38 protein-coding genes and 1 pseudogene are annotated in these 48,814 nt (G+C 68.7%); 18 read left to right on the top strand and 21 right to left on the bottom strand.

Translation table 11 applies throughout. The features are described 5' to 3' along the window. The 3 genes and pseudogenes from ABIS05_RS16770 to ABIS05_RS16760 form a co-directional block, all read left to right on the top strand. Positions 1-118: pseudogene (locus tag ABIS05_RS16770) on the top strand (IS5/IS1182 family transposase); the annotation flags it as partial. A gap of 12 nt (positions 119-130) precedes the next feature. Then, positions 131-1,495, top strand: a complete 1,365-nt coding sequence (locus tag ABIS05_RS16765; RefSeq protein WP_348013943.1) for an FAD-binding oxidoreductase — start codon at positions 131-133, stop codon at positions 1,493-1,495. Between the two features lie 172 nt (positions 1,496-1,667). Then, positions 1,668-3,218, top strand: a complete 1,551-nt coding sequence (locus tag ABIS05_RS16760; protein WP_348013941.1) for a methyl-accepting chemotaxis protein — start codon at positions 1,668-1,670, stop codon at positions 3,216-3,218. An 89-nt stretch (positions 3,219-3,307) separates the two neighbouring features. On the opposite strand, the gene ABIS05_RS16755 is transcribed toward ABIS05_RS16760, so the two are convergent. Next, on the bottom strand, positions 3,308-4,522 hold the full coding sequence (locus ABIS05_RS16755; protein WP_348013940.1) for a fatty acid desaturase: 1,215 nt from the start codon (positions 4,520-4,522) through the stop codon (positions 3,308-3,310). A 130-nt stretch (positions 4,523-4,652) separates the two neighbouring features. After that, on the bottom strand, positions 4,653-5,915 hold the full coding sequence (locus ABIS05_RS16750; RefSeq protein WP_348013939.1) for an RsmB/NOP family class I SAM-dependent RNA methyltransferase: 1,263 nt from the start codon (positions 5,913-5,915) through the stop codon (positions 4,653-4,655). Between the two features lie 47 nt (positions 5,916-5,962). Here ABIS05_RS16750 and ABIS05_RS16745 point away from each other — a divergent pair, with 47 nt between their 5' ends. Beyond that, the gene (locus ABIS05_RS16745; RefSeq protein WP_348013938.1) at positions 5,963-6,613 is read left to right on the top strand and encodes a DUF1345 domain-containing protein; all 651 of its coding nucleotides are present in this window, start codon (positions 5,963-5,965) and stop codon (positions 6,611-6,613) included. Here ABIS05_RS16745 and purN read toward each other — a convergent pair. Next, positions 6,606-7,238: a phosphoribosylglycinamide formyltransferase gene (gene purN, locus ABIS05_RS16740; RefSeq protein ID WP_348013937.1), complete on the bottom strand. Its 633-nt coding sequence runs from the start codon at positions 7,236-7,238 to the stop codon at positions 6,606-6,608. The two genes, ABIS05_RS16745 and purN, sit on opposite strands and share 8 nt — an antisense overlap. A 73-nt stretch (positions 7,239-7,311) precedes the next feature. Between purN and trpS the strand changes: the two genes are divergently transcribed. The 3 genes from trpS to ABIS05_RS16725 are packed head-to-tail and all read left to right on the top strand — an operon-like array spanning position 7,312 to position 10,048. Continuing rightward, complete coding sequence (gene trpS / locus ABIS05_RS16735; RefSeq protein WP_348013936.1) at positions 7,312-8,304, top strand: tryptophan--tRNA ligase; 993 nt, start codon at positions 7,312-7,314, stop codon at positions 8,302-8,304. 8 nt (positions 8,305-8,312) lie between these two features. Further along, positions 8,313-8,708: a DUF3717 domain-containing protein gene (locus ABIS05_RS16730; RefSeq protein WP_407075012.1), complete on the top strand. Its 396-nt coding sequence runs from the start codon at positions 8,313-8,315 to the stop codon at positions 8,706-8,708. Beyond that, positions 8,705-10,048: an MATE family efflux transporter gene (locus ABIS05_RS16725; RefSeq protein WP_348013934.1), complete on the top strand. Its 1,344-nt coding sequence runs from the start codon at positions 8,705-8,707 to the stop codon at positions 10,046-10,048. The genes ABIS05_RS16730 and ABIS05_RS16725 overlap by 4 nt, the downstream gene beginning before the upstream one ends. 151 nt (positions 10,049-10,199) lie before the next feature. On the opposite strand, the gene ABIS05_RS16720 is transcribed toward ABIS05_RS16725, so the two are convergent. From ABIS05_RS16720 to ettA, 4 genes are all read right to left on the bottom strand, one after another. Further along, entirely contained in the window at positions 10,200-11,597 is a 1,398-nt protein-coding gene (locus ABIS05_RS16720) for a HAMP domain-containing sensor histidine kinase (RefSeq protein WP_348013933.1), read from the bottom strand. Continuing rightward, a complete protein-coding gene (locus ABIS05_RS16715; protein WP_348013932.1) occupies positions 11,594-12,310 on the bottom strand; it encodes a response regulator transcription factor in 717 nt (238 codons plus the stop codon). The genes ABIS05_RS16720 and ABIS05_RS16715 overlap by 4 nt, the downstream gene beginning before the upstream one ends. A gap of 102 nt (positions 12,311-12,412) precedes the next feature. Beyond that, a complete protein-coding gene (locus ABIS05_RS16710) occupies positions 12,413-12,916 on the bottom strand; it encodes a Spy/CpxP family protein refolding chaperone (RefSeq protein WP_348013931.1) in 504 nt (167 codons plus the stop codon). A 146-nt stretch (positions 12,917-13,062) separates the two neighbouring features. Then, positions 13,063-14,727 carry an energy-dependent translational throttle protein EttA gene (gene ettA, locus ABIS05_RS16705; protein ID WP_348013930.1) on the bottom strand — a complete coding sequence of 555 codons (1,665 nt, stop codon included), beginning with the start codon at positions 14,725-14,727 and terminating at the stop codon, positions 13,063-13,065. 100 nt (positions 14,728-14,827) lie between these two features. Between ettA and ABIS05_RS16700 the strand changes: the two genes are divergently transcribed. The 3 genes from ABIS05_RS16700 to ABIS05_RS16690 all read left to right on the top strand — a co-directional run bounded on the left by ABIS05_RS16700 (position 14,828) and on the right by ABIS05_RS16690 (position 22,409). Continuing rightward, positions 14,828-16,399 carry an ABC transporter substrate-binding protein gene (locus ABIS05_RS16700; protein WP_348013929.1) on the top strand — a complete coding sequence of 524 codons (1,572 nt, stop codon included), beginning with the start codon at positions 14,828-14,830 and terminating at the stop codon, positions 16,397-16,399. Positions 16,400-16,543: 144 nt separating this feature from the next. Next, the gene (locus tag ABIS05_RS16695) at positions 16,544-18,067 is read left to right on the top strand and encodes a DEAD/DEAH box helicase (protein WP_348013928.1); all 1,524 of its coding nucleotides are present in this window, start codon (positions 16,544-16,546) and stop codon (positions 18,065-18,067) included. Positions 18,068-18,140: 73 nt separating this feature from the next. After that, positions 18,141-22,409: a DEAD/DEAH box helicase gene (locus ABIS05_RS16690; protein ID WP_348013927.1), complete on the top strand. Its 4,269-nt coding sequence runs from the start codon at positions 18,141-18,143 to the stop codon at positions 22,407-22,409. A gap of 24 nt (positions 22,410-22,433) precedes the next feature. Here ABIS05_RS16690 and ABIS05_RS16685 read toward each other — a convergent pair whose 3' ends face one another. From ABIS05_RS16685 to ABIS05_RS16675, 3 genes are read right to left on the bottom strand one after another with little or no spacing between them, the layout of a single operon-like run. Beyond that, the gene (locus ABIS05_RS16685) at positions 22,434-25,181 is read right to left on the bottom strand and encodes a response regulator (RefSeq protein ID WP_348013926.1); all 2,748 of its coding nucleotides are present in this window, start codon (positions 25,179-25,181) and stop codon (positions 22,434-22,436) included. Then, complete coding sequence (locus tag ABIS05_RS16680) at positions 25,178-25,762, bottom strand: YfiR family protein (protein WP_348013942.1); 585 nt, start codon at positions 25,760-25,762, stop codon at positions 25,178-25,180. The genes ABIS05_RS16685 and ABIS05_RS16680 overlap by 4 nt, the downstream gene beginning before the upstream one ends. A gap of 2 nt (positions 25,763-25,764) precedes the next feature. Further along, entirely contained in the window at positions 25,765-27,984 is a 2,220-nt protein-coding gene (locus tag ABIS05_RS16675; RefSeq protein WP_348013925.1) for a TonB-dependent receptor, read from the bottom strand. A 404-nt stretch (positions 27,985-28,388) separates the two neighbouring features. Here ABIS05_RS16675 and ABIS05_RS16670 point away from each other — a divergent pair, with 404 nt between their 5' ends. The 4 genes from ABIS05_RS16670 (at position 28,389) to ABIS05_RS16655 (ending at position 33,060) form a co-directional block, all read left to right on the top strand. Further along, positions 28,389-28,541: an MBL fold metallo-hydrolase RNA specificity domain-containing protein gene (locus ABIS05_RS16670; protein WP_348013924.1), complete on the top strand. Its 153-nt coding sequence runs from the start codon at positions 28,389-28,391 to the stop codon at positions 28,539-28,541. Further along, a complete protein-coding gene (locus ABIS05_RS16665) occupies positions 28,541-29,827 on the top strand; it encodes a DUF4010 domain-containing protein (RefSeq protein ID WP_348013923.1) in 1,287 nt (428 codons plus the stop codon). Before ABIS05_RS16670 ends, ABIS05_RS16665 begins: the two co-directional genes overlap by 1 nt. Then, positions 29,824-31,608 (top strand): FAD-dependent 5-carboxymethylaminomethyl-2-thiouridine(34) oxidoreductase MnmC, encoded by a 1,785-nt coding sequence (gene mnmC / locus ABIS05_RS16660; RefSeq protein WP_348013922.1) that lies wholly within the window; start codon positions 29,824-29,826, stop codon positions 31,606-31,608. The genes ABIS05_RS16665 and mnmC overlap by 4 nt, the downstream gene beginning before the upstream one ends. A 126-nt stretch (positions 31,609-31,734) precedes the next feature. Next, complete coding sequence (locus ABIS05_RS16655; protein WP_407074902.1) at positions 31,735-33,060, top strand: methyl-accepting chemotaxis protein; 1,326 nt, start codon at positions 31,735-31,737, stop codon at positions 33,058-33,060. 15 nt (positions 33,061-33,075) lie between these two features. On the opposite strand, the gene ABIS05_RS16650 is transcribed toward ABIS05_RS16655, so the two are convergent. The 8 genes from ABIS05_RS16650 to ABIS05_RS16615 all read right to left on the bottom strand — a co-directional run bounded on the left by ABIS05_RS16650 (position 33,076) and on the right by ABIS05_RS16615 (position 40,791). After that, complete coding sequence (locus ABIS05_RS16650; RefSeq protein WP_348013921.1) at positions 33,076-33,666, bottom strand: hypothetical protein; 591 nt, start codon at positions 33,664-33,666, stop codon at positions 33,076-33,078. Between the two features lie 11 nt (positions 33,667-33,677). Then, positions 33,678-34,337 (bottom strand): ribose-5-phosphate isomerase RpiA, encoded by a 660-nt coding sequence (gene rpiA / locus ABIS05_RS16645; RefSeq protein WP_348013920.1) that lies wholly within the window; start codon positions 34,335-34,337, stop codon positions 33,678-33,680. 49 nt (positions 34,338-34,386) lie between these two features. Continuing rightward, positions 34,387-36,138 (bottom strand): glycoside hydrolase family 16 protein, encoded by a 1,752-nt coding sequence (locus ABIS05_RS16640; protein WP_348013919.1) that lies wholly within the window; start codon positions 36,136-36,138, stop codon positions 34,387-34,389. Between the two features lie 5 nt (positions 36,139-36,143). Further along, the gene (locus tag ABIS05_RS16635; protein ID WP_348013918.1) at positions 36,144-36,767 is read right to left on the bottom strand and encodes a PEP-CTERM sorting domain-containing protein; all 624 of its coding nucleotides are present in this window, start codon (positions 36,765-36,767) and stop codon (positions 36,144-36,146) included. An 18-nt stretch (positions 36,768-36,785) separates the two neighbouring features. After that, positions 36,786-37,454: a PEP-CTERM sorting domain-containing protein gene (locus ABIS05_RS16630; protein ID WP_348013917.1), complete on the bottom strand. Its 669-nt coding sequence runs from the start codon at positions 37,452-37,454 to the stop codon at positions 36,786-36,788. Between the two features lie 185 nt (positions 37,455-37,639). Further along, the gene (locus tag ABIS05_RS16625; protein ID WP_348013916.1) at positions 37,640-39,115 is read right to left on the bottom strand and encodes a carotenoid oxygenase family protein; all 1,476 of its coding nucleotides are present in this window, start codon (positions 39,113-39,115) and stop codon (positions 37,640-37,642) included. Between the two features lie 11 nt (positions 39,116-39,126). Next, the gene (locus ABIS05_RS16620; protein ID WP_348013915.1) at positions 39,127-39,555 is read right to left on the bottom strand and encodes a DUF2141 domain-containing protein; all 429 of its coding nucleotides are present in this window, start codon (positions 39,553-39,555) and stop codon (positions 39,127-39,129) included. 114 nt (positions 39,556-39,669) lie between these two features. After that, positions 39,670-40,791, bottom strand: coding sequence for a 3-deoxy-7-phosphoheptulonate synthase (locus ABIS05_RS16615; protein WP_348013914.1), 1,122 nt, complete (start codon positions 40,789-40,791; stop codon positions 39,670-39,672). Between the two features lie 132 nt (positions 40,792-40,923). Between ABIS05_RS16615 and ABIS05_RS16610 the strand changes: the two genes are divergently transcribed. Then, positions 40,924-42,309, top strand: coding sequence for a hypothetical protein (locus ABIS05_RS16610; RefSeq protein ID WP_348013913.1), 1,386 nt, complete (start codon positions 40,924-40,926; stop codon positions 42,307-42,309). Positions 42,310-42,334: 25 nt separating this feature from the next. On the opposite strand, the gene ABIS05_RS16605 is transcribed toward ABIS05_RS16610, so the two are convergent. After that, positions 42,335-43,270 (bottom strand): DMT family transporter, encoded by a 936-nt coding sequence (locus ABIS05_RS16605; protein WP_348013912.1) that lies wholly within the window; start codon positions 43,268-43,270, stop codon positions 42,335-42,337. A 102-nt stretch (positions 43,271-43,372) separates the two neighbouring features. On the opposite strand from ABIS05_RS16605, the gene ABIS05_RS16600 reads away from it, so the two are divergent. From ABIS05_RS16600 to ABIS05_RS16590, 3 genes are read left to right on the top strand one after another with little or no spacing between them, the layout of a single operon-like run. After that, on the top strand, positions 43,373-44,314 hold the full coding sequence (locus ABIS05_RS16600; RefSeq protein ID WP_348013911.1) for a LysR family transcriptional regulator: 942 nt from the start codon (positions 43,373-43,375) through the stop codon (positions 44,312-44,314). A 14-nt stretch (positions 44,315-44,328) separates the two neighbouring features. Next, a complete protein-coding gene (locus ABIS05_RS16595; protein ID WP_348013910.1) occupies positions 44,329-45,369 on the top strand; it encodes a quinone-dependent dihydroorotate dehydrogenase in 1,041 nt (346 codons plus the stop codon). Positions 45,370-45,379: 10 nt separating this feature from the next. After that, positions 45,380-45,874, top strand: coding sequence for an outer membrane protein assembly factor BamE (locus ABIS05_RS16590; RefSeq protein ID WP_348013909.1), 495 nt, complete (start codon positions 45,380-45,382; stop codon positions 45,872-45,874). A gap of 93 nt (positions 45,875-45,967) precedes the next feature. Here ABIS05_RS16590 and ABIS05_RS16585 read toward each other — a convergent pair whose 3' ends face one another. Both ABIS05_RS16585 and parC read right to left on the bottom strand, forming a co-directional pair. Continuing rightward, positions 45,968-46,447 carry a PEP-CTERM sorting domain-containing protein gene (locus ABIS05_RS16585; protein WP_348013908.1) on the bottom strand — a complete coding sequence of 160 codons (480 nt, stop codon included), beginning with the start codon at positions 46,445-46,447 and terminating at the stop codon, positions 45,968-45,970. A gap of 214 nt (positions 46,448-46,661) precedes the next feature. Next, positions 46,662-48,814, bottom strand: a 2,153-nt coding sequence (gene parC, locus ABIS05_RS16580) for a DNA topoisomerase IV subunit A (protein WP_348013907.1), incomplete at its 5' end; no start/stop codon positions are given.

Below are 48,814 nucleotides of genomic sequence, written 5' to 3'. Positions count from 1 at the left end.
CAAGCTGCTCGTGCGATACGAGAAACTCGATCGCAGCTTCCTCGCGCTCAACCACATCGCCGCAGCGATCATCGCGTTCCGCAAGGTGCCGCTGACAATAAACATTATTTACGGATAGGCTCTAAGCAGCCTGCCCCTGCGCGCGCTCAGTGCGCCGGGCATCGCAGTCCGCAACGTCACCGGCCTCTACACCGTCGAAGTCGCCCGCATCGCGACGCCCAGCACGACGGAGGACGTCGTGCAGGCACTGGCTGCGTGGCGGGGGCAGGTCTGCATCGGCGGCGGGCGCTACAGCATGGGCGGTCAGACGGGCCTGGTCGGCGGCCTGCAGCTGGACATGCGCGGCATGAACCGCTTGCTGTGGCTGGACGCGCCGGCCCGCAAGGCGCGCATGCAGGCCGGCATGCGCTGGCGCGACCTGCAGGAGCAACTCGACCCGCAGGGCCTGGCGGTCAAGACGATGCAGAGCTATGCCAACTTCAGCATCGGCGGCGCGGTGTCGGTCAACGCGCACGGGCGCTACGTGAGTCACGGGCCGATGGGGCACTCCGTGCGGGCGCTGCAGCTGGTGCTGGCCGATGGCCGCGTTGTGGAGACCAGCCGCAATGAGCACTCCGAGCTGTTCGCCGCAGCCATCGGCGGCTACGGGGCGGTGGGCGTCATCACCGAGGTCGAGCTGGACTTGGCAACGAACGTGCGTATCGAACGGAGCTACGCACCGACGACGCTCGAAGCCTATGTCGACCATTTCCGCCAACGCGTGCTGGGTGACCCCGCCGCAGTGCTGCACAACGCCGATCTGCTGCCGCCGGCCTTCGACCGGCCACATGCCGTCACGTGGCGGCGCTGCAGCGCCGACAAGCCGCTGACGGACACCGGCCGCCTCGTGCCAAGGCAGCAGTCCTATGCCAAGGAGCGCCGCATGATCTGGCTGCTGACCGAGGCGCCGGGCGGTGCCGCGCTGCGGCGCTCGATCGTGCACCCGCTGCTGAACGGCTCGCCCGCCGTGCAATGGCTGAACCATGAGGCCAGCCGCGACGTGGCCGAACTGGAGCCCGACAGCCGCACGGCGTCAACCTATGTGCTGCAGGAGTACTTCGTACCCGTGAGGCACTTCCTGGGCTTTGCCCGCGCCATGGCAACGGAACTCCAGCGTGCGAACGTGCAGGCACTGAACATCTCCATCCGTCATTCACCAGCCGACCGCGTCAGCGCCCTGCCCTGGGCGCGTGAGGAGGTGTTCTGCTTTGTCCTGTACTACAGGCAGGGCACCAGCGCCGCGGCACAGGCGGAAGTGGGCGTCTGGACGCGCACCTTGATCGACCTGGCCGTGAAGCACGAAGGGCGCTACTACCTGCCCTACCAGCTGCACGCCGAGCCGCGCCAGTTCGACGCCGCCTACCCTGAGGCCGCCGCCTTGCGCCGCCTCAAAGCCGACGTCGACCCGCAGGGCCGGTTCTCGAATGAGATGTGGCGGCGCTACCTCATCGCCTGAGCTCGGACGCCGGCCGCACCAACCGCGCCGGGAAAGAACATCGTTTTCATCGCCCACAGCGTGAACGAAGTCCCGGATTGGGGCTGTCGCGGCGCTTGCGGCGCTACTAGCATCTGCTATTGCCCCAGCCCACAAGGTGCCGGGGGAACGAGAGAGGCAGAGGAGACTTCACATGAACGAACTATCCATCGGCAAGCGCCTGGCCGCCGGCTTCGCCTTGATCCTTGTGCTGGCGGCTTGCGTGATCTCACTCGCGTCCTGGCGGCTGGCCTCCACGGCCGCAGCGACGCGGCAGATGATGAACGAGCCGCTGACCAAGGAGAGGCTGCTCGCGGATTGGAACCGCAACATCAACTCCGGCGTGCGTCGCACGATGGCCATCGCCAAGAGTTCGGATGCCTCGCTGGTCGAGCTGTTCAAGGAAGACCAGGCGCAGTCCACCAAGTCTTCCTCGGAGTTGCAGGAACGCATCAAGGGCCTGATCCGTTCGCCCGAGGAGCAGGCGCTGTTCGACACGGTTGGCAAGGCGCGACAGGTCTACATCACGGCACGCGACGAGATCGTCAAGCTCAAGAAGGACGGCCAGGCCGAGGCTGCCGACAAGCTGCTGACCGAGGTCTTCGTGCCCGGCTCCAAGGTCTATCTGCAGCGGATGCAAGAGTTCCTGGACCATCAACGCAAGAGCATCGACCAGACCGCCGCCGGCATCGACTCGGCCAATGGCAGCGGCCGGCTGCTGCTGCTGGCGCTCGGCCTGGCCATGCTGGGCCTGGGCGTGGCTGCGGCCTGGAGCATCACGCGCAGCATCACCGTGCCGCTGGCGGCGGCCAATGAGCTGGCCGAGCGCGTGGCCGACGGCAACCTGATGCGTTCGAGCACCGGGCTGGTGGCGCGCTCCGACGAGATCGGCAAACTGCAGACAACGCTGCGCCGCATGCGCGAGACGCTGGCGCAGACCATCGGCAGCATCCGCGATTCGGCCGAGTCCATCGGCACCGCCTCGGCCGAGATCGCCAGCGGCAACCACGACCTGAGCAGCCGCACCGAGAAGGCCGCGTCCAGCCTGGAGGAGACGGCCAGCGCGATGGAGGAGCTGACGGGCACCGTGCAGCAATCCGCTGCGTCGGCAGGCCAAGCCAATGCGCTCGCCATGTCGGCCGCCAGCGTGGCCCAGCGCGGCGGCGAGGTGGTCGCCCAAGTGGTGCACACGATGGACGAGATCAATGCCAGCTCGCGCAAGATCGCCGACATCATCGGCGTCATCGACGGCATCGCCTTCCAGACCAACATCCTGGCGCTGAACGCCGCCGTCGAGGCGGCGCGCGCGGGTGAACAGGGCCGGGGCTTCGCGGTCGTGGCCAGCGAGGTGCGGTCACTCGCCGGCCGTTCGGCGGACGCGGCCAAGGAGATCAAGGGCCTGATCGGCAGCAGCGTCGACCGTGTGGAGGCCGGCTCGCGGCTGGTGGCCGAGGCGGGCAAGACGATGGGCGAACTCGTCGGCGCCGTGCAGCGCGTCAAGGACATCATGGGCGAGATCACGACCGCGACCGCCGAGCAGTCCGACGGCATCGCGCAGGTCAACATCGCCATCGCCCAGCTCGACCAGGTCACGCAGCAGAACGCCGCGCTGGTGGAAGAGTCCACCGCCGCAGCCGAGAGCCTGCGCGAGCAGGCGACGACGCTAAATGGCGCGGTCGGCACCTTCCAGGTCGCGCGCCGCTGAGTTCGCAGATCAGCGAGTGCGCCCATGCTGGGCGCACAAAAAGCAAAAGGGCGCCACGAAGGGCGCCCTTGACACCGGCGAAACCCGGCTCAGGCGTGGGCGGCGCGCAGGCGCATCGAGAACGCCTGCAACTCAGCGATGCCGCTTTCCTCGGCGCGACGGCACCAGGCTTGCAGGTCAGCCACCAGCTGCTCGGCCGACACGTTCGTGCGGGTCCACATCTGGCGCAGTTCCTCGCGCATGGTCACGAGCTTGTCGATGACCGGGCTGGCGGCGCGCACGTGGGCCAGATCGCCATGCACGTCCGCCGGGATGCGGTCTTCGTCGCGATGCAGCCAGCGCTGGGCCAGCTTGAATTGCGTCAAGCGCTCACTGTGCTGGCCGCCTTCGGCCTTGACGCGCGCCAGTTCGGCAGCGCAAGCAGCCTTCAGGCCGCGGGCGTAGGTGGCCATGACTTCGTAGCGGTTGGCGATCAGCGCCTCCAGCGTGCGCGCATCGGCAGCGGGCTTGATCTCGCCCAGGCTCAGCTTGGGCGCCGTCTTGCGAACCTTGGCCCAACCGATCATTTCCATCGCGCGGATGTAGGCCCAGCCAATGTCGAACTCGTACTTCTTGACCGAGAACTTGGCCGAGGTCGGGTAGGTGTGGTGGTTGTTGTGCAGCTCTTCGCCGCCAATCAGGATGCCCCAGGGGACCACATTGGTCGACGCATCAGGTGCTTCGAAATTGCGATAGCCCCAGTAGTGACCGATGCCGTTGATGACGCCGGTCGCCCAGACGGGGATCCAGGCCATCTGGATCGCCCAGACGGTCGCGCCGATGGCACCGAACATCATGAGGTTCAGGATCAGCATCAGCGCCACGCCCTGCCAGGAGAAGCGGGTGTAGAGATTGCGCTCGATCCAGTCGTCCGGCGTGCCCGTGCCGTACTTGCGCATCGTCTCCATGTTGCGCGATTCAGCGCGATAGAGCTCCACGCCGGTCAGCAGCAAGGCCTTGAGGCCACGCGTCTGCGGGCTGTGCGGGTCTTCCTCGGTTTCGCACTTGGCGTGGTGCTTGCGGTGGATGGCGACGAATTCCTTGGTCACCATGCCCGTGGTCAGCCACAGCCAGAAACGGAAGAAGTGCGAGGGAATGGGGCCCAGTTCCAACGCACGGTGCGATTGCGCCCGGTGCAGGAAGATGGTCACGCCCAGGATCGTGAAGTGCGTCACCACCAGGGTGAAGGCCAGCACCTGCCAACCGCTGGCGCCGAGCAGGCCATCGCTCAGCCAATTCACCAGCGCGTTCAGAAATTCGTTCATGCGTCCAAGACCTCGCCCTTAATGGGCATGCAAAGGAATATCGATTGTAGGGGAGAGCCCCCAAAAACAAGGGGGCAAGGGCACCGCATTCAAGCGTAGACGTGCGATGCGACGCGGTCTTTGACTCCCGTCAAGCCGCGCGCTCCCAGGCAGCGGCGAAAAAGCCGTCTGTTGCATGCCGATGAGGCCACAACCGCAGAGCACCGGCTTCGGTCAGCCCCTCGGCGCCCTCGACCTGAGACTTGGCGAGGCACTCGGCGGCGTCCAGCGGCAGGAACTCCGGGTGGGCGGCGGCGAACTCAGCCGCGATGACCTCGTTCTCGGCGTCCAGCAGGCTGCACGTCGCGTAGACGAGGCGGCCGCCGGGCTTCACCAGGCGGGCGGCACTGGCTAGGATGGCGCGCTGCTTGTCCTGCAACTCGGCCACGCCCTTGGGCGACTGGCGCCATTTCAGGTCGGGGTTGCGGCGCAGCGTGCCCAGGCCCGAACAAGGCGCATCGACCAGCACGCGGTCGATCTTGCCGGCCAGGCGCTTGATGCGGTCGTCGCGTTCGTGGGCGATCTGGGCCGGGTAGACGTTGGACAGGCCGCTGCGCGCCAGGCGCGGCTTCATCGCCGTCAGCCGGTGGCCGGAGGTGTCGAAGGCATAGAGCCGGCCGGTGTTGCGCATGGCTGCGCCCAGGGCCAGCGTCTTGCCGCCGGCGCCGGCGCAGAAGTCCACGACCATCTCACCGCGCTTGGGTGCCAGCAGCAGCGCCAGCAACTGGCTGCCTTCGTCCTGCACCTCGACGCCACCGCTGGTGAACAGCTCCAGCTTGTGCAGCGCCGGCTTGCCATCGATGCGCAGGCCCAGCGGCGAATACGGCGTCGGAACGGCGTCGATGCCGGCGGCCTTGAACTGGGCCTGGGCTTCGTCTCGCTTGAGCTTGAGCGCGTTGACGCGCAGGTCCAGCGGCGCCGGCTCGTTCAGCGCGGTGGCGAGCTTCCAGAACTCGTCATGGCCCAGGCGCGCCAGCAGCGGCTCGGCCAACCATTCAGGCATGTTGTGGCGCATCTTGGAGGCCAGGCTCATCGGGTCGATGGCCTGGACCTGCTCCAGCCAGTGCTGTTCAGCGAGGCTGAGTGCGCCGCGCAGGAAGGCGTCATTGCCGCGCCAGGCCAGCATGGCCAGGCGGCGGTGCATGGAGCCGCTGCCACTCTGGGCCAGGTTCTGGAACTTGATCCGCTCGCGCAGCAGCGCGTAGACGGTCTCGGCGAGCACGGAGCGCTCGCGTTGGCCAAGGTTCTTGCGTTGACGAAAGAAGGCGGAGACGGTGGAGTCGGCCGGGGCGTCGAGCTGATTGACGTCGGCGATCAGCTCGGCGCACAGCTCCAGGAGGGCATTAGGATGCATCGCCCCATTATCCCAAGCCCCCTGCCCTGTTGCCGAATCTGCGCTGAATGAATCTCTGGACCCAGTTGCGCCTGCGCCCCCGGTTGCTGCTGGCCGTCCTCGCCGGCAGCGCGCTCGCCGCCCTGTGGCCGGGCCAACTGCCGTTGACGACACGGCTTTTGCTGGGCTGGGACTTCACGCTGTGGATCTACCTGCCGCTGGTGCTGTGGATGATGCTGGGCCGCGCCGGCTCGGTGAACCTGCAGGAGCGCGCCAAGGCGCTGACGGAAGGCCTGCCCGTCATACTGCTGCTGGCCGTCACGGGCGCGTTGGCCAGCTTTGGCGCCATCGCGCTGGAGCTGGGTTCAGCCAAAGGCACCCATAACGCCGATGGCTTGACTCTGGTCTTCGCCATCGCCACGGTCTGCAGCTCCTGGCTGCTGTTGCCGGTGGAGTTCGGCATTGCCTACGCGAGCCTCTATCACGGCGGCGGCAAGGCGGCGCACGGGCTGGAGTTTCCAGGCGAAGACGGGCCGCCCGACTACGGCGACTTTCTCTACTTCTCGATCACCGTGGCGGCCACATCGCAGACCTCGGACGTCGGCGTCAGCTCGCGGGCCATGCGCCGCCTCGTGCTGGTTCAGGCGTTGCTGGCCTTCGTCTTTAACACCGGCGTGCTGGCGTTGACGGTCAACATCCTGGCCGGCTTGATCAGCTGACGAAGAGCTGCTGCGATGCGCCGTCGCGGTGGGTGACGCGCTCACCGTCCCACACCAGCGCATCCTCCACAAACCAGCGCACCGACTGCGGATAGATGCGGTGCTCGGCCACCAGCACGCGCGCCGACAACGCCTTGGCGTCGTCAGCCGGCAGCACCGGCACGGCGGCTTGCAGCACGATGGCGCCGTGGTCCAGCTCGGCGGTGACGAAGTGCACCGTCACGCCGGCAATCTTGCAGCCCATCGCGATGGCGCGCTCGTGCGTGTGCAGGCCTGTGAATGCGGGCAGCAGCGAGGGATGGATGTTGAGCATGCGGCGCGCGTAGCGGGCCGTGAAGCCGGGCGTCAGGATGCGCATGAAGCCGGCGAGCACGACGAGGTCGGGCGAGAAGCCGTCGATGACACGCGCCAGTTCGGCGTCGAAATCCTCGCGGCTGGCAAAGGCCTTGTGGTCGACCACGGCGGTGGCGATGCCGCGCTCTGCGGCGAACTGCAGGCCGCCCGCGTCGGGACGGTTGCTGATGACGGCGGCCACCTTGGCCGGCCAGCCCTCGGCCGCGCAGGCCTTGACGATGGCCTCCATGTTGGAGCCCCGGCCCGAAATCAGAATCACCAGTCGCTTCATGGGCCGGCAGTGTAAGGACCCTCACCCGTGGCGACCGGCAGGGCCCAGGCGGGTGAACGACAATCCGCGCCCCATGTCGACACCCCTTCTCAACCGCCCGCGCATCCTCTCGGGCATGCGCCCAACCGGCGCCCTCCACCTCGGCCACTACCACGGTGCCCTCAAGAACTGGGTGGCGCTGCAGGACAGCCACGACTGCTTCTTCTTCGTCGCCGACTGGCATGCCTTGACCACCCAGCGCCCCACCGGCGAGACGCTGGCCCGTTACGCCTACGAGATGGTCACCGACTGGCTGGCCGCCGGCATCGACCCCGAGCGCTGCACCCTCTTCCTGCAAAGCCGCATGCCCGAGCACGCCGAACTGTTCACGCTGCTGGCGATGTGCACGCCGTCGAGCTGGCTGGCGCGCATGCCGAGCTACAAGGACCAGGTCGCCGCCGACCCCGAGCTGGCCACCTACGGCTTCCTCGGCTATCCGCTGCTGCAGGCGGCCGACATCCTGCTCTACAAGCCGGCCGGCGTGCCGGTGGGCGAGGACCAGGCCGCTCACGTCGAAGTGACGCGGGAGGTCGCCCGACGCTTCAACCGGCTGTACCAACCGGTCTTCGTCGAGCCCCAGGCGCTGCTGACCGAGACCGCGCGCGTGCCCGGGCTGGACGGCCAGAAGATGAGCAAGAGCCTGGACAACGCCATCGCCATGCGCGATGCGCCCGAGGTGACGGCAACCAAGATCCGCACCATGCCGACCGACCCACAGCGCGTGCGCCGCACCGACCCCGGTGACCCGGCGCGCTGCCCCGTGTGGCCGCTGCACCAGATCTACACCGACGCCGCCACCCGCGCCGCCTGCGACACCGGCTGCCGCACGGCCGGCATCGGCTGCCTGGACTGCAAACAGCCACTGATCGAAGCCATCCAGCGCGAGCAGACGCCCTGGCGCGAACGCGCTGCGGCGCTGGACCCGCAGCAGTTGCAGTGGACGTTGGAGGTCGGCACCGAGCGCGCCCGCGCCGTGGCGCGCAAGACGCTGCGCGAGGTGCGCGGCGCGATGGGGCTGGTGGTTTGAGTTCGACAATCCATGTGACGGACCTCGAAGCGGCCATCAACTGGTGGCGTGAGCGTTCGCCATCGCCGGACGGCATCAGTGCGGCGCCCGAAGTGCGGGCGCTGGCCACGGCCTACGCGCTGCTCGCCTGGAACCGCGCCACCGAGCTGGACGTCGACTCGCTGAGCGACGAGGCCCTCGATGCCTGGCTCGCCTGGTACACGACGACACCCGACTCGCCCTGCATCGCCATCTGCTCCACCGCACAGGGCGATCCCATCTGCAAGGGCTGCGGCCGCACGTTCGACGAAGTGCAGCACTGGCCCGGGCTGGACCCATTCGAGAAGCGCGTCGTCTGGCATCGCATCGTTCAGGAAGGCACGGCCTGGCGCTTCAACCGTTACGCGGAGCGGGTGACGCGGTGACTCGGATCCGCTTCATCGACAGCGTCCGCCGCCTCGTGCCGCAGGCCTGGCCCATCCTCGTCGGCCAGCTTGCCGTGATGATGTTCAGCACGGTCGACACGCTCATGATGGGCCGCGTCGGCCCGCAGGACCTGGCCGCACTGGCAGTCGGCTCTGCCGTCTACGTGACCATCTTTGTCGGGCTGATGGGCGTCGTGCTGGCCGTCGGGCCCATCGCTGGCCGGCAGTTCGGCGCCGACGACCTGCCCGGCGCCGGCCGCAGCTTCGTGCAGGCGCAGTGGCTGTCGGTGCTGCTGTGCGTGCCGGGCTGCCTGGCGCTGTGGTTCCCCGACCCCTTCATCTGGCTGGCCCAGCTCGACGCGACGCAGGCCGCGAAGGTGCAGGCCTACACGCGGCCCGAGGCCTTCGCGCTGCCGGCTGCCCTGCTGTTCACGGCCTTCCGCGGCTTCTCCACGTCGGTCAGCCGGCCCAAGGCCGTCATGGCCATGCAGCTGACCGGCCTGGCGGCCAAGGTGCCGTTGAACGCCGTGCTCGTGTTCGGCTGGGGGCCCATCCCCGCCATGGGCGTGGCTGGCTGCGGCTGGGCCACGGCCATCGCGATGACGGCGCAGGCGCTGGCCGCGCTGCTGCTGCTTCGCCGCGACGCCTTCTACCTGCCCTTCCAAATCGCACACCTGTGGCAGACGCGGCCCGACTGGCAGCAACTGGCAGGGCTGGTGCGCCTGGGCCTGCCGATGGGCGGCTCCATCCTCGTCGAGGTGACGGGCTTCACCTTCATGGCCTTCTTCATAGCCCGGCTGGGCGCGACGCCGGTGGCCGGCCACCAGATCGCGGTCAACCTCGTCGCCATGATGTTCATGACCGCGATGGCCCTGGCCACGGCCGCCGGCACGCTGGTGGCTCAGCATCTCGGTGCCGACCAGAAGCGTGAAGCACGCATCCTCGGTCGGCATGCAATGGTGCTGGCCACGCTGGTGGCCGCCGCGCTGGGTGCTGTCGTGGCACTGGCCCGCGAGCCCATCGTGGCGCTGTACACGTCCAACCCGGCGGCCGCTGCGGCGGCGCTGCCGCTGCTGGTGTGGGTCTGGTTCTTCCACCTTGGCGACGCGCTGCAGACGGTGGCGGCGTTCGTGCTGCGCGCCTACCAGGTCGCCACGCTGCCCATGGTCATCTACGTCATCGCGCTGTGGGGCCTGGGCATTGGCGGCGGCTACTTCCTCGCCTTCGGCGCCAACGGCAACGGCGCGGTTGGCTTCTGGCAGGCAGCCACCGGCGGTCTGCTGGCCGCAGCCTTGCTGCTCAGCCTGCTGTTGAGAAAAGTCTTCGACGAGAACCGCTAGGTCCTTTGGCCCCTCGTCCAGCCGCACTCCGCTGAACGCGGTGCGCCTGACCGGTCCCCCGGGGACGCCAGCGGTCGCGGCGTCGAGCCGCAACCGCCGTCGGGCGGGCCGGCTCGGGAGCGGCCCAGCGCTCGGCCCGGAATACACACGCCTATGCAGCACCTGACAGTTTCGACGCTGGCAGGAAGACGACAAAGCGACTGCCACCGCCGTCACGCGCCTGGCAGCGCACACTGCCACCGTGGCGCTGCGCGATCTGCTTGACCAGGCTCAGGCCCAGGCCCACGCCGCCCACCATCTCGGCGTGGCCGGGCAGGCGGTAGAAGGGCTCGAAGATGCGCTCGCGCAGCTCGGCGGGCACGCCCGGGCCGCGGTCGGCAACGATGAATTCATAGCCGCCAGCCACCGGGCGCAGCGACAGTTCCACGTCGGGGCCGCCATAGCGGCGCGCGTTGTCGAGCAGGTTGCGCAGCGCACGGCGAAGCAGGCGCTCCTGACCGTCGACGAGGGCGGAATCGGTCTCCGGTTCGAAGGGCGCCTCGGCACGGGCTGCCTCCTCGGCGCCCAGCGCCAGCAGCTCCACCACGTGGGTCTCGCCAACGGCGCTGCCTGCTTCCAGGCGGCTGGCCAGCAGCACTTCCTCAACCAAGGCGTCGAGCTCGGCGATGTTGACGTCGATCTCGCGCGCCAGGCGTTCCCGCTGGGCGGGCGCCGCGTCATCGAGCATCGCAAAGGCCATCTTCAGCCGCGCCAATGGCGAGCGCAGCTCGTGGCTGGCGTTGGCCAGCAGGGTCTGATGGGAGCGCAGCAGCGTCTCGATGCGGTCGGCCGCCTGGTTGAAGCTCGTCGCCAGCGCCGCCACCTCGTCACGGCCGCTGGCGTCAACGCGATGGCCAAGGTGGCCAGCGCCGAACTGCTCGACGCCGCGCTTGAGGGCCTCCAGCCGGCGCGTCAACCGGCGCACGACCGGGTAGGCGCCCACTGCCACGCCGACGAAAAGCAGCACCAGCACGACGGCCAGCGTCGACACAGCGGGTGCGCCGGGCGACACCGGGCGATGTATCCAGGGGCCCGTCCAGGGACCCTCGTCCACACGCTGCGGTCGGGCGCCCGGACCCGGATCCCCAGGCGCCGAAGCCCCCGGCCCCCCGCCCTGCAAATTCGGCGGGCGCACGCTGCGCACCAGCTCCAGGCTGCGGCCATCGCCCAGCTCCGCGCTGACGATGACGGCGCCGGGATCGTCCGCGCGGCGCCGGAACAGCTGCGTCGTCGCGATGCGCTTGCCGTCGGCATCTTCCAGCGCGACCGGCATGCGCAGGCGCGCGCCCCAGTCGGCAAACACCGCCGCCTGCTCCGCGCGCGGCGCCGTTGCCGGCGGCAGCGCGAGCTTGAGCAGCCCCGCCATCGCGTTCAGCCGTTCACCCGCCGCCAGCTCGACGTTGCCGCGCTCCTGCTCGATGTGGCGCTGGAACAGCCAGGCCGAGCCGAAGGCAAACGCCAGCAGTAGCGCCACCAGCGTCAGGTAGATGCGGACGTAGAGGCTCGTCAAGATGCGTCGGAATCGGCGTCTTGCTTACGGGCAAATACATAGCCAGCGCCGCGAACCGTCAGCACGCGGCGGGGGTTCTTGGCGTCGTCCTCGATGACGGCGCGAATGCGGGAGATGTGCACGTCGATGGAGCGGTCGAACGCCTCCAGCGGGTGGCCCTTGAGCGCGTCCATGATCTGGTCGCGGCTGAGCACGCGGCCGGGGCTTTGCGCCAGCACGACGAGCAGGTCGAACTGGTGGCTGGTCAGGTCGCAGATCTTGCCGTCCAGCCGGGCCACGCGGGCGGCCAGGTCGATCTCCAGGCGGCCGAAGTGCAGCACTTCGTCGCCGTCCAGTTTGGGCTCGAGCCGACGAAGCAAGGCCTTGATGCGCGCCTGCAGCTCGCGCGGCTCGAAGGGCTTGGCGAGGTAGTCGTCAGCGCCCAGCTCCAGGCCGAGGATGCGGTCCATGGGTTCGCCACGGGCCGACAGCATCAGCACCGGCTGGCGGCGCCAGCGCGCGTCAGCGCGCAGCCAGCGGCAGAAGTCCAGGCCATCGCCGTCGGGCAGCATCAGGTCCAGCACCAGCAGCTCGTAGCGGCCATGCGCCAGCGCATCACGCGCCTGCGCCAGGCTGCCGGCGGCGCTGACCTCAAAGCCGGCAGCGCGGAGGTAGTCGCCCACCATGCCGGTCAGGCGGGCGTCGTCGTCGATCAACAGCAGTCGAGCACTCATCACCGGGGCTAAGGAGGTATAGGGAGGCCGGCGCGTTTCCGCGCCGGCGGGTCGAGGCTCAAGCATCGCAGAACTCCTCGCTCAGTCCAACAAGGCGGGCAATCAGCCGGCGCGGCGGTGGGCGCCGGCGCGGGCCATGCGCTTCTTCATGACCTCGGCGATCTTGGCGCGCTGCTCGGGCGTCAGCACGCGGGCGGCGTCGATGCTGGCCTGGCTGAGGCGCTTGGAAGCAGCCTCGTGCTGGGCGCTCATCTGGGCCCGGTTGGCCTCGATGGCAGCGGCGTCGATGTTGGTTGCGGTGTAGAGCGTGGCGAGCTGCTCGTGCAGCTTCATGCCCGCTTCACGCTGGCCGGACAGGTCCTGGCGCGCGGCCTTGAAGATGGCTTCGATCTGGCTGCGCTGGGCGTCTGTCGCGTTCACCAGGTCGAGCGCGTGCTCGATGTGGCCGCCGAACATGCCGCCGGGCGCCATCATGGCCGGGCCACCGCGGTGGTGGCCGCCATGGTCGCCGGGGCCAGGTTGGGCATAGGCGGCAACGCCGCCAAGGGCAAGGGCCGCAGCCACGGTGCCGACGCGCAACAGGTTCTGGATCTGGAAGGTTCTCATCACGGGTCTCCTGGAAGGAAGAGGAAGTGAGGAGATCTTCTGAGGGGCCTGTGTGGGATCTTTGGGCGTGCGGTAAAGAACTGTGTCCTCTTGTCGTCCCGGCCTGACGGGTCAAGCCACCCGCAAGCGCCGGGCGACGAGGATGTTCACTTGATGGGCTTGAAGCGCATGCGCTTCGGGCGCGCGCCTTCTTCGCCCAGGCGCTTCTTCTTGTCGGCTTCGTACTCGTGGAAGTTGCCGTCGAAGAAGAACCACTGCGAGTTGCCTTCGCAGGCCAGGATGTGCGTGCAGATGCGGTCGAGGAACCAGCGATCATGGCTGATGACCATGGCCGAGCCGGCGAACTCCAGCAGCGCTTCTTCCAGCGCGCGCAGGGTTTCGACGTCGAGGTCGTTGGACGGTTCATCGAGCATCAGCACGTTGCCGCCCTGCGCCAGCGTCTTGGCCAGGTGCAGGCGGCCGCGCTCACCGCCGGACAGCGCGCCGACGAGCTTCTGCTGGTCGTTGCCCTTGAAATTGAAGCGGCCAAGATAGGCGCGGCTGGGCATGACGAACTTGCCCACGGTGATGTTGTCCAGGCCGCCGGACACGTCCTGCCAGACGGTCTTGTCGGCTTCCATGGCCTCGCGGCTCTGGTCAACGAAGGCCATCTTGGCCGTCTTGCCGATCTTGACCGTGCCCGAGTCCGGCTGTTCCACGCCCTGCAGCATGCGGAACATCGTCGACTTGCCGGCGCCGTTGGGGCCAATGATGCCGACGATGGCGCCGGCCGGCACCTTGAAGCTGAGGTTGTCGATCAGCATGCGGTCGCCGAAGCTCTTGCTGACGTTCTCGAACTCGATGACCTCATTGCCCAGGCGCTCGGCCACGGGGATGAAGATTTCGTTGGTGACGTTGCGCTGCTGGTACTCGACGTCGCTCAGCTCCTCGAAGCGGGCCAGGCGCGCCTTGCTCTTGGCCTGACGGCCCTTGGCGTTGGAGCGCACCCACTTCAGCTCTTCCTTCATCGCCTTGCTGCGGGCGTCTTCGGACTTCTGCTCGGACTCCAGGCGCTTTTCCTTCTGATCCAGCCAGTCGGAGTAGTTGCCCTTCCACGGGATGCCGTGGCCGCGGTCGAGTTCCAGAATCCACTCGGCGGCGTTGTCCAGGAAGTAGCGATCGTGGGTGATGGCCACCACGGTGCCGGGGAAGCGCTGCAGGAACTGCTCCAGCCACTCGACACTTTCAGCGTCCAAGTGGTTGGTGGGCTCGTCCAGCAGCAGCATGTCGGGCTTGCTCAGCAGCAGGCGGCACAGCGCCACGCGGCGCTTCTCGCCACCCGACAGCACGCCGATGACGGCATCCCACGGCGGCAGGTTCAGCGCGTCGGCGGCCATTTCGAGCTGCAGGTCGGTGTTCTCCGAGCCGGCGGCGGCAATGATGGATTCCAGCTCGCCCTGCTCGGCAGCCAGCGCGTCGAAGTCGGCGTCTTCCTCGGCGTAGGCGGCGTAGACCTCGTCCAGGCGCTTCTTGGCGGCCAGCACGCCGCCGATGCCCTCTTCCACCGCTTCACGCACGGTCTGGTCGGGGTTCAGGCGCGGCTCCTGCTCGAGATAGCCGATCTTGATGCCCGGCATCGGCGTCGCTTCGCCTTCGTACTCCTTGTCCACGCCGGCCATGATCTTCAGCACTGTGGACTTGCCCGAGCCGTTCACGCCCAGCACGCCGATCTTGGCGCCGGGGAAGAAGGACAGCGAGATGTCCTTCAGGATGTGGCGCTTGGGGGGAACCGTCTTGTTGAGACGGTTCATCGAAAAGACGTACTGGGCCATGGGGCGATCCTGTGAGGCTGAAATGGCGGCAGGCCCCCGAGGAGGCCTGCGTTGCCTGCTATTGTCGCCGAGCCCGTGTTTGCAGGAAGGTCTGACCCCGATGCGCCGTCTTTTGATCGCCCTGTTCACTCTTGCCACCGGGCTGGCGCAGGGCCAGACCTTGCGCTGGGCCGCCCAGGGCGACCTGCAGACGCTGGACCCGCACTCCCAGAACGAGTTGATGACCAACTCGCTGAACAACCAGGTCTACGAATACCTCGTGCGGCGCATGAAGGATCAGAGCCTGGGGCCGTCGCTGGCCACCGAGTGGACGCAGGTGAACCCGCTGTTGTGGCGCGTGAAGCTGCGCGCCGGCGTCAAGTTCCACGACGGCAGCCCGTTCAGCGCGGAGGACGTGGTGTTCTCGATGCAGCGGCTGCGTGATGCGAACTCGCCGTTTCGCGTCTACGCCAATGCGGTGGGTATGCCCAAGGCCATAGCCCCGCTGACGGTGGAGTTCACGCTTACCAAGCCCAACCCCATCTTTGCCGAGCACCTGATCAACCTGCTGATCATGAACAAGCGCTGGTGCGAGCAGCACAAGATCACCCGGCCGTTGAACTTCAAGGAAAAGGAAGACAACTACGCCAACCTGCACGCCAACGGCACCGGGCCCTTCATGCTCGTCAGCCGCCAGCCGGGCGTGAAGACGACCTACAAGCGCAACCCGGCCTGGTGGGACAAGTTCGAAGGCAATGTGCAGGCGTTCAGCTTCCTGCCCATCACGAACGACGCCACGCGCACCGCTGCGCTGATCACCGGCGAGATCGACTTCGTGTTGGACCCGCCCTCGCGAGACATCGAACGGCTGCGCCGCACGGCCGGCATCAAGGTCATCGACGGCCCCGAGAACCGCCTCATCTTCCTCGGGATGGACCAGACACGCGACTCGCTGCTCTACGGACAGGCGCCCGGCGGCAAGAACCCGTTCAAGGACATCCGCGTGCGCCGCGCCCTCTACCAGGCCATCGACATCGAGGCGATCAAGACCAAGCTGATGGCCGGTTACTCCGTTCCCACCGGCGCGCTGACGCCGTCCGCGCTGGGCAGCTACAACGACCCCTCGCTGGAGACCCGCCTGCCGTTCGACCTGGCCGCCGCCAGGAAGCAGATGGCCGAGGCGGGCTATGCCGACGGCTTCGAGGTGACGATGGACTGCCCCAACAACCGCTACATCAACGACGAGAAACTCTGCGTCGCTGTGGCCAGCATGTGGGCGCAGCTCAAGGTCAAGGTGCGCGTCAACGCCATACCCCGCACCCTCTTCTTCCCCAAGGTCGAGAAGTTCGACACCAGCCTGTACCTCGCCGGCTGGGGCGGCAGCACGGTGGACGCCGAGGTCATGCTGACCCCGGTTCTGCGCAACCGCGGCGAGCAGGGCGTGGGCGTGGGCAACTACGCCGGCATCGTCAACGACAAGGGCGATGCGCTGGCCGCCGCGTCCAGCATCGAGACCCATCCCGCCAAGCGCGAAGCGCTCGTGAAGGCCGCGCTCCAGGCCTACCGCGAGCAGGTCAACCTCATCCCGCTGCACCGCCAGGTCATCCCCTGGGCCATGAAGGCCGGCATTACCGTGCCGCATTCCCCGGCCAATTGGCTCAGCGTCGACTGGGTACAGGTTTCCCCCAAGTAGAATGCTGCCGATCCGCCGCGCTTCTCAGTCTTGCGCGGCGTTCTCTTTTCAGCCCCTGCACGCCGCCCGGCTGCCCGAAGACTGGTTGCGACTCTCCGTTGCAACGGCAGCTGATGCGAACAGGCGTGCTCACTCCCCTACCGAATGAGTTTCGATACCCTCGGCCTGGCAGCGCCGCTGCTCAAGGCCATCGCTGACGCGGGCTACACCACGCCCACCCCCATCCAGGCGCAAGCCATTCCCGCCATCTTGAAGGGCGGCGACCTGATGGGCGGCGCCCAGACCGGCACCGGCAAGACCGCCGGCTTCACGCTGCCGCTGCTGCAGCGCCTGACCGAGGGCGAGAAGCTGCTCAACAAGCGCGGCAAGATCGCCATCCGCGCCCTCGTGCTGACCCCGACTCGTGAACTCGCCGCCCAGGTCGAGGAAAGCGTGCAGACCTACGGCAAGTACCTGCCGCTGAAGAGCATGGTCATGTTCGGCGGCGTCGGCATGCAGCCGCAGATCAACAAGCTGCGCGACGGCGTCGACATCCTCGTGGCCACCCCGGGCCGCCTGCTCGACCACGCGCAGCAAGGCACGCTGGACCTGAGCCAGGTGCAGATCCTCGTGCTCGACGAAGCCGACCGCATGCTCGACATGGGCTTCGTGCACGACATCAAGAAGGTGCTGGCGCTGCTGCCGGCCAAGAAGCAATCGCTGCTGTTCAGCGCCACCTTCAGCGACGAGATCAAGAACCTCGCCGACAAGCTGCTCAACCAGCCCGCGCTGATCGAAGTGGCCCGCCGCAACCAGGCCAACGACCAGATCGCGCAGAAGGTCCACCCCGTGGGCCGCGAGCGCAAGAAGGAGCTGCTGGTGCACCTGATCAAGGGTGGCAAGGACGGCGCACCCTGGCACCAGGTGCTGATCTTCACGCGCATGAAGCACGGCGCCAACCGCCTGACCGACTACCTGAATGACCAGGGCATCAGCGCCATGGCCATTCACGGCAACAAGAGCCAGGGTGCCCGCACCAAGGCGCTGGCCGACTTCAAGACCGGCGACCTGACCTGCCTGGTGGCGACCGACATCGCTGCCCGTGGCATCGACATCGACCAGTTGCCCCACGTCGTCAACTTCGAGTTGCCCAACGTGGCTGAAGACTACGTGCACCGCATCGGCCGCACTGGCCGTGCCGGCGCCTCGGGCGAGGCGGTCAGCCTGGTCTGTGTCGACGAGAACGGCTTCCTGAAGGAGATCGAGCGCCTCATCAAGCGCGAGATTCCCAAGGAAATCGTGTCGGGCTTCGCACCCGACCCCAACGAGCGCGCCGAGCCCATCGTGCTGGGACGCACCGTGCTGAACCCGAACGGCAGCCGGGGCCGCAACCCCAACCCGCCGGCCGGCGCCAATGGTGGTGGCGGCCGCGGTGGCCGTGGCGGCAACGCAGGCGGCGGTGGCCGTGGTGGCGACAGCCGCGGTGGCTCGCGTGACGGTGGCCGTCCCAACGGTGGCGGCGGCGGCGGCAAGCCGGGTGGCCACACCGGCGTCGGTGGCGCCCGCACGGCACCCAAGCCGCATGCCGAGCACGCACCGCGCGCGGCAGGTGCCCAGCCGGCACGTGGCAACGGCGGCGGCGCCGCACGTCACACCAACGGCCCGCGCCTGACCCAGCCCAAGCGTTGAGCTAACGCCTCCGCAAAGCGGCCCGCTCTCTCCGGAGGCGGGCCGCTTTTTTTGGCTGATCTAATCCCGCCCCATGGCACGTTCCCCATTCGACAACTCGCTCAAGTTCCAGTTGCCCGACGGCAGCATCGTCACCGCAGAAGAGATGCTGCGCCGAGGCCGTGCAGATGCACCGGCGCGTCGCGCACCGGCAAACATCTCGGCCAACATCCCGGTCAACACGCCGGCAACGGCCCCGCAGCCGTTGCCCGAGGCCGACCTGCAGACCCTGCTCGACGCGCTGCTGCTGCTGGGCGGTACCGCCAGCATCAATGCGGTCATGCAATGGCTGTCGCTGACCGGCCGCGAGCGCGCCAACGGCGAGGCCTTCGACCACTACGCCACCCGCGACGGCCTGCAGGCGCTGGTCGCTCAGGGCCGCGCCGAGGCGCTGCATGGCAAGGGCACACGCGTGTCGCTGGACGATCACGTCGAGCGGCTGCAGACCCTGCTCGCCGCGCCCGGTGCCGAGCGCTACTGGCGCCAGCGCCTCTTTCTGCTCGGCTCGGGCCGGGGCGACTGGCAGGACCCGATCGGCTGGGTCAACTTCCGCAGCCACGAGGACATGCGCACGGTGCTGCGGCTGATGATCTATTCGGGCATGCCGGCCGCCGAGTTCCGCGAGCTGCTCGCCATGCGTCTGGCGGAACTGGACAACCCGATGCTGGCCGCGCAGACCCTGCTCGACCCCTGGTGCCCCGCCCTGCTGGGCCGGATCGACGCCGATCTGCGCGACAGCCTGCTGGGCCAGTTGCTGGACATGCTGCCCGCCGGCCACCCGGTGCGCACCGAGCTGCGCACCTGGCTGCAGGCCAGCACGCAAGCGCTCAGCATCCCGATGCGCGCCCGCCTGGCCGAGGCCGACATGCTGGCCCTGGAGCTGGACCGCGCCGATCAACACCTGCGCGGCCTGGCGGGCCCCGGCGTCACGCTGGCGGCCGCCACGCGCGCGCTCGTCGCTGGCCGCTGGGTCGAGGCCAGTGCCGGCTTCGAGGCCGCCATCAGGGCCATCCACACCGCCAGCCGCAGCCGGCGCAATGCGCTGTCGCTGGACACCGCGCGGCTGTATCTGCTGAGCCTGCTGGCCCAGGACGACCCCAAGGCCTGGGCACAGGCGCGCAAGTACGCGATTGCCGAGTCCGGCAGCCGCAACCCGACGGCTTATGAGGACTGGGGCCTGTGGGCTCACGGCATCGGCGTGCGGCTGGGCGAGGACAGCTTTCTCGACGCCGCCTTCATACCGCGCGGGCCGGGCAATGCCGCGCCGGTGGACCGCCTGCTGCTGGCTGCCTGGCTCGGCAAGCCCGCGCCGGGCTGGACGCCCCAGCTCGCGCAAGACCTGCTCGCCGGCCTCGGCCCCGAGCAGGCCTTGCTGGCCGACTACCTGCGCGCGGCGCTGCAGCGCCTGGAGCTCAGCGGCAGCGGGCCAACCCGCGTCGCCAACTTCCTCGGCCAGCCGCGCCAGGCCTGGCAGGACGCCCTTGCGGCCATCGCCGCCCTCAGCGACGACGGCAAGCCGGCCGGAAGCGCGACCAAGGCCGAGCTGGCCTGGCAACTCAAGCTCGACAGCGCCGGCCGCGTGCACACGCTGGAGCCGCTGGAGATGAATCAGGGCGCGCGTGGCGGCCTCAAGTTCAAGGCCGTGACGCTCGCCAAGCTGAAGAAGCAAGGCGCGCAGCGCAGCCGCGACAACCTCGTGCTGCGCCACATCGAGCGCGACGCCTGGGCCGGCGTGCACGACCTGCGCCTGGACGTGAGCCAGGCCATCGTCGCGTTGATCGGCCACCCCCACCTGATGTTTGCCGACGCGCCCGGTCAGTGGGTGGAACTCAGTGAAGGCCTGCCGGAGCTGGAGGTGCGCCGCGTCGGCACGGCGCCCAGCGAAGCCTTCGAATTCCACCTGCACCCGCCGTTGACTGCGCCCGAGCCGCCGCACGCCGGCATGCTCCACGGCGCCCAGGCCGAGGCCGAGCGTGAGCGCCGCAACACCCAGCGCGTGTTGCGCGAGGGGCCGGGCCGGGCGCGGCTGATCCGCATCACGCCCACGCAGCGCCGCGTCGCCGAGCTCGTCAGCCAGGGTTGGCGCGTGCCGGCCAACGCCACCGCCGAGCTGGGCGCCGCACTGCAGGTGCTGACCGGCCACTTCCAACTGCATTCCGACGCCGAGGCCGGCCAGCGCGTGACCGGCGACAGCCGCCTGCATGCGCGCCTGACCCCGCACGGTGACGGCCTGCAACTGCTGCTGGTGGCCCAGCCCTTTGGCGACTTCGGCCCCGCCGTCACGCCCGGCCAGGGTCGCGCGCGGCTGATGTGCCTGCACGAGGGCGTGAGCTTGGCCACCGAGCGCGATCTGGCTGCCGAAGCCGGCCACCGCGCCACCGTCATTGAGGCCCTGCCCTTTCTCGACCCCGAGCAGCCGCCCGATCAGCCCTGGCTGCTGGCCGACGCGGAAGAAGCGCTGGCGGCGGTGGAGCGCCTGCCGCAGCTGCCGGCCATCGCCGCACTCGCCTGGCCCAAAGGCAAGCCGCTGCGCGTGCTGCCGGTGGATGGCGCGGCCGTGAATATCCAGGTCAGCAGCGGGCGCGACTGGCTGGCCTTGAGCGGCGAGGCGCAGGTCGAAGAAGGCCGCGTCGTCGGCCTGCAGGAGCTGCTGGCGCTGAGCCGGGCCAGCAAGAGCCGCTTCGTGCGCCTGGGCGAAGGCCACTACCTGGCGCTGTCCGAGCAGTTGCGCCAGCAGCTGCGCGACCTGGACGCGCTGGGCCAGGTCAAGAAGGGCGAGCTGCAACTGCCCAATGCCAGCGCCGCCTGGCTGGAGCAGGGCCTGGGCGGCCTGAGCGTGTCGGGCGACAAGGCCTGGCGGGCCCGCGTCGACCAGTTGGCCGCTGCCGCCGCCCTGCAGCCGCAGGTGCCCGCCGGCCTGCGCGCCGAGCTGCGCACCTACCAGGCCGAGGGCCACGCCTGGATGAGCCGCCTGGCCGCCGCCGGCTTCGGCGCCTGCCTGGCCGACGACATGGGCCTGGGCAAGACGGTGCAGACCCTGGCCGTGTTGATCGACCGCAGCGCCGAGGGGCCGGCGCTTGTGCTGGCGCCCACCTCCGTTTGCGGCAACTGGCTGGCCGAGTGCGAGACCTTTGCGCCTGGGCTGCGCGCCCACATCTACGCCGACGCGCCCGATCGCGACGCGCTGCTGCAAGCCGCCGGCCCGGGCGACGTCATCGTGGCCAGCTACGCGCTGGCGCAGATCGACGCCGAGGGCTTCGCCGCGCGCCGCTGGGCCACGCTGGTGCTCGACGAAGCCCAGGCGCTGAAGAACGCCGCCACCAAGCGGGCCAAGTCGGTCGCCGAGTTCGACGCCGACTTCCGGCTGGCGCTGTCCGGCACGCCGGTCGAGAACCGGCTGGCGGACCTGTGGTCCATCATGAATCTCATCAACCCCGGCCTGCTGGGCTCGGCCGCGCAATTCAACGAGCGCTTCGCCGGCCCCATCGAGCGGCAAAAGGACGCGCCGGCACGCGCCCGCCTGCGCCGGCTGGTGGCGCCCTTCCTGCTGCGCCGCACGAAGGCGCAGGTGCTGCAAGACCTGCCCCCGCGCACCGAGATCGTTCACCGCGTGGAGCCCAGCGACGCCGAACGGCACTTCCTGGAAGCCCTGCGCCGCGACGCCCAGGCCAGCGTGGCCGCGGCCGCCGCCGACCCCGAGCGCGGCGCGCCCATGCAGGTGCTGGCCGAGCTGATGCGCCTGCGCCGCGCCGCCTGCGACCCGCGCCTGGTGTCCCCCGAGCTGGGTTTGGTGGGCAGCAAGATGGCCGAGTTCGAACGCATCGTGCGCGAGTTGGTGGACGGCGGCCACAAGGCCCTGGTGTTCAGCCAGTTCACCGACTACCTCGACCTGCTGGGTGAACGCCTCACACAGATGGCCGTGGCCCACCAGCGCTTGGACGGCAGCACGCCGCAGGCCGAGCGCACCAAGCGCGTCGCGGCCTTCCAGAAGGGCGAGGGCGAGGTTTTCCTGATCAGCCTCAAGGCGGGCGGCTTCGGCCTGAACCTGACGGCGGCCGACTACGTGCTCATCGTCGACCCCTGGTGGAACCCCGCCGCCGAAGACCAGGCCAGCGGCCGCGCCCACCGCATGGGCCAGCAGCGCCCGGTCACCGTCTACCGGCTGGTGACGGCCGGGTCGGTGGAGGAACGCATCATCGAACTGCACCGCGACAAGCGCGGCCTGGCGGAAGGGATGCTGGAGGGCGACGGGCAGGCGGCGCCGCTGGATGCGAAGGCGTTGGCGGCGTTGCTGGAGGGATGACCGAGCGGCGCGGGCCAGCGCCGCTCACTGGGACCGCTGCTCGCCCTCGATCATCGTCAGCAGCGGCCCGAGCGCCGCGTCGACCTGCTGGAGCAGCGCATCGACCTCGGCCGAGCCCAGTGACGGGGGCCGCATGGACTGCTCCAGCGCCTGCGCCAATGGGCGCAGCGACGTCATGCCCAGCGTCCCTGCCACGCTTTGCAGGTCGTGGGCCATGCGGCGGGCGGCCACGTCGTCTCCGGCCTGGCGCGCCGCGCGGAAACGGGCGGCGAAGTCGGCTTCCTTGGCAACGAACCTGCCCAGCGCGCGCAGGTAGAGATCTTCGTGCCCGTCCATGCCACTCAACGCGGCCTGGGTGTCCACCCCCGGCAGTGCGCCGATAGCACTGCGGCTTGCCACCGCCGCCGGGGCGGCCGGGCGCACCCAGCGCGCCAGCGTGGCGAACATGGTCGCGATGTCGATGGGCTTGGCGATGTGGTCGTTCATGCCGGCGGCGAGCGCCTTCTCGCGGTCGCCCACCATGGCGTTGGCGGTCATGGCAATGACTGGCAAGTCCTGCCAGGCCGGGTTGTCGCGCACCCGCCGCGTCGCCTCGAACCCGTCCATCCCGGGCATCTGGCAATCCATCAGCACGGCAGCGAAGTCCTCGCGCTGCAAAGCCTCGAGCGCTTCATAGCCGTCTCGTGCCACCGAGACGACGATGCCCGCTTCGCCAAGCAGCGCCAGCGCCACCTCGCAATTGATCTCGTTGTCCTCCACCAGCAGCAGGTGAGCGCCCCGGAGCTGGCGCTGATGCGCCTGCAGCGCACTCTGCCGGCTGGACGCCCTGGACGTGGCGGCGACCGCCACGCCGAGCGCCCTGCAGCAGGCGTCGAAGAGGGTCGACGGCGTGACCGGCTTGGTCAGCACGCCGGCCACGTCCAGCCGGTTGTCGGCCAGGCGACGCAAGGCCTCGTCGCGGTCGAACGCGGTCAGCATCAACATCGTTGGCACGGTGTCGACGTGGCGGGGCTGGCTCAGCATGGCCCGCAGGCATTCAATGCCGTCCATGCCGGGCATCTGCCAGTCCAGGATGACCAGGCCGTAGGAATCTCCAGCGGCATCGGCAGCGGCGGCCTTGGTCAGGGCTTCGGCACCGCTTGCGGCACTGTCGGCCTGCAAGCCCAGGCGCAGCAGCATGTCGGCAAGCAGGGTGCGCGCCTCGCCGTGGTCGTCCACCACCAGCACGCGCCGGCCGCCCACGCGCCGCGCCAGCGCTTCGGTGGCGGGTGCCTGCACCGCCTGCCCCAGCACGAACGGCAGCGTGAAGTGAAAGCTGCTGCCCTGCCCGGGCACGCTCTGCACGGCCAGGCTGCCGCCCAGCAGGCGCACCAGGGCCCGGCTGATGGCCAGGCCCAGGCCGGTACCGCCGTAACGCCGGCTGGTGGAGGCATCGGCCTGCTCGAAGGGCTGGAACAGCCGCGCCTGCACCTCGGCTGGAATGCCGATGCCGGTGTCGCGCACCTCGAAGCGCACCCACGCCGTCTGGGCCTCGCGACGTTGCAATGCCATCGACAGCGTCACTGCGCCGTGCTCGGTGAACTTCACCGCGTTGTTGCAGAGATTGAGCAGCACCTGGCCCAGACGGGCGGCGTCGCCTTTCAAGCGCTGCGGCAGGTCGTCCGTCTGCACGTACAGCAGCTCGAGCCCCTTCTCCTGAGCCTTCGCAGCGATCAGGTCGGACAGTCCCGACAGCACGTCGCCCAGATCGAACTCGGCCGACTCGACGTTCAGCTTGCCGGCCTCGATCTTCGAGAAATCGAGGATGTCGTTGATGATGGTCAGCAGCGAAAGCGCCGCGCCGTGGACCTTGTTCACGTAGTCGTGTTCGCGCGCCGGCAACGCGCCCCTGAGCGCCAGGCCAGACATGCCGATGATGGCGTTCATGGGCGTGCGGATCTCGTGGCTCATATTGGCCAGGAACAGGCTCTTGGCCTCGTTGGCGGCCTCGGCGGCGTCGCGCGCCACCTGCAGCTCGGCGGTGCGCTGCTGCACCTTCTGCTCCAGTGCCTCCTGGTGCCGCCTAAGCTCCAGATCGCGCTCCCTGAGGGCGTCCATCAGGCCGTTGTAGGCCTGGCCGAGGTGGGCCAATTCGTCGGCGCCCGTGACCGGCACGCGGTGGCTGTAATCCGCATCGCTGCGCACCCGGTCCACCGCCCGCACCAGTGCCGACAGGGGTCGCACGACGGCCCGCTGCAGCGCCACCATCACGCCTAAGGTGGCGGCAATGCCGCCGGCCAGCAGGCAGCCCGCGAATACGACCAGCGCGGAGCGCACCTGGCGTTGCTGCTCCGCCAGGCTCATGGACAGCTCAAGCCTGGCGCCATCGTTGAGCGGCAGCCCGAAGTAGGCCAGCTGGCTTTCGGGCGCAAAGCTCAGCGCCGGCGGCAGCTGCGGCGGCAGCACCGCCAATGGCTCTCTGCCGCTAGCGGTGTAGCGTGCCAGCACGCGCCCGTCGGCAAGGACGATGCGGGCCTGTTCGATTTGCCGGTTGGCGCGCAGTTGGTCCAGGATCTCCTGAGCGCGCACCGAGTCACCAAAGGCAACGGCCGATTCCGTCCCCACGGCGATGAGCTGCGCATGCGCCTCCAGCAGCGTGAGCGCGCGTTGTTCCAGCGTCGAGCGCTGCACCAGATAGAAGGCCGCAGTCGCCGCCGCAAACGACAGCATCGCGCCCGCCACCAGCACGGCCACCAGCCGAGCACGGATGCCACTAGGCCAAGGCCACCTCACCGCAGCCTCCTGAGCACGCCGTTCTCCAGCACGTCGCGGCTGACTTCGAGCAGCTTGGTGGGAATGCCCAGCGACGCGTTGCGCGCCTGGTCGAGATTGACGCCCATTTCCATGCGTTCGCCGGGCAGCAGCCGGATGACGCCGCCTTCGGCCAGGAAGTCGACGGCATTGCCTACCGTGAGCACCGGCTTGTCCTTCAGGCGGGCGAGCACCAAGCGCCGCTGCGCAGGGTTGGCAATGGTGATGAAGACGATGTGGCAGCCGCTCAGCGCCTCCGGCGCCTCAGCCTGTCGGATCTCGAAGGAACGCCCCTGCTCGATGCGCCCCTTGAGCGTGTCGGGCAGGGACTCACCGAGGCGATCCTCGCCCAGCAGGCAGACGGCCCACGGCGAGCGCGCGTTGTCGAAGGCCTGGGCTGGCCAGACGATGTAGCGCGCGAAGTTGCGCAGGAAGGCAGCCTCGACCTTGCTGCGGGCCTCTTCCGCAGGCGGCTGCGCGACGGCTGCACGGGGCAGCTGGGGCAGCATCAGCGCCAGGACCAGCGCCAAGCCCAACGGCAGTCTTGCCGCAGCCAGGCCCATCCTCACAGGACGACCTTGAGCGAAACCAGCACTTCGCGAGGGCGCGAGCGGGTGCTCTGCGACGGCCGGTAATGGGCATCCCCGAGGTTCCTGCCCGTCAGCTCGACGCTCAGGCGCTGACCGGCCGCCGTCCAGGCATAGCCGGCGAGCGCATTCAACAGCACATAGCTCTGGCGCAGGGACGCGGGACTGGCGGGCAGCAGGGTCTGGTTCTTCACAAAGTTGAAGCCGCCGCCAACGTAGGCACCGCCGCCCAACTCGTAGCGCGTCCAGAGGTTGGCCAGATGAGGCGCGCTCATCTGCAGCCGCGCGCCATGCAGGAGGTAGACGTTTTTGTAGTTCGCACGGCCGGCCGCGTCGAGGGTGGCAGGGTCCTGCGCCAGGATCTGCGCATCCTGGCCGCTGAACTCGACGATGCGGGCGTCCATATAGCTGTAGGAAAGGTAGACCTGCCAGTCGCGTATCAGCTGGACGGTGGCGGCGACCTCCAACCCGCGCGAACGCTGCTCGCCGCTTTGCACGTTGGTGATGACGACAGCGCCCTCGGCGTTGGTCGTCGCGAGGTCGTTGACGACCCGGGTGTTGCGCAAGTTGAAGAGGGTGAGCGTGCCCGAGACCCGGCCGTCCATCAGCTCGGCCTTGACGCCCAGGTCGAAACCTCTGCCCTGTGTGGGCTCTGCCGGTGCCGAGCTGCCGTCGGGCCGCAACAGCAGTTGCTGGCCGGGAACGAAGGATTCGGCGTAGGACGCAAAGGTCGAGATCTCGGGCGTGAGCCGGTAGAGGATGCCGTACTGCGGCGTCACCTTGCGCGACGAGAAGTTCTGGGTGGTCAACGCCAGTTTGTCCGTCAACTCAGCACGCGTGGAGGTGCTGCGCAGGCCGGCCAGCACGAGGAGCCGGTCGTCGAAAAAGCCCAGGGTGCTGCCCGCGTACAGCGAGCCGTCGGCGTAGCGTGCGCTGCGGTCGGCCCCGGCGACGGTGAGCGAGGTCAGCGGGATGTTGACCTCCCGATTCCAGGTGGACGGGTCGCGCAGATCCCACAGCGGCAGCGGCGATGCGACCGGGTCGTTGCCCAGGGCCGGGTCGTTGGGCGCCTGGCCCGCATGGCTGTCGAAACGGCGCGACACCCGCTGCGCACCCAGCAGCAGCCGCAAGCTGGCGGCACCGAAGCGGTACTGGCCCACAGCGTCGATGGAGGTGGTTTGGTCGTGGTTGTCATAGACCTGCTGGCGCAAACGGCGCCCCTGCAAGAAGGTGCTGTTGTTGGCCATGCCGAGGTTGCCGGAGAACAGCAGCGCGACGGCGTAAGCCTGGCGCGAGAAGCTGCCGCGCACGTTCCAGTGGTCGTCGAGCTTCAGGTCGGCCCAGGCCGTTGTGCCACGCGCGTCGCTGCGCCGGTAGTCGATGCCGGCCATGCTGTTCCAGCTGTCGGGCAGGCCGGGCACATCCTCGCCATCACGGTTGGGGTCGCCGGGCGTCGGCACCACGCCCCTCTGACGGCCATAGCCGGGCTTTTGCATCACCGGCGGCGACTCTCGCTTTTGAAAGCTCTCGTAGCGGACCGACAGGCTGAAGCGGTCGCTGGGCTTCCACAGCAGCGACGGCGCAATCGTGCTGGCATGCGCGTCATAGGGGTCCCAGTAATGCATGTCCTGGTCATGGTCGGCCGTCACCCGAAAAAACAGCGTGCTCGACAGCGGGCCCGTCAGATCGACCTGCGCGCGGTGCTGGCCGTAGGAGCCGTAGCTCACGTCCGCCCAAGCGGCAAAGCGCGGCTGCGGGCTCTTGGTGATGACGTTGACGATGCCGCCGGGCGCGACCTGCCCATACAAAAACGAGGACGGGCCCTTGACGACCTCGACTCGGGAAACGTTCACCATGCCCATGACGGACGGGCCGTTATGCCCGTCACGCAGGACCTGAGGAGCGCCCGCCACCTGGCTCACCGCAAAGCCACGGATGGCGACGTTGGCGTCGCCCTCGTTGAAATCGTTGCTGCGGTAGGTGACGCCCGGCGAATAGCGGGCCACGTCAAACAGCGTCACGGGCCTTTGGTCGGCAATGAAGACCTCGGTGAACGCCTGGATGGCGAACGGCAGCTCCCGGATAGGCGCATCGAAGCGCGAGCCCGACACCGTGTTGGACGCTCGGTAGCCGCGGTCGAGATGGGCGGCCACGTCGAAGGGCGAGAGCCTCACCTTGACCAGCTCGGTGATGTCCATGTCGCCGACATCCTGGGCTGCCTGCGCAGCGCCGGTCAGCACAACCCCTGCGCAAGCCATGGCGGCCGTTCGCGCAAGGCCTGCGCCACGCCGCTGCGGCGGCGCTGCACGCTCCAGCAACCGACGATGCATCGCCGCCCCTCCCAATGCCAAGACCCGCAGTCTAGGGCGCAACCGGTTCGGGCAGTCAGCAAGTTGGTCGGTGCTTGCGATAGCTCAAGCCCCGGGCTTCGATGGGCGCCCCGACCCGGCTCCGTGACAATCCGCGCATGCGGTCACCCGCTCCTGACCTGGGTAGCCGGAGGCAGCGGCCTGATCGGCCGCGAGCGGCTTGCGCTGGCGCAAACGGGCGCGGCCATGCAGCTGCTGGAATCCACTGCCGTGCAGACCCTCGGAGCGCCCTCATGAAAATCACCTTCCTCGGCGCTGCCGACAGCGTCACCGGCTCGCCCGTCCACGGCGAACCGGCAGCGGCCGACGCGCTGCGCTGCCGCATCCAGGACGAACTGGGCCTGAGCGTGCGCGTGCCGCAGCACGGCGAGACCTTCGATTGCTGATGGACGGGTTGAGCCAGGCCTTCGGCGTCTCTGCCGAACTGATCATCGGCCTGGCCGCAGCCCTCGGCAGCGGCCTGCTGATCGGGCTGGAACGCGAGCGCAGCAAGCGCCGCGGGCCGCATCGCGAGCCGGCCGGCCTGCGCACCTTCACGCTGGCCGCCCTGACCGGCGCGCTGTGCCAGGCCTTGCAGGCCCCCGGCCTGCTGGCGGTGGGCGCACTGGCCATCACGGCGCTGGCGGCCAGCGCACATCTGCGCAGCCTTGACCGCGATCCCGGGCTGACAACCGAGATCGCGCTGCTCGTCACCTACCTGATCGGCGCGCTGTGCGTGACGGCGCCGCTGCTGGGCTCGCCCGCCGCCGTCGTGCTGACCGCGCTGCTGGCCGCGCGCACCCGGCTGCACCGCTTTGCCACCCAGGTGCTGCGCGAGGAAGAGCTGCACGACGGCCTGCTGCTGGGCGCGCTGGCGCTGGTGGTGCTGCCGCTGATGCCCCAGCAGCCCCTGCCCTGGCTGGCCGGCATGAAGGCGCATTCGCTGCTCGGGTTGATGCTGCTGATGCTGGTGCTGCAGGCGGCAGGCCATGTCGCGCTGCGGCTGGCCGGGCCGCAGGCGGGGCTGGCGTTGTCGGGGCTGCTGTCGGGCCTGGTGTCCAGCACGGCCACCATCGCGGCCATGGGCGCCCGCGCGCGCAGCGAGCCCGGCCTGGCGCTGGCCTGCGCGGCGGGCGCCGTGCTGTCCACCTGCGCGACCTGGCTGCTGGCCCAGGCCATGCTGTTCGCCATGGCCCCTGAGGCCGCCCTGGCGGCGCTGCCGGTCTGCCTGCTGGGCATGGCCTTGTGCGGCGGCATGGGCTGGGTGCTGGCGCGGCGCTCCCGGCGCGTCGAGCAGGCCGGCAGCGCAGCCTCCAGCCAAAGACGCGGGCCGCTGCGGCTGCGCGAGGCGCTGCTGCTGTCGCTGATGCTCAGCGCCGTGGCCGTGGCGGTGAGCTGGGCGCGCGAACACTTCGGCAGCAGCGGGCTCTACGGCGCCGTCGCCCTCACGGCGCTGGCCGACGTGCATGCACCCATCGCCTCGCTGGCCGGCCTGCAGGCCGCCGGCAGCATCGGCACCGGCCAGGCCGTGCTGGGCCTGCTGCTGGCCTTCGCCTGCAACAGCGGCACGCGCGCCATCACGGCCGTCGCGGCCGGTGGCTGGGGCTTTGCGCGCTTCATCATCCCGGCGCTGGCGCTGCCGCTGCTGCTGGGCGCCGGCCTGGTGGCGCTGCTGCACGGAACGGGCGCATGACGGCGCGCATCAGCCTTGCGCCCGTCGAGGTCGGCTGCTTCGACCCTGCGGCGTCGGCCCGGGCGCAGCATGTCTTCGTGGCAGGCAACGGCCTGCCGGGCCGCTGGCAGGGGCGCGACGGCTTCGTCGTGCTGGAGACCCGCTTCGGCCTGGGCCACAACTTCCTCGCGACCTGGCAGGCCTGGCGGCAAGACCCGGCACGTTGCGAGCGGCTGATGTTCGTCAGCCTGGAAGCGCAGCCGCCGCACCGCGACGATCTGGCAGCGACCCACGCCGGCAGTGAGGTGGCCGACCTGGCAGCGCAGCTCGCCGAGCGCTGGCCGCCGCTGACGACCGGCCTGCACACGCTGAGCTTCGAGGGCGGCCGCGTCGAGCTGCTGCTGGGCCTGGGCGACACCCGCGCGCTGCTGCGCGAGCTGGTGCTGGCGGCCGATGCGATCTGTCTCGACGGCCGACAGCGCTGGGACAGGTATCTGTCCAAGAGCCTCGCCCGGCTCGCTGCGCCGGGCGCCACGGTCGCCAGCGAGAGCGTCGACCCCGAGCTGGGCGACGGACTGCGCGCGGCAGGTTTCGAGGTCGAGCGCAGGGCCGACATGAGCATGGCGCGCTTCCTGCCGCGCCACACGCTGCAGCGTCCGGCTGGCCGTGAACCGGTGGCGCCCGGCGCGAAACGTGCCGTCATCCTCGGCGCGGGGCTGGCGGGCGCGGCCTGTGCGCTGGCCTTGTCGCGGGCGGGCGTGGCGTGCACCGTGGTCGACCGCCTGCCCGGCCCGGCCCAGGCCAGCTCGGGCAACCCGGCCGGCCTGTTTCACGGCACGGTCAACCCCGACGACGGCCCCCACGCCCGCTTCAACCGCGCGGCGGCGCTGGCCACGCAGAGCCTGCTGGCCGAGCTGGGCCTGCCGCATCAACGCGGCCTGCTGCGGCTGGAGACGCGCCTGGCGCTGGCACAGATGCAGGGCGCGCCGGGCTATGTGCAGGCCTTGTCGGCCGACGAAGCGTCGGCGCTCGCCGGCACGGCGCTGGGCTACCCCGCCTGGTTCTACCCCGGTGGCGGCGCGCTCGACCCGGCCGCCTACACGCGAGCCATGCTGGCCGCGAGCGGCGCCGATCTGTGGCTGCACACGCCCGTCGCCGCACTGCGCGAGGCGGCCGGTGGCTGGCAGTTGCTCGATGCCGGCGGCCAGGTCATCGCCGAAGCGCCTCTCGTCGTGCTGGCCGACGGCCATGCGCAGCTGCCGCTACTGGGCGACCTGGCCGACGACCTCACGGTGCAGCGCGGCCAGCTCTCGCATCTGGCCGACGCGCCCTGGCAGCCTGCCCTGCCGGTGGCCGGCGACGGCTATGCCATTGCCGATGGCCACGGCGGCGCCTGGTGCGGCGCGACGGCGCAGGACGGCGACACCGACGCCGCGCTGCGCGAGGCCGACCAGGCCGACAACCTGGCGCGGTATGCCCGCCTCGCCGGCGTGAGCCCGCCGCCGCCGTCGCCCCTGGCCGGCCGCGTGGCCTGGCGCCTCGTCGCGGCGGACCGCCTGCCTCTCATTGGCGCCCTCGCGGCGGCGGGGCCGCTGGCCGCACAACTGCGCCTGCAGCCGCGCCGCGCGGGCCTGATCGTCAGCACCGCCTTTGGTTCGCGCGGCATCGGCTGGGCGGCGCTGGGCGGGCGCCTGGTGGCCGCTCTGGCCCTGGGCTCGCCAAGGCCGTTGGAGGCCGAACTGCTGGACGCCGTCGACCCGCTGCGCTTCGCTTTGCGGCGGCAGCGCAAGCCCGGTCGGTGAGCCCGGCGTTCATCCAACTATTGCCGCTTTGCCCCCTACATCGCGCTTACCGCCCGCAGGGGCTGGTAGCACACTGCGCTGTTGCCGGGAACGACCGGCTTTCTCAATATTGATGGAGACGACGGCATGTTCGGTTCAGGCAGCGGTTCACAACGACTCAAGGTGTCGCTGGGCTTAGTGCTCGGTGTGGTGACCGTGGGCATCGGCGTGGCGCTCTCCGGCCTGGGCGACAACGCCGGGTCAGCGAAGACATGGCTGATCGCCAGTCTGGTCATCACCTGGTTGGTCAGCCTGTTCGCGATGCTGACGACCAGCAGCGGCAAGGGCTCGGCCCTGCATGCGGCCACCGAAGCGGCCGAGGCGCTGGCCCGCTTCGACCTCACCCATCCCATCCCTGCCGGTGGCTCCGACGACGTCGGCCGCCTGTTGACGGCGCTGGAAGGCACGCAGCGTTCACTGCAGAAGCTCATCGGCGAAGTGCGCGGCGCGGCCGACAGCATCGGCACCGCCAGCGCCGAGATCGCCACCGGCAACCTGGACCTGAGCCAACGCACCGAGCAGACCGCCAGCAACCTGCAGAACGCTGCCTCGTCGATGGCCGAGCTGACCGGCACCGTCAAGCAAACGGCCGACGCCGCCATGACGGCCAACCAGCTCGCCAGCTCGGCCGCTGCGGTGGCCCAGCGCGGCGGCGAAGCGGTGTCCCAGGTCGTTGCGACCATGGATCAGATCAGCCACAGCTCGCGCAAGATCAACGAGATCATCGGCACCATCGACGGCATCGCCTTCCAGACCAACATCCTGGCCCTGAACGCTGCGGTGGAAGCCGCGCGAGCCGGTGAGCAAGGGCGCGGCTTCGCCGTCGTGGCCGGCGAAGTTCGGCTGCTGGCCCAGCGCAGCGCCGAAGCCGCCAAGGAGATCAAGAGCCTGATCAGCGCCAGCGTCGAGCGCGTCGATTCCGGCACGCAGCAGGTGCAGGCGGCAGGCGCGACGATGACCGAGATCGTCGCCAGCGTGCAGCGCGTGACCGACATCATTGGCGAGATCAGCGCCGCCGCCCGCGAGCAGAGCGAAGGCATCGGTGTGGTTAACGGCTCGGTCGTTCAGCTTGACCAGATGACACAGCAGAACGCCGCGCTGGTGGAGGAATCCGCCGCCGCCGCCGAGAGCCTGCGCGAGCAGTCGACGCGCATGGCCGAGGTCATCAGCGTGTTCAAGCTCAGCAACGCGGCCCCGCGTTCCCCCGCACCGGCCCGGGCGCCCGCGCACAAGCCGATGGTCGGCAAGCCGAGCAACTTCTCCAAGCCTGTCGGCAGCGCGTCCAGTGCGCCAAGGCCGGCGGCCAAGGCCGCTCCGCGCCCTGCCGTCAAAGCCTCGACGCCTGCCGCGCCTTCGCCCCGCACTGCTCCGGCGGCCGCACCGGCGCCGGACGGCGATTGGGAAACGTTCTAAGCCAGCAGCGCCAGTTCAATCTTCAGCAGGGGCGCCATCTGGCGCCCCTTTTGATTTGTAGCTCGCCTTGCGGCCACGAGCGGGGTACCAGACCTCGCGCTCCACCCACAGCCGCAACTGGCCTGCGCGGTCGTTGCGCTGCTCGCCCAGCCAGGCGAGCGCGACGTCGTCGAGCACATAGACCACACCGCGCTGCTCGCACAAGGCCTCGGGCCAGCGACGGCGCAGCGACACGCCCGGCATGGGCGCGCCCAGCGCGGTGGCGAGGTCATCCAGCGCCAGCCAGCGTTGGTGCAGGAGCTCGTCGTCCTCGACGCGGATGCGGTGGCCCTTGAATTGGTAGAAGCGGCCTTGCACCGGCCGGAAAGCCAGCATCCGCAGATTGCGCCAGAGCGTGGCGATCAACGCCATCAGGTCCGGCGCCAGCGCCTGCCCGAGCGCACGCAACGCAATGAGCAGGCCCACCAGCAGGCCAACCTTGCCGCCAAGCATCCACCAGCTCAGTGCGACGAACACGCCGCCCAGCGACAGCTTCAGCAGCACGCTGCGCCACCAATGGTGCCGCTCATGCGACGCGGCATCGAAGCCGAAGGGGCGGCGCGACATGCCGTGCGGGCTCAGAACGTCAGCGTCTTCACGCCATCTGCACCGCCGAGCAGGCAGACCTGGGCCTTGTGGCGAGCGAACACGCCGACCGTGACAACACCGGGCCACTGGCTGACTTCGGCCTCGAAGGCCAGCGGGTCGGTGATGGCAAGACCTGTCACGTCGAGGAGGTGACCGCCGTTGTCGGTGACGACGCCGGCACGCAGCCTGGCCTCACCGCCCAGCTTGGCGAAGCGGCGCGTCAGTTGCGCCGCAGCCATCGGGATGATCTCGACCGGCAGCGGGAACTTGCCCAGCACGGGCACGAGCTTGGAGGCATCGGCGATGCAGACGAAGCGCTCGGCCAGGTCGGCAACGATCTTCTCGCGCGTCAGCGCGGCGCCGCCGCCCTTGATCATGAAGCCGTTGGCGTCGATCTCGTCGGCACCGTCGATGTAGACGGTCAGGCCCGTCACCTCGGCGGCGTCAAGCACCTTGATGCCGTGCGTTTGCAGGCGCTGGGTGGAGCGCTCCGAGCTGGAGACGGCCCCGGCGACGGCGATACCGCTGGTGGCCAGTGCGTCGATGAAGCAGTCCACCGTGGAGCCGGTGCCGACACCGACGATCTCGCCGGGTGTGACGTAGTCGAGCGCTGCGCGACCGACGAGTTGTTTGAGCTGGTCTTGGTTCATGGCCGCGATTTTGCCGGGACAGGTGGCTCGCGCCACCCGTCCCGTCCGGCTACTTCAGAACGACGCGCTTCGTCGCCGAGTCGGTCGCCACCTGGCGCTGGGTATCCCAGGCCGTGAAGCGGTACTCGACGACGTCGCCCTTCTTCAGCCCGCCTGCCGTGTAGCGGCTGGTCGTGCCGTCCTGGCGCAGGCGCACGCTGCGGGCGTCGCCGCTGTTGACCGTGTAGTGCACATCCACCCAGCCCGACGCCGTGGCGCTGAAGTCCAGCGTGGTGGCGCTGGCCTGAGCCGCATCACCGCTGGCAGGCGCCGCTGCGGCCTTGGCGACGGTCACCTGCGGAACGCCAGCGACGCCGGAGTCCCAGACGATGTCGTCGAAAGCAAGCTGGAACTGGGAGTTCGGCAAGGCACCGTCAACGCTGAAGAACTGGAACAGGTCCAGCATGGACTGAAGCGCGATCAGCGGCCCGGCGATCTCGGCCACCGGGATGGTGGCCGTGCCCCATTCACCGTTGCGCACCACACCGTAGGCCGTCGTGTTGGCCGGGAAGGTGACCGAGCTCTGGTTGGTGTAGGTGTCGTAGATGCCGATCTTGAAGGCGACGTTGGCGGGCGCCTTGATCTTCAGCTTGATGTTGCCGTTGCGGAAGCCGCTCATGTCGTGCACCTGGCGCGACTGGATGCTGCCGCCGAACCATTGCCCCGGCGCGAAGTACTTGAAGGCCAGCACACCCGAGCCCTCGTAGGGCGCGGTGTTGCCGCTCGTCATGGAGCCCTGGTTCCAGACGTAGATATCGGACGACACCCCCGGCACCTGCTTGTTGTTGACCGACGTGTTGTCGGTGAAGACACCGAACTTGCCGACCTCAGGCGTGATACCGATGCCCAGTTTCACCTCGCCCTTGCCGTCCAGCTCGTAGACGCGCACGTAGTCCACATAGGCCGTGCCGGGCAGCGGCGCGGTGATCTGCGCGGGCGTGGCGGCAGGGGTGAAGTTGCCACCGACGGCCAGGTTCAGCAGCAGGTAGAACGGCTCCTGCAGCGCGGGCGAGCCGACCGTGGAGATGGGCGCCTTGTACATGTCCAGCTCGCGGCCGTTGTCGACCAGACTGAAGCGGATCTGCGTGTCCGTCCAGTAGAGCCGGTAGGTGACGAAGCGGTTGGCCAGCGAGCGCGACGGCGTGACCCAGTTCTTGGTCTGCCAGGCGGTGGACGCGGCGCAGCTCTCGTTGCCGGGCACGCAGGCGGCGTCGGCGAAGGTGATGACGTTGGACCCGACGAACTGCTCCGGGGAGATTGCCGGCAGCCCGGCGGGTTGGCGGCCGCCCTGCTCCATGATGTCGATCTCGCCCTTGCGCGGCCAGGCCTGCGGGCTGGTGCCCAGCATCCACGCCGCCGGCCACAGGCCCACGCCGACCTTGGGGCTGGCCATGCGCACCTCGACCATGCCGTACTTCACTTGCACCTTGCCGGACGTGTCGAGCTTGCCGGAGGTGAACTGGTTGCTGCCGACGACCTCGCGCTTCGCCGTGATGGCCAGCGCGCGCGTGCCGGGCTCGAAGGGCACGTTGGCGATGCTGAGGTTGTTGGGGCTGTAGTACTGCAGCTCCTGGTTGCCGTAGCCGCACAGGCCGATCTGGCAGCCGTTGCCGGTGGTGGCGGTCCAGAGTGTGGTGTCCAGGCTGGCGCCGTTGAACTCTTCGGACCAGAGCAGCTTGCCGATGACGGGGCTGGTGACGCTGGCCGACGCGGCAGCGCTGGCGGCCAGCAGCAGGCCGGCCACGATGTGTTGACGGGTCATGGCGTTCATCCTTGTTGGCTGGACTTGCGGCGGGCGACGGCGGCGAGCAGCAGGCCGCCGGCGAACATCAGGCCGTAAGTGGAGGGCTCGGGCACGGCGCTCAGCACCGTGATGCGGGCGGCGGGCTGGCCGATGAAGGCGGAGTTCATCGCCGTCCAGACGCCGTCGGGCGAGTAGGCCCAGGCTGTGGCCACGGCGGGAGAGTCGATGCCACTCTGCCATTGGCCGTCAAAGCCGGCGTCGGGCACGGCGGCCAGCCAGTAGCTGCCGGCAGCAAGCGACCAGCCGGCGGGCGTCAGCAGCGTGTTGGCGACCGGGTTGGCGAGGTGGGTGCTGTAGAGCCAGCTCGCGCCGGTGGGCACGGCGCCCTGCCGCGACAGGATGCCGAGCGTGACGCCGGCCGTGCCCTCAAACCGCTCGATGGAGGTCAGGATGGACTGGATGGACGTGGCGGTGGTGATGTCGAAGGGAATCGCGACGTCCTGGCCCTGGAACAGCGGCGTCGTCCAGCCGAGAACCTCGTTGCCAGGCGCGTAGGAATCGAACACGACGGTCTGCGCGCCGGCGTGCTCGGCGAGGCCGCACAGCAGCAGCGAGGCGGCGATCTTGGAGAGGGTGTGGATCTGCATGGTGGGTCTCGGTTGGGCTCAGGCGCGGCGGCGGCGGGCGATGGCGGCAACGACGCCCAAGCCGGCGATCAGCAGCGCGTAGGTCTCGGGCTCGGGCACGGCGGCGACGTTGAGCGAGAACTGCAGGTCGTCGATGACGATGGCGCTGGGGCGGTTGTCCAGCAAGGGGCCGAGTGCCGTGCCGATCTCGATGAAGAGCGCCGTCGTGCCGACGGGAATGGCGGCGGCCTGGAAGCTGATCTGCGTCCAGATGCTGATGTTGATCAGCTGCTGGAAGTTGCCTTGGAGGGCATTCGAGATGATGCCGTTGGCGCCCATGTAGCGCACCGTGGCGAAGGCGTTGCCGGTGGTGCTGGCGTCGCCCTTGGCCCAGAAGCTCAACATCGGCGTGTCGCCCACATTGGCAGCACCCAGCGCGGGCATGTTGCCGTGGCCGACCGAGTCCTGCAGCGCGATGGACGCATCGAAAGGCTTGGAGCTCAGCAGCAGCGCGAAGCTGCCGGAGTGGGCATCGCTGGACAATGTCGCGGGGCTGGCGGTGGCGGCTGTCAGCCAGCCGGCGGCGACCATGCCGGGGGTGCCCGGGGTCTCGAAGCCGCCGTTGGCAAAGCCGTTGACGGTGGCAGCATTGGCGGCGCCGGCGAGCAGGACTGCGGCGGCCGCTGCGGATTTCTTGAAATTGAGCATGTCGTCTCCTTGGTTCTTGGATACGGGATTCATCCCGTGCGAGGCGACGACGTACTGCTGCCGACCGCCGAAAGTGAAAGCGCTTTCTGAAAGCGCTTTCAGCAAACGGCGCGACAGTAGTTGCCTTGCTGAAGGCTGTCAATGTGGCGTGCCCTGCCCCTAGGGGAAGCAGGGGGGCCGGCAGCTCAGGTCGGGTAGAACTTGCCGTGAAAGCCGTAGGGCACGGCGTAAGGCAGCCAGGCACGGGTGAGCGGCCCGCCAGCTAAATGCAGCGCGTCAAACACGCTCAGGAAACTGCGTCGGCGCTTGACGTCATAGCCCATGCCGACCAGCCAGCCCTCGCCTTCCTTCGTGTTGCCGGGCTTCGGGACCATCACATGCTCCTCCACGACCACGTCGTTGCCGAAGCTGAAGCGCTCGCGGGCGCCGCTCTCGATGTCCAGTCGCATCAGGCCGTTGAAGCCCCAGCGCCCGCCGGTGTCGACGCTGGTGGGATACCAGACAAAGCGGTGCCGGTGGGCGACGACGCGCGGGTCGACGACCGGGAACTCGACCGCCTCGCTGCGCGCGGTGACGCTGAGGCGCCCGGTCTGCAGGTCGATCTCCAGCACGCGCGGCGTGGCGTCGGCGCGCGTCGGGCGTTCGCCGCGCATCATCTGCTCGGCCGCTGCGTTGAACTCGGGCAGCGGCACGCCCTGCACATAGTCCACCCGCAGCAGGCGGCCGTCGTCCCAGGCGTTGCCGAAGTGGAAGACATGGGCAGCCGGCATCTCGAAGACGCGGTGCTTGCTGAAGTCGCCCTTGTCGATGACGAGCACGCGCGTGGGCTGGCTCGCGCCCCAGCGCATCGCCTCCAGCGTGGACTGGCCGGCCCGCACAGCCGCCCAGTCCATCGTGATGGGTGCGAGCAGGAAGACGAGGTGGCGCTGCGACACAGCGAAGTCATGCAGCATGGCCGGCGCCTGCACGTCCAGCACGGCGTGGCGGCGCACCTGGCCGTCAGCGCCGATCTGGTAGACCGCCAGCCGCCCGTTGGCGCTGCCGAAGTTCCACACCGTGCCGTCGGGCTCCACCTTGGGGTGGGCGGAGAACGGCATGCCGCGCAGCTCGTCAGACCAGGCCTTGACGCCACGCGTGGCCAGCGTGGCCGGGTCCAGTTCGTAGGCGCTGCCGCCTTCCCACAAGGCGTAGAGCGAGTTGCCTTGCAGCAGCACGCTGGTGTTGGCGACGTTGACGCTGTCCGGCCCGCGCACCGGGCGCTCGGCTTTGATGGCGGTACCAAAGGCGGGCAACAGGAAGCGGCCGGCTTCCTGCTCGGCACGGAACTTCTCGGTCTGCACGAAGCGGGCGCGGTGGCTGGCGCGGCCGTCCTGCAGGGTCCACGCCTGCAACAGGCCATCGCCGTCGAACCAGTGCCGATAGCGCTTGCCGGCGCGCTGCATCAGGCCGGGGCCGTTGCGGAAGTAGCGGCCGCTTAAGCCGGCGGGGAGGCGGCCTTCGATGGCGACGTCTGCGGCGTCCAGCGCCTCGCCGCTCAAGCCCCGCAGTGGTGCCAGTTCCGGCGCGTCGGCGGCAAAGCCCGGCAGGCCGAGCGCCATCAGTTCAGGGCTGAGGCCGCCGGCCAGCAGCGCCGTCAGCAGGGAGCGGCGGGAGGTCCTCATGCCGGCCGTCCTCAGTTCAGCCGGACCTTGAGCGGTGCGCCGGCCGTTGGCGTCACCGCGGCTTGCTCGAACTGGGGCGGACCGAAGCTGCCCGCCGCGTTGTTGGAGAAACCGTAGGGCTCGGTCGGGATGCCCATGGGGTTCATGTCCAGCTTGCCGTTGCCGTTGGCGTCCTGGTAGAGGCTCAGGGCCAGCCGACCTTCGGGCAGGTTCTTCAGCACGACCGTCACCTTGCCGCCGACCGCTGCATCGAGCGCGAACCGCTGGCCGGAGGCCGCGTTGTTCAGCCATTGGCCGGCTTCGGTGTAGATGCCCACCAACAGCGCGGCGCCGGCCGTGCGGCTGGCATCCAGGCCCTCGACTTCAAGGGTGATGTCGGCTGCCTGGCTGCTCAGCGGCAGCAGGGCGGACAGGGCGGCAGTGAGCAGAGCCTTCTTCATCGCGGTCTCCAGGTTCAGCAGTGGGAATGGCTGAATTCTGGAAACCGGCCCGCCACGGCGCGAGCGCGCTGCGACAGGTGGCGTCTGGCCGGCGTGAACGGCGGCCCGGCGCCGTCAGCCGCGGCGCTTGCGCACGGCGGCGGCCAGTTCGCGCAGCAAGGGCTCGGTCTGGGCCCAGCCCAGGCAGGCGTCGGTGATGGACACGCCGGGTTTCAGGTCGGCCCTGGTCTGGCCTTCGGCCAGGTCTTGCCGGCCCGGCTGCAGATGGCTTTCGATCATGACGCCGGTGATGCGCGTGTCGCCACCGCCGATCTGGCCCGCCACGTCCTGGCCCACTTCGATCTGGCGCTCGTACTTCTTGCTGGAGTTGGCGTGCGAGAAGTCGACCATGACCTGCTCGCGCAGGCCCGAGGTCTTCAGCGCGGCGCAGGCTGCGCTGACCGAAGCCGCGTCGTAGTTCGGCGCCTTGCCGCCGCGCAGGATGACGTGGCAGTCCTCGTTGCCGCGTGTCTCGAAGATGGCGGCCGTGCCCATCTTGGTCATGCCCATGAAGGCATGCGGCGAGCTGGCGGCGAGTACGGCGTCACTGGCGACCTTGATGCCGCCGTCCGTGCCGTTCTTGAAGCCGACAGGGCAGGAGAGGCCCGACGCCAGCTGGCGGTGGCTCTGGCTCTCGGTCGTGCGCGCGCCGATGGCGCCCCAGGCGATGAGGTCGGAGATGTACTGCGGCGACAGCAGGTCCAGGAACTCGGTGCCCGCCGGCAGGCCCAGCGCATTCACATCCAGCAGCAGCTGGCGGGCCAGGCGCAGGCCTTCGTTCATGTGGAAGCTGCCGTCCAGGCGTGGGTCGTTGATATAGCCCTTCCATCCGACCGTGGTGCGCGGCTTCTCGAAGTAGACGCGCATGACGACGAGCAGGTCCGCGCTCAGTTCCTCACGCGCGGCTTTCAGCAGGTGCGCGTAGGCCATCGCCTGGTCGTGGTCGTGGATGGAGCAGGGGCCGACGATGACGAGCAGCCGGTCATCGCGGCCATGCAGCACGTCGCTGATCTCCTGGCGCGCCTTCTCGACGAGCTCCAGCGTCGCGTCAGGGATGGGCAGCTCTTCCAGCAGCAGCGCCGGGCTGATCAGCGCGCGGACGGCGCCGATGCGGGTGTCGTCGGTGCGCGTCGTGTCGCAGGTTTCGTCGCGAGAGCCGGCTTCACGGTCGTGGCGGGGGTTGTCGAGGGGTTTCATGATGCAGGGTTCCCGGAAACAACTAACGATTGTCACCGCTTCAACGCAGAAGGGGCTTCGACGGCGGGGAGTCGCCCTCCGACGCGACCCTAAGATCTCGCGCCGATTCTTTAGAACAAAGGGAGAGAACAGATGATGAACAAGCTCGGCCGACTGGCGTCGGCGACTGCGCTGGCTGCGGCCCTGGCGTCCTGCGGGGGTGGAGGCGGCAGTGGCGGTACCACACAGAATGGCGGCGGCAGCACTAACTCGGGTTCCACGAACAATCCGGCCGGCGCATGGCTCAGCTTCTCGCCCGCAACGGTGGACATGGACGTGTTTTCCAACATGTCGACGTGGTTCAGCGTGACGGCCACGTCCGCCAAGACCATCAGCGATCCGATCAACGTCGCCATCATCGACAGCAAAGGCGTGATTACGGCCAAGGGCACCACAGTCACCGCGCAGTCGTCATTGAGGTATTCGGCGTCAATGAACACCGACCCGGCGCTGGCGCCGGGGGTCCACACCGGCAGCTTCGAAGTTCGCCTGTGCTACGACACCCCCTTGACCTGCGCCCGTCCGGTGGATGGCTCGCCCTGGCAGCTGCCCTACACAATCCGTGTCATCGACCCCGCCGCGCAAAGCTACCAAAGCTGGGAGGTTGCGCAGACCACACCCGGTTTTCTAGACAACTTCGCACTGAGCTACCAATCGGGCAAACCCATCGTCGTCACTGCGGGCTTCTACACGCACGTCATGGAAACCTGGACCTCTGCGGACATCGGCAGCACGTGGACAAAGGTCACGACTCCCGCCGCGCCGGCGCCGCTGGCGCGCAGTTTCGCCCTTGCCAGCGACGACACCGCCGTCTACTTGAGCGGCGGCCAGGGCCTGCCGACATCCGGACCGGCGACGCCCAACGGCCAGTACGCCAGCGGCGTCTGGAAGTTCGACTGTGCCAACTGGAAGCTCCGCACCGCCACGGCTGCGTATGCCGGCCGGGAGAACCACGTGATGGTCAAGGTGGGCGCCAGCCTGTTCGTCGCCGGGGGGAGCAACGCCGGCGGCATCCTGCGCGACCTCTGGCGCTCGAACGACGATGGTGCCACCTGGTCTAAGGTCGTCGACACGCTGCCTGCGGCCCTCGGAAATCCGACCTGCGGCCTGAACTGGCAGGGTTCGCTGCTGCTGGCGGGGGATGCCGTGGCGACCTCCCCGGACGGCGTCAACTGGACGGTCCACGGTGGCTATCCGGCCGGCTTTCCCAAAGGCAGCGTTCAATGCGCGGTCATGGGCGGCCGACTGTTCCTGGTTGCACCGCTCTTCCACACCGACTTCATGGCCGCCGGGGCTGGCAACGACGGCATGCACGGCAGCACGGTGTCGAGCGCGGATCTGCGGGCCTGGAAAGCCGAACGCGCGCCGGGTCAGAACCTGAACAACAGCGCGCCGGGCATGGCGGCGGTCAGCGGTCGGTTGGTGGTCAGCGGTGGCCAGGGCACCTCGCAGCGGACCGTATTCCGCACGGTCCCCTGAGGCTTGGCGGCCCGCGATGGACCGCTCACTCAACGCTCGGCCGGATGAAGGCCGCGGCGCACACGGCCAGCGCCGACAGCGCGAAGCCTGCCATCGCCAAGGGCGCAAGCCGCTCGCCCAACAGCACGAAGCCCATCAACGCCGACACGCCCGGAATCAGGAAGAACAGCCGCGCCACCTGCCCCGCCTGGCCGCGGCGGATCATGATGAACATCAGGCTGAAGGCGCCGATGGAGTTGACCAGGCCCAGCCACAGCCAGGAGCCGATCAGCTCGGGCGCCCAGTCGATGGCGAAGCCTTCGGTCGGCCCTGCCACGGCGGCCACAGCCAGCGCCGACACCGCCATCTGGATGCCGGCGCCGCTGCGCAGGTCCATGTGGGCGCAGAAGCGCTTCTGGTACAGCGTGCCGGCGACCAGGCCGAGTAGGCCCAGGCCTGCGACGGCATAGGCCGTCCAGGCGCCGCCCAAGGGCTTGTCGGCAATGACCAGCGCGACGCCGGCCAGGCCGCCGAGCAAGCCCAGCATCTGTCGGCCGTTCAACTGCTCGGCCAGCCACAAGTGCGCGCCCAGCGCCGTTGCCAGCGGCATCAGCCCGATCAGCAGGCCGGCCACACCGGCGCTCAGCCCGGCGCGCAGCGCGAAGTAGATGCATGAGAAGTGCAGCATCTGCATCAGCAAGCCGACGACGGCCAGATGCACCCAGCCCCGCGCGCGCTGCGGCCAGGGCGCGCCGGTGGCCACGGCGACTGCGAGCAACACGACGGCGGCGAGGCCGAAGCGCAGCGTCAGCAGCGTCAACGGCCCGGTGTGCGGCAAGGCGATCTTGCCGGCCACGTAGCCGCTGCTCCACAGCAGAATGAAGAGCAGCGGCAGGCTGGACGCCGCGACGGCGGACAGCAGTTGAGCCGACAGGCTGGGCCGGAAGGACCGGGTCATGCAGGGCGACAAGGTGGTGGACATGGCGACTCCGTTGAAAAGACGGGCTCGACTCTAGAAATCAACGAATGAGGACACAATCCAGCACGAAGTCGATTCAGAGTTTCCAAACGGAGCACAGTCATCATGGGCCGCCTTGAAGACCTGCAAGCCTTTGCCCGCGTCGTCGATGCGCGCGGCTTCTCCGGCGCCGCGCGGCTGCTGGGCACCACCAAGTCGGCCGTCAGCAAACAGGTCGTGCGGCTGGAAGACCAGCTCGGCACACGGCTGCTGCATCGCACGACGCGCAGCGTCAGCCCGACCGCCGAGGGCCACACCGTCTACGACCGCGCGCTGCGGCTGCTGGACGACGCCCTGGCGTTGGAGACTGAACTGGCCGGCCGCCGTGACGAGCCGCGCGGCGTGCTGCGGCTGTCCACGTCCACCGCCTTCGGCAACCTGCAGTTCACCGCGCTGATGACCGAGTTCTGCGCCCGCCATCCACAGATCGACGTCGTGCTGGGTCTGAACGACCGCTATGTCGACCTGGCGGAGGAAGGCTTTGACGTGGTGCTGCGGCTGACGCACAAGCCCTCGGACGGCTTGGTGGCGCGGCGGCTGGCGGCCATCCGTTTCGTGCTGTGTGCGGCGCCGGCCTATCTCCAGGCCCAAGGCGAGCCGCTGACGGTGGCAGACATCGCCGGCCACCGCTGCCTGCGCTTCGGCTATCTGCAGTCGCCCGACCGCTGGCGATTCCTGCACGCCGAACTGGGCGAGGCCGAAGTGGAGACGCGCGGCGCGCTGCGCTTCGAGAGCGGGTTGACGGCCAACAGCAGCGAGTCCCTGCGCGTCGCGGCGCTGGCCGGCATGGGCTTGGCCGTGCTGCCGACCTATGCCATCGGCGCCGACCTGCGCGCCGGGCGCCTGCAAGCCGTGCTGCCCGGCTGGCAGCCCGTCGGCGGGCTGGCGGACGCAGACACGCTGTACGCCGTTTATTTGTCCAACCGTCACCCGGCGCCCAAGGTGCGCGCGCTGATCGACTTCATGCTGGAGAAGATGGGCGACGTGCCGCCCTGGGACAGAGACTGACAAAATCGTGGGCTATGCCGTTGATTCCCTACGCCCTCACCCGCCCCTTCCTCTTCGGCCTCGACGCCGAACACGCCCACGAACTGACGCTGGGCAGCATCGCCAAGTTGCAAAACACGCCCGCGCAACTGTTGTGGTGCGGCGAGCGCGTCAGCGACCCGGTGACCATCGCCGGCCTGCGCTTCCCCAACCGCATCGGCCTGGCCGCCGGCCTGGACAAGAACGGCCGCTGCATCGACGGCCTGGGCGCCATGGGCTTCGGTTTCATCGAGGTGGGCACCGTGACGCCCAAAGGCCAGCCCGGCAACGACAAGCCCCGCATGTTCCGCCTGCCCGAGGCCAACGCGCTGATCAACCGATTGGGCTTCAACAATGAGGGCCTGCAAAGCTTCATCGCTAACGTGCAGCGCGCGCACAGCTTCCGCAAGGCCGGCGGCATCCTCGGTCTGAACATCGGCAAGAACGCGGCGACGCCCATCGAGAACGCGGCCGACGACTACCTGCTCGGGCTGGAGCGCGTGTTCCCGCACGCCGACTACATCACCGTCAACATCTCCAGCCCCAACACCAAGAACCTGCGTGCGCTACAGAGCGACGAGGCGCTGGACGCGCTGCTGTCACGCCTGCAGGAGCGCAAGCTGCAGTTGCAAAGCCAGACCGGCCGCAAGGTGCCGATGTTCGTCAAGATCGCGCCCGACCTGGAAGAAGCGCAGGTCGCCGTCATCGCCCAGACGCTGACGGCCAACGACATCGACGGCGTCATCGCGACCAACACGACGATTGCGCGCGACAAGGTGCAAGGCATGCAGCACGCTGGCGAAATGGGCGGCCTGTCCGGCGCGCCTGTCTTCGAGGCCAGCAACCGTGTCATCCGCCTGCTGCGTGCCGCACTGCCGGCCGGCTATCCCGTCATCGGCGTGGGCGGCGTGCTAAGCGGCGCCGATGCACGCGCCAAGATCGAAGCGGGCGCCGATCTTGTGCAGGTCTACACCGGCCTTATCTACAAAGGTCCGGCCCTCGTCAGCGACTGCGCGAGAGCCCTCGCTCAACGCTGAAACCAACGCCATGCGCCTCGCCGTTCTTGCTCTGAGTGCTGCACTGCTCGCCGGCTGCGCAACGCCGACCCGCGATGCACGGCTGCAACCGGGCGTGAGCCGGGAAGCCGAGGTCGTCGCACTCTATGGCCAGGCCCGGCGCGTCTGGCCGGAGGCCGACGGCGGTCGCACGCTGGAATATTCGACCCAACCCATGGGTCAGCACTGCTACATGGTCCGCCTCGCGGCCGACGGCCGCTTGGCGAGCATCGAAGACGGCCTTTCAGCTGCCAGCCGCTCCCGCATCGAGCCGGGCATGACGCCGGAGCAGGTCAGCCGCATTCTGGGCGTCGAACGCAGCCGGGTTTTCTTCCGCCTCAGCGGCGAAGACGTATGGGACTGGACCGTCGAGCCCGACCAGATCGGCTACGGCCTGCGCTTCAACGTCCACTTCAAGGACGGCATCGTCGTGCGCACGACGCAGAGCATGGTCTTCCCAAGCCGCTTTCCAGGCTTGGACGACTGAGCCGCACGAAAAAACGCCCCGGTGCTTTTGGGCACCGGGGCGAATCTGAGACACTCTTTAGCGAGATCCGAAGACCCCGCAGATCCGTCAGGATCAGTCGTTGCGACGACGACGCGAAGCGACGAAGCCAACGATGCCCAGGCCAGCGGCCAGCATCGCGTACGTTTCGGGTTCCGGCACTGCTGCAGCCATGGCAGCGGAAGTCAAAGTAAAGCTTCCGGTGCCGTTAGACAGGACTTCGTAGTAATAGCTGCCGGTGCCCACACTGAACATCAGGTTGGAAAGCGACGAAGCGGGAGCACCAAAACCCCAGCCACCGATGAAGGAATCGTCTGCCGCGCTGTAAAGGCCGACGCTGCCTTTAACTTTAGAAGACGAAAAGGTTGCCGTCAGATCAGACGCTTGGGACAGCGTAAAAAAGTAATCGCTGGCGACCAAACCGGACACATCCGAAAACGCGACCTTGTAGTCACCGTGGGCTCCGCCATCGAAGGTGGTGAACGAGGCGGCTTGAGCACCGGTAGCGCTCAAAGCGGCGAAGGCGGCGACAACCGCGAGGGACTTGAATTTCATGGATTAACTCCTTAGACCAACAAAAAGATGGGCGACGGAGTTATTGTGCACTGCAACCTAAGTTTGAGAAGTACTCCACGCCCCAAGTGCTAGGGGGCTCCCCCCTGAATAGGTAGGTGCTTGTAAATAGTAGTAACCCTCAGGGGAAATTCGCACTTGGCTGACACGGATTTTCACCAAATTGGTGCAAGGAAATTCAAATCTGGGGTCAGCTTCACGCAACACTCAATCGAAGAACCTTCAGAAGTCCCTCGACAGCTTTGCCTTTGCGGGCCCGTTTACCGGCATGAGCGGCAAGTGATTGATTTTTCAGCACTTCCTCGCGCGGCTTGCCGCCACGGCCGCTGCCTTCGACACGCAATTGCTGCGTGAAGCACGCCACCGACACGATGATGTCCTTGGGCTCAAGATCCATCAGCGTCAGGCCTTTACCGCCCTTCGGCTGATGCTTGAGTTCGTCGAGCGGGAAGGTCAACAGCCGCCCTTGGGCGCTCAGCACACCGAGCTGCAAAGCAACGGCATCGTTCGGCACCACAGCCAGCAGCGGCGTTTCACCCTCATCCAGCGCAAGGAAGGTTTTGCCTGCCTTCTGGCGGCCAACGAGATCGCCGACTTGGGCGATCAGGCCGTAACCGGTGCTGCCGGCCATGACGAGCCGCTGGGCCGAGGCAGCGGCAACATAGTGGGCGATCTGCGTGCCGCTTTCCAGCTCGATCAGTGTTGTGATGGGCTGGCCATCGCCGCGACCGCCGGGCAAGACGGCGACGGGAACCGAGTAGACCCGGCCGTTGCTGCCGATGACGATCAGCGGATCGACGCTGCGGCAGCGGAAATGCCCCCACAGCGCATCGCCAGCCTTGAAGGTCTGCGCAGCGACGTCGATCTCGTGGCCCTTGAGCGCTCTCACCCAGCCCTTCTGGCTGACGATGACGGTGACGGGCTCGTCGACGACCTTGACCTCGGCGGTGACGCGCTTCTCGGCCTGGATCAGCGTGCGGCGGTCGTCACCGAACTGCTTGGCGTCGGCCTCGATCTCCTTGATGACCGTGCGGCGCAGGGCGGTGGCGGAGCCGAGGATGTCTTCCAGCTTGGCGCGCTCGTCGCGCAGCTTAGCCAGCTCCTGCTCGATCTTGATCGCCTCCAGCCGCGCGAGTTGGCGCAGGCGAATTTCGAGGATGTCTTCGGCCTGACGATCGCTGAGCTTGAAGTGGGCGATCAGCGCGGCCTTGGGCTCGTCCGACTCGCGAATGAGGCGGATAACCTCGTCAATGTTCAGCAGCACCAGCTGCCGACCCTCCAGCACATGGATGCGGTCGTTGACGTGGGCGAGCCGGTGCTCGGTGCGGCGGCGCACCGTCGTCTGGCGGAAGCCCACCCACTCGACCAGCACCTCGCGCAGGCTCTTCTGCGTCGGCCGGCCGTCGGCGCCGATCATCGTCATGTTGACGGACGCACTGGTCTCCAGGCTGGTGTGGGCCAGCAGCGTGTTGATCAAGTCCTGCTGTTCGACGGTGCGGCTCTTGGGCTCGAAAACGATGCGCACGGCCGCGTCCTTGCTGGACTCGTCGCGCACGCCGTCCAGCACGGCCAGCAGGCCGGCCTTGAGCTGCATCTGCTCGGCGCTCAGCGTCTTCTTGCCCGCCTTGACCTTGGGGTTGGACAGCTCCTCGATCTCTTCCAGCACCTTCTGCGCGCTGGTGCCGTGGGGCAACTCAGTGACGACGAGCTGCCACTGGCCGCGGGCCAGGTCCTCGATCTTCCAGCGGGCGCGCACCTTCAGGCTGCCGCGGCCCGACAGGTAGGCGGCACGGATGTCCTCGGACGCGCTGATGAGCTGGCCACCGCCCGGGAAGTCGGGGCCGGGGATCAGGTCGAACAGTGCGTCGTCGGACAGCTTGTCGTCCTTCAGCAACGCAACGGCCGCCGCAGCGACTTCACGCAGGTTGTGGCTCGGGATCTCCGTCGCCAGACCGACAGCGATGCCGCTCGCGCCATTCAGCAGCACAAACGGCAGTCGCGCCGGCAGCTCGATGGGCTCCTGGGTCGTGCCGTCGTAGTTGGCGCGGAAGTCCACCGTGCCTTCGTCGATCTCGTCCATCACCAGGCGGGCGATGGGTGCCAGGCGCGCTTCCGTGTAGCGCATCGCCGCGGCACCGTCGCCGTCGCGGCTGCCGAAGTTGCCGTGGCCGTCGATCAGCGGGTAGCGCAGCGAGAAGTCCTGCGCCATTCGCACCAGCGCGTCGTAGACCGACTGGTCGCCGTGCGGGTGATACTTTTTCAATACTTCGCCAACCGCCGACGCGCACTTTTCGCGGCGACGGTCGGGCGTCATGCTCTGGTCAAACATCGCATACAAAATGCGGCGGT

The organism is Roseateles sp., assembly GCF_039929605.1.
Lineage (GTDB): Bacteria > Pseudomonadota > Gammaproteobacteria > Burkholderiales > Burkholderiaceae_C > Pelomonas.
Note: the sequence above shows the minus strand (reverse complement) of the source record. Positions and strands in the feature narration are given on the sequence as shown.

What these genes read in the sequence shown, in the direction of transcription:
- ABIS05_RS16675 (WP_348013925.1), bottom strand. Translation starts at nt 27,984, where the DNA reads ATGGACATCACCGAGCTGGTCAAGGTGAGGCTCTCGCCCTTCGACGTG.
- ABIS05_RS16595 (WP_348013910.1), top strand. Translation starts at nt 44,329, where the DNA reads ATGCCGTTGATTCCCTACGCCCTCACCCGCCCCTTCCTCTTCGGCCTC.
- trpS (WP_348013936.1), top strand. Translation starts at nt 7,312, where the DNA reads ATGTCGACACCCCTTCTCAACCGCCCGCGCATCCTCTCGGGCATGCGC.
- ABIS05_RS16625 (WP_348013916.1), bottom strand. Translation starts at nt 39,115, where the DNA reads ATGAGGACCTCCCGCCGCTCCCTGCTGACGGCGCTGCTGGCCGGCGGC.
- ettA (WP_348013930.1), bottom strand. Translation starts at nt 14,727, where the DNA reads ATGGCCCAGTACGTCTTTTCGATGAACCGTCTCAACAAGACGGTTCCC.
- ABIS05_RS16655 (WP_407074902.1), top strand. Translation starts at nt 31,735, where the DNA reads ATGTTCGGTTCAGGCAGCGGTTCACAACGACTCAAGGTGTCGCTGGGC.
- ABIS05_RS16680 (WP_348013942.1), bottom strand. Translation starts at nt 25,762, where the DNA reads ATGGGCCTGGCTGCGGCAAGACTGCCGTTGGGCTTGGCGCTGGTCCTG.
- ABIS05_RS16590 (WP_348013909.1), top strand. Translation starts at nt 45,380, where the DNA reads ATGCGCCTCGCCGTTCTTGCTCTGAGTGCTGCACTGCTCGCCGGCTGC.
- ABIS05_RS16585 (WP_348013908.1), bottom strand. Translation starts at nt 46,447, where the DNA reads ATGAAATTCAAGTCCCTCGCGGTTGTCGCCGCCTTCGCCGCTTTGAGC.
- ABIS05_RS16610 (WP_348013913.1), top strand. Translation starts at nt 40,924, where the DNA reads ATGATGAACAAGCTCGGCCGACTGGCGTCGGCGACTGCGCTGGCTGCG.
- ABIS05_RS16755 (WP_348013940.1), bottom strand. Translation starts at nt 4,522, where the DNA reads ATGAACGAATTTCTGAACGCGCTGGTGAATTGGCTGAGCGATGGCCTG.
- ABIS05_RS16600 (WP_348013911.1), top strand. Translation starts at nt 43,373, where the DNA reads ATGGGCCGCCTTGAAGACCTGCAAGCCTTTGCCCGCGTCGTCGATGCG.
- ABIS05_RS16605 (WP_348013912.1), bottom strand. Translation starts at nt 43,270, where the DNA reads ATGTCCACCACCTTGTCGCCCTGCATGACCCGGTCCTTCCGGCCCAGC.
- ABIS05_RS16670 (WP_348013924.1), top strand. Translation starts at nt 28,389, where the DNA reads ATGAAAATCACCTTCCTCGGCGCTGCCGACAGCGTCACCGGCTCGCCC.
- ABIS05_RS16745 (WP_348013938.1), top strand. Translation starts at nt 5,963, where the DNA reads ATGAATCTCTGGACCCAGTTGCGCCTGCGCCCCCGGTTGCTGCTGGCC.
- ABIS05_RS16710 (WP_348013931.1), bottom strand. Translation starts at nt 12,916, where the DNA reads ATGAGAACCTTCCAGATCCAGAACCTGTTGCGCGTCGGCACCGTGGCT.
- ABIS05_RS16630 (WP_348013917.1), bottom strand. Translation starts at nt 37,454, where the DNA reads ATGCTCAATTTCAAGAAATCCGCAGCGGCCGCCGCAGTCCTGCTCGCC.
- ABIS05_RS16635 (WP_348013918.1), bottom strand. Translation starts at nt 36,767, where the DNA reads ATGCAGATCCACACCCTCTCCAAGATCGCCGCCTCGCTGCTGCTGTGC.
- ABIS05_RS16650 (WP_348013921.1), bottom strand. Translation starts at nt 33,666, where the DNA reads ATGTCGCGCCGCCCCTTCGGCTTCGATGCCGCGTCGCATGAGCGGCAC.
- ABIS05_RS16760 (WP_348013941.1), top strand. Translation starts at nt 1,668, where the DNA reads ATGAACGAACTATCCATCGGCAAGCGCCTGGCCGCCGGCTTCGCCTTG.
- ABIS05_RS16715 (WP_348013932.1), bottom strand. Translation starts at nt 12,310, where the DNA reads ATGAGTGCTCGACTGCTGTTGATCGACGACGACGCCCGCCTGACCGGC.
- mnmC (WP_348013922.1), top strand. Translation starts at nt 29,824, where the DNA reads ATGACGGCGCGCATCAGCCTTGCGCCCGTCGAGGTCGGCTGCTTCGAC.
- ABIS05_RS16750 (WP_348013939.1), bottom strand. Translation starts at nt 5,915, where the DNA reads ATGCATCCTAATGCCCTCCTGGAGCTGTGCGCCGAGCTGATCGCCGAC.
- ABIS05_RS16700 (WP_348013929.1), top strand. Translation starts at nt 14,828, where the DNA reads ATGCGCCGTCTTTTGATCGCCCTGTTCACTCTTGCCACCGGGCTGGCG.
- ABIS05_RS16640 (WP_348013919.1), bottom strand. Translation starts at nt 36,138, where the DNA reads ATGACCCGTCAACACATCGTGGCCGGCCTGCTGCTGGCCGCCAGCGCT.
- ABIS05_RS16620 (WP_348013915.1), bottom strand. Translation starts at nt 39,555, where the DNA reads ATGAAGAAGGCTCTGCTCACTGCCGCCCTGTCCGCCCTGCTGCCGCTG.
- ABIS05_RS16615 (WP_348013914.1), bottom strand. Translation starts at nt 40,791, where the DNA reads ATGAAACCCCTCGACAACCCCCGCCACGACCGTGAAGCCGGCTCTCGC.
- ABIS05_RS16695 (WP_348013928.1), top strand. Translation starts at nt 16,544, where the DNA reads ATGAGTTTCGATACCCTCGGCCTGGCAGCGCCGCTGCTCAAGGCCATC.
- rpiA (WP_348013920.1), bottom strand. Translation starts at nt 34,337, where the DNA reads ATGAACCAAGACCAGCTCAAACAACTCGTCGGTCGCGCAGCGCTCGAC.
- ABIS05_RS16665 (WP_348013923.1), top strand. Translation starts at nt 28,541, where the DNA reads ATGGACGGGTTGAGCCAGGCCTTCGGCGTCTCTGCCGAACTGATCATC.
- purN (WP_348013937.1), bottom strand. Translation starts at nt 7,238, where the DNA reads ATGAAGCGACTGGTGATTCTGATTTCGGGCCGGGGCTCCAACATGGAG.
- ABIS05_RS16690 (WP_348013927.1), top strand. Translation starts at nt 18,141, where the DNA reads ATGGCACGTTCCCCATTCGACAACTCGCTCAAGTTCCAGTTGCCCGAC.